This is a genomic window from Nafulsella turpanensis ZLM-10, from assembly GCF_000346615.1.
Lineage (GTDB): Bacteria > Bacteroidota > Bacteroidia > Cytophagales > Cyclobacteriaceae > Nafulsella > Nafulsella turpanensis.
Window position 1 is genome coordinate 1 of sequence record NZ_ANNU01000002.1, and the last position, 57,671, is coordinate 57,671.

The 57,671-nt window shown below is 45.0% G+C and carries 52 protein-coding genes and 2 pseudogenes; 19 read left to right on the plus strand and 35 right to left on the minus strand.

Features of this window, described 5'->3' with window-relative positions; all coding sequences use genetic code 11:
- Positions 1 to 212 precede the first annotated feature (212 nt).
- From F752_RS0100015 to F752_RS0100030, 3 genes are all read right to left on the minus strand, one after another.
- Entirely contained in the window at positions 213 to 548 is a 336-nt protein-coding gene (locus F752_RS0100015) for a HipA N-terminal domain-containing protein (protein ID WP_017729669.1), read from the minus strand.
- On the minus strand, positions 545 to 754 hold the full coding sequence (locus F752_RS0100020; RefSeq protein WP_017729670.1) for a type II toxin-antitoxin system Y4mF family antitoxin: 210 nt from the start codon (positions 752 to 754) through the stop codon (positions 545 to 547). The genes F752_RS0100015 and F752_RS0100020 overlap by 4 nt, the downstream gene beginning before the upstream one ends.
- A 910-nt stretch (positions 755 to 1,664) precedes the next feature.
- A complete protein-coding gene (locus F752_RS0100030) occupies positions 1,665 to 2,072 on the minus strand; it encodes a hypothetical protein (protein WP_017729672.1) in 408 nt (135 codons plus the stop codon).
- A gap of 586 nt (positions 2,073 to 2,658) precedes the next feature.
- Here F752_RS0100030 and F752_RS0100035 point away from each other — a divergent pair.
- From F752_RS0100035 to F752_RS0100045, 4 genes are all read left to right on the plus strand, one after another.
- Positions 2,659 to 3,273 carry a DUF6577 family protein gene (locus F752_RS0100035; protein ID WP_316928858.1) on the plus strand — a complete coding sequence of 205 codons (615 nt, stop codon included), beginning with the start codon at positions 2,659 to 2,661 and terminating at the stop codon, positions 3,271 to 3,273.
- Between the two features lie 23 nt (positions 3,274 to 3,296).
- Entirely contained in the window at positions 3,297 to 3,998 is a 702-nt protein-coding gene (locus F752_RS23170; protein WP_201766043.1) for a nucleotidyl transferase AbiEii/AbiGii toxin family protein, read from the plus strand.
- Positions 3,995 to 4,354, plus strand: a complete 360-nt coding sequence (locus F752_RS26490; protein WP_201766044.1) for a hypothetical protein — start codon at positions 3,995 to 3,997, stop codon at positions 4,352 to 4,354. The genes F752_RS23170 and F752_RS26490 overlap by 4 nt, the downstream gene beginning before the upstream one ends.
- Before the next feature lie 238 nt (positions 4,355 to 4,592).
- Complete coding sequence (locus F752_RS0100045; RefSeq protein WP_026135409.1) at positions 4,593 to 5,054, plus strand: hypothetical protein; 462 nt, start codon at positions 4,593 to 4,595, stop codon at positions 5,052 to 5,054.
- A 440-nt stretch (positions 5,055 to 5,494) separates the two neighbouring features.
- On the opposite strand, the gene F752_RS0100055 is transcribed toward F752_RS0100045, so the two are convergent.
- Together F752_RS0100055 and F752_RS0100080 are read right to left on the minus strand one after the other, a co-directional pair.
- Complete coding sequence (locus tag F752_RS0100055; RefSeq protein ID WP_081604474.1) at positions 5,495 to 6,889, minus strand: M23 family metallopeptidase; 1,395 nt, start codon at positions 6,887 to 6,889, stop codon at positions 5,495 to 5,497.
- Positions 6,890 to 8,228: 1,339 nt separating this feature from the next.
- Positions 8,229 to 8,591, minus strand: a complete 363-nt coding sequence (locus F752_RS0100080) for a nuclear transport factor 2 family protein (RefSeq protein WP_017729680.1) — start codon at positions 8,589 to 8,591, stop codon at positions 8,229 to 8,231.
- A 406-nt stretch (positions 8,592 to 8,997) separates the two neighbouring features.
- Between F752_RS0100080 and F752_RS0100085 the strand changes: the two genes are divergently transcribed.
- Positions 8,998 to 11,697, plus strand: coding sequence for a TonB-dependent receptor domain-containing protein (locus tag F752_RS0100085; RefSeq protein WP_017729681.1), 2,700 nt, complete (start codon positions 8,998 to 9,000; stop codon positions 11,695 to 11,697).
- 644 nt (positions 11,698 to 12,341) lie between these two features.
- Here the strand turns inward: F752_RS0100085 and F752_RS0100095 are convergent.
- The 3 genes from F752_RS0100095 to F752_RS25065 form a co-directional block, all read right to left on the minus strand.
- On the minus strand, positions 12,342 to 13,007 hold the full coding sequence (locus F752_RS0100095; RefSeq protein WP_152424972.1) for a hypothetical protein: 666 nt from the start codon (positions 13,005 to 13,007) through the stop codon (positions 12,342 to 12,344).
- Between the two features lie 266 nt (positions 13,008 to 13,273).
- Positions 13,274 to 15,496 carry an SBBP repeat-containing protein gene (locus F752_RS0100110; RefSeq protein ID WP_017729685.1) on the minus strand — a complete coding sequence of 741 codons (2,223 nt, stop codon included), beginning with the start codon at positions 15,494 to 15,496 and terminating at the stop codon, positions 13,274 to 13,276.
- An 87-nt stretch (positions 15,497 to 15,583) separates the two neighbouring features.
- Complete coding sequence (locus F752_RS25065; RefSeq protein ID WP_017729686.1) at positions 15,584 to 16,987, minus strand: T9SS type B sorting domain-containing protein; 1,404 nt, start codon at positions 16,985 to 16,987, stop codon at positions 15,584 to 15,586.
- Positions 16,988 to 17,615: 628 nt separating this feature from the next.
- Here F752_RS25065 and F752_RS23190 point away from each other — a divergent pair.
- On the plus strand, positions 17,616 to 17,852 hold the full coding sequence (locus tag F752_RS23190; RefSeq protein ID WP_160164060.1) for an energy transducer TonB: 237 nt from the start codon (positions 17,616 to 17,618) through the stop codon (positions 17,850 to 17,852).
- A gap of 329 nt (positions 17,853 to 18,181) precedes the next feature.
- Here the strand turns inward: F752_RS23190 and F752_RS23195 are convergent, their stop codons facing one another.
- On the minus strand, positions 18,182 to 19,426 hold the full coding sequence (locus F752_RS23195; protein ID WP_017729689.1) for a kelch repeat-containing protein: 1,245 nt from the start codon (positions 19,424 to 19,426) through the stop codon (positions 18,182 to 18,184).
- Between the two features lie 495 nt (positions 19,427 to 19,921).
- Between F752_RS23195 and F752_RS0100145 the strand changes: the two genes are divergently transcribed.
- Entirely contained in the window at positions 19,922 to 20,473 is a 552-nt protein-coding gene (locus F752_RS0100145; protein WP_017729692.1) for a hypothetical protein, read from the plus strand.
- Between the two features lie 33 nt (positions 20,474 to 20,506).
- Here the strand turns inward: F752_RS0100145 and F752_RS0100150 are convergent, their stop codons facing one another.
- The 3 genes from F752_RS0100150 to F752_RS26550 are packed head-to-tail and all read right to left on the minus strand — an operon-like array spanning position 20,507 to position 21,404.
- The gene (locus F752_RS0100150; RefSeq protein ID WP_017729693.1) at positions 20,507 to 20,995 is read right to left on the minus strand and encodes an RES family NAD+ phosphorylase; all 489 of its coding nucleotides are present in this window, start codon (positions 20,993 to 20,995) and stop codon (positions 20,507 to 20,509) included.
- Between the two features lie 2 nt (positions 20,996 to 20,997).
- A complete protein-coding gene (locus F752_RS26545; RefSeq protein ID WP_017729694.1) occupies positions 20,998 to 21,126 on the minus strand; it encodes an MbcA/ParS/Xre antitoxin family protein in 129 nt (42 codons plus the stop codon).
- Between the two features lie 56 nt (positions 21,127 to 21,182).
- Positions 21,183 to 21,404: an antitoxin Xre-like helix-turn-helix domain-containing protein gene (locus F752_RS26550; RefSeq protein ID WP_017729695.1), complete on the minus strand. Its 222-nt coding sequence runs from the start codon at positions 21,402 to 21,404 to the stop codon at positions 21,183 to 21,185.
- Between the two features lie 789 nt (positions 21,405 to 22,193).
- Between F752_RS26550 and F752_RS0100170 the strand changes: the two genes are divergently transcribed.
- The 4 genes from F752_RS0100170 to F752_RS0100190 all read left to right on the plus strand — a co-directional run bounded on the left by F752_RS0100170 (position 22,194) and on the right by F752_RS0100190 (position 26,787).
- The gene (locus F752_RS0100170; protein WP_017729697.1) at positions 22,194 to 22,595 is read left to right on the plus strand and encodes a response regulator; all 402 of its coding nucleotides are present in this window, start codon (positions 22,194 to 22,196) and stop codon (positions 22,593 to 22,595) included.
- A gap of 662 nt (positions 22,596 to 23,257) precedes the next feature.
- The gene (locus F752_RS0100180; protein WP_017729699.1) at positions 23,258 to 25,804 is read left to right on the plus strand and encodes a PAS domain-containing sensor histidine kinase; all 2,547 of its coding nucleotides are present in this window, start codon (positions 23,258 to 23,260) and stop codon (positions 25,802 to 25,804) included.
- A gap of 4 nt (positions 25,805 to 25,808) precedes the next feature.
- Positions 25,809 to 26,195 carry a response regulator gene (locus tag F752_RS0100185; protein WP_017729700.1) on the plus strand — a complete coding sequence of 129 codons (387 nt, stop codon included), beginning with the start codon at positions 25,809 to 25,811 and terminating at the stop codon, positions 26,193 to 26,195.
- Positions 26,196 to 26,259: 64 nt separating this feature from the next.
- Positions 26,260 to 26,787 (plus strand): GAF domain-containing protein, encoded by a 528-nt coding sequence (locus F752_RS0100190; RefSeq protein WP_017729701.1) that lies wholly within the window; start codon positions 26,260 to 26,262, stop codon positions 26,785 to 26,787.
- Positions 26,788 to 26,856: 69 nt separating this feature from the next.
- On the opposite strand, the gene F752_RS0100195 is transcribed toward F752_RS0100190, so the two are convergent.
- Positions 26,857 to 27,525: a hypothetical protein gene (locus F752_RS0100195; protein ID WP_152424973.1), complete on the minus strand. Its 669-nt coding sequence runs from the start codon at positions 27,523 to 27,525 to the stop codon at positions 26,857 to 26,859.
- Between the two features lie 767 nt (positions 27,526 to 28,292).
- On the opposite strand from F752_RS0100195, the gene F752_RS0100200 reads away from it, so the two are divergent.
- Positions 28,293 to 28,853: a hypothetical protein gene (locus F752_RS0100200; protein WP_017729703.1), complete on the plus strand. Its 561-nt coding sequence runs from the start codon at positions 28,293 to 28,295 to the stop codon at positions 28,851 to 28,853.
- A gap of 373 nt (positions 28,854 to 29,226) precedes the next feature.
- Here the strand turns inward: F752_RS0100200 and F752_RS0100205 are convergent, their stop codons facing one another.
- Positions 29,227 to 31,650 carry an outer membrane beta-barrel family protein gene (locus F752_RS0100205; RefSeq protein WP_017729704.1) on the minus strand — a complete coding sequence of 808 codons (2,424 nt, stop codon included), beginning with the start codon at positions 31,648 to 31,650 and terminating at the stop codon, positions 29,227 to 29,229.
- A gap of 57 nt (positions 31,651 to 31,707) precedes the next feature.
- Positions 31,708 to 32,832 carry a nuclear transport factor 2 family protein gene (locus F752_RS25075; RefSeq protein ID WP_160164061.1) on the minus strand — a complete coding sequence of 375 codons (1,125 nt, stop codon included), beginning with the start codon at positions 32,830 to 32,832 and terminating at the stop codon, positions 31,708 to 31,710.
- Between the two features lie 152 nt (positions 32,833 to 32,984).
- Here F752_RS25075 and F752_RS25080 point away from each other — a divergent pair, with 152 nt between their 5' ends.
- The gene (locus F752_RS25080; protein ID WP_017729706.1) at positions 32,985 to 33,995 is read left to right on the plus strand and encodes a sensor histidine kinase; all 1,011 of its coding nucleotides are present in this window, start codon (positions 32,985 to 32,987) and stop codon (positions 33,993 to 33,995) included.
- Positions 33,992 to 34,213 (plus strand): LytR/AlgR family response regulator transcription factor, encoded by a 222-nt coding sequence (locus tag F752_RS0100220; protein WP_017729707.1) that lies wholly within the window; start codon positions 33,992 to 33,994, stop codon positions 34,211 to 34,213. The genes F752_RS25080 and F752_RS0100220 overlap by 4 nt, the downstream gene beginning before the upstream one ends.
- 50 nt (positions 34,214 to 34,263) lie before the next feature.
- On the opposite strand, the gene F752_RS0100225 is transcribed toward F752_RS0100220, so the two are convergent.
- The 3 genes and pseudogenes from F752_RS0100225 to F752_RS25085 all read right to left on the minus strand — a co-directional run bounded on the left by F752_RS0100225 (position 34,264) and on the right by F752_RS25085 (position 35,899).
- Positions 34,264 to 35,040: an IS5 family transposase gene (locus tag F752_RS0100225; protein WP_017729708.1), complete on the minus strand. Its 777-nt coding sequence runs from the start codon at positions 35,038 to 35,040 to the stop codon at positions 34,264 to 34,266.
- 56 nt (positions 35,041 to 35,096) lie between these two features.
- Positions 35,097 to 35,534 (minus strand): annotated as a pseudogene (locus F752_RS0100230) (IS5 family transposase); the annotation flags it as partial.
- A gap of 11 nt (positions 35,535 to 35,545) precedes the next feature.
- Positions 35,546 to 35,899 carry a hypothetical protein gene (locus F752_RS25085; protein WP_017729710.1) on the minus strand — a complete coding sequence of 118 codons (354 nt, stop codon included), beginning with the start codon at positions 35,897 to 35,899 and terminating at the stop codon, positions 35,546 to 35,548.
- A gap of 88 nt (positions 35,900 to 35,987) precedes the next feature.
- On the opposite strand from F752_RS25085, the gene F752_RS0100240 reads away from it, so the two are divergent.
- Positions 35,988 to 36,992 (plus strand): IS110 family RNA-guided transposase, encoded by a 1,005-nt coding sequence (locus tag F752_RS0100240; protein ID WP_017729711.1) that lies wholly within the window; start codon positions 35,988 to 35,990, stop codon positions 36,990 to 36,992.
- Positions 36,993 to 37,019: 27 nt separating this feature from the next.
- Here F752_RS0100240 and F752_RS26935 read toward each other — a convergent pair.
- Positions 37,020 to 37,187 (minus strand): annotated as a pseudogene (locus F752_RS26935) (transposase); the annotation flags it as partial.
- A 733-nt stretch (positions 37,188 to 37,920) separates the two neighbouring features.
- Between F752_RS26935 and F752_RS0100245 the strand changes: the two are divergent.
- The 3 genes from F752_RS0100245 to F752_RS0100265 all read left to right on the plus strand — a co-directional run bounded on the left by F752_RS0100245 (position 37,921) and on the right by F752_RS0100265 (position 41,022).
- Positions 37,921 to 39,195, plus strand: coding sequence for a GAF domain-containing protein (locus F752_RS0100245; RefSeq protein ID WP_017729712.1), 1,275 nt, complete (start codon positions 37,921 to 37,923; stop codon positions 39,193 to 39,195).
- Positions 39,196 to 39,267: 72 nt separating this feature from the next.
- Entirely contained in the window at positions 39,268 to 40,188 is a 921-nt protein-coding gene (locus F752_RS0100250; protein ID WP_017729713.1) for a class I SAM-dependent methyltransferase, read from the plus strand.
- A gap of 393 nt (positions 40,189 to 40,581) precedes the next feature.
- The gene (locus F752_RS0100265) at positions 40,582 to 41,022 is read left to right on the plus strand and encodes a response regulator (RefSeq protein ID WP_017729716.1); all 441 of its coding nucleotides are present in this window, start codon (positions 40,582 to 40,584) and stop codon (positions 41,020 to 41,022) included.
- Between the two features lie 18 nt (positions 41,023 to 41,040).
- Here F752_RS0100265 and F752_RS0100270 read toward each other — a convergent pair whose 3' ends face one another.
- Both F752_RS0100270 and F752_RS0100280 read right to left on the minus strand, forming a co-directional pair.
- Positions 41,041 to 41,454 (minus strand): response regulator, encoded by a 414-nt coding sequence (locus tag F752_RS0100270; RefSeq protein WP_017729717.1) that lies wholly within the window; start codon positions 41,452 to 41,454, stop codon positions 41,041 to 41,043.
- Positions 41,455 to 41,714: 260 nt separating this feature from the next.
- Entirely contained in the window at positions 41,715 to 41,891 is a 177-nt protein-coding gene (locus F752_RS0100280) for a hypothetical protein (RefSeq protein ID WP_026135413.1), read from the minus strand.
- Between the two features lie 414 nt (positions 41,892 to 42,305).
- Between F752_RS0100280 and F752_RS0100285 the strand changes: the two genes are divergently transcribed.
- Positions 42,306 to 43,490 (plus strand): PAS domain-containing protein, encoded by a 1,185-nt coding sequence (locus F752_RS0100285; protein WP_017729720.1) that lies wholly within the window; start codon positions 42,306 to 42,308, stop codon positions 43,488 to 43,490.
- Between the two features lie 285 nt (positions 43,491 to 43,775).
- Here the strand turns inward: F752_RS0100285 and F752_RS0100295 are convergent, their stop codons facing one another.
- The 14 genes from F752_RS0100295 to F752_RS25090 all read right to left on the minus strand — a co-directional run bounded on the left by F752_RS0100295 (position 43,776) and on the right by F752_RS25090 (position 56,976).
- Entirely contained in the window at positions 43,776 to 44,111 is a 336-nt protein-coding gene (locus F752_RS0100295; protein ID WP_017729722.1) for a hypothetical protein, read from the minus strand.
- 83 nt (positions 44,112 to 44,194) lie between these two features.
- A complete protein-coding gene (locus F752_RS0100300) occupies positions 44,195 to 44,563 on the minus strand; it encodes a helix-turn-helix domain-containing protein (RefSeq protein ID WP_051049854.1) in 369 nt (122 codons plus the stop codon).
- A gap of 121 nt (positions 44,564 to 44,684) precedes the next feature.
- Entirely contained in the window at positions 44,685 to 45,647 is a 963-nt protein-coding gene (locus F752_RS0100305) for a hypothetical protein (RefSeq protein ID WP_017729724.1), read from the minus strand.
- Positions 45,648 to 45,676: 29 nt separating this feature from the next.
- Positions 45,677 to 46,816, minus strand: a complete 1,140-nt coding sequence (locus F752_RS0100310; RefSeq protein WP_017729725.1) for an outer membrane beta-barrel protein — start codon at positions 46,814 to 46,816, stop codon at positions 45,677 to 45,679.
- The gene (locus F752_RS0100315; protein ID WP_017729726.1) at positions 46,813 to 47,835 is read right to left on the minus strand and encodes a FecR family protein; all 1,023 of its coding nucleotides are present in this window, start codon (positions 47,833 to 47,835) and stop codon (positions 46,813 to 46,815) included. Before F752_RS0100315 ends, F752_RS0100310 begins: the two co-directional genes overlap by 4 nt.
- A gap of 120 nt (positions 47,836 to 47,955) precedes the next feature.
- Positions 47,956 to 48,537 carry an RNA polymerase sigma-70 factor gene (locus F752_RS0100320; protein WP_017729727.1) on the minus strand — a complete coding sequence of 194 codons (582 nt, stop codon included), beginning with the start codon at positions 48,535 to 48,537 and terminating at the stop codon, positions 47,956 to 47,958.
- Positions 48,538 to 48,839: 302 nt separating this feature from the next.
- Positions 48,840 to 49,172, minus strand: a complete 333-nt coding sequence (locus F752_RS0100325) for a tyrosine-type recombinase/integrase (protein WP_017729728.1) — start codon at positions 49,170 to 49,172, stop codon at positions 48,840 to 48,842.
- 238 nt (positions 49,173 to 49,410) lie between these two features.
- Positions 49,411 to 50,067, minus strand: a complete 657-nt coding sequence (locus F752_RS23215; protein WP_051049855.1) for a M23 family metallopeptidase — start codon at positions 50,065 to 50,067, stop codon at positions 49,411 to 49,413.
- Between the two features lie 191 nt (positions 50,068 to 50,258).
- On the minus strand, positions 50,259 to 51,026 hold the full coding sequence (locus tag F752_RS0100335; protein WP_017729730.1) for an ABC transporter permease: 768 nt from the start codon (positions 51,024 to 51,026) through the stop codon (positions 50,259 to 50,261).
- The gene (locus F752_RS0100340) at positions 51,023 to 51,940 is read right to left on the minus strand and encodes an ABC transporter ATP-binding protein (protein ID WP_236613950.1); all 918 of its coding nucleotides are present in this window, start codon (positions 51,938 to 51,940) and stop codon (positions 51,023 to 51,025) included. The genes F752_RS0100335 and F752_RS0100340 overlap by 4 nt, the downstream gene beginning before the upstream one ends.
- Positions 51,937 to 53,418: a serine hydrolase domain-containing protein gene (locus F752_RS0100345; RefSeq protein ID WP_026135414.1), complete on the minus strand. Its 1,482-nt coding sequence runs from the start codon at positions 53,416 to 53,418 to the stop codon at positions 51,937 to 51,939. Before F752_RS0100345 ends, F752_RS0100340 begins: the two co-directional genes overlap by 4 nt.
- A gap of 69 nt (positions 53,419 to 53,487) precedes the next feature.
- Complete coding sequence (locus F752_RS0100350) at positions 53,488 to 54,885, minus strand: serine hydrolase domain-containing protein (RefSeq protein WP_236613951.1); 1,398 nt, start codon at positions 54,883 to 54,885, stop codon at positions 53,488 to 53,490.
- Positions 54,886 to 55,163: 278 nt separating this feature from the next.
- Entirely contained in the window at positions 55,164 to 55,925 is a 762-nt protein-coding gene (locus F752_RS0100355) for a LytR/AlgR family response regulator transcription factor (protein ID WP_017729734.1), read from the minus strand.
- Complete coding sequence (locus F752_RS25090; protein ID WP_017729735.1) at positions 55,906 to 56,976, minus strand: sensor histidine kinase; 1,071 nt, start codon at positions 56,974 to 56,976, stop codon at positions 55,906 to 55,908. Before F752_RS25090 ends, F752_RS0100355 begins: the two co-directional genes overlap by 20 nt.
- Between the last annotated feature and the right edge of the window lie 695 nt (positions 56,977 to 57,671).

A 57,671-nucleotide genomic window follows, 5' to 3' on the forward strand; every position in this document is an offset into this window, starting at 1 on the left:
TCCTGCCCTGCATCGCTTAAAAAAGTTGCTCCTTATCTGCTAAACAATTACTTTCAAGAAGTAGTGCAACAAGCACCACATTCTTCGCCAGTTCATCCATTTGATCCAGTGAATATTCTATCACCGGAGGAGTGGGAGTTCCAAAGAATTCCATAGAACACTTCTCATGAAAATCCTGAGCCCCGTCAACAGCTTCATAGCAGTATAAACACTTACGCTTCATCTTCTTTCGTTATGGGCTCTACACTAACAGCCCCTATACAATTCCGGCAACAGGCCAGCAACAACCCCATCCGATCGTTCGGGTTAATCTTCCAGTTTTCGGAAGCAATATTCAGCAGCCACCCTTCCGGAATCAGGCCATCAAAAAACGGGAATAAACGTTTATCGGTATAGGGCTTATCTGTTACCGGCATGGTGAAGGTGATAAAATCATCAGGATGCTTCTGCACATATTGCGGATCATACTGAAATACATAGTCCCCCTCGTTTGTCTCTGTAATCGTTCCGGCTAAATGCTCCTTATAATATACTCTTCCACGTCTCATTCACTCAATTCTTTGCTGTTTACCGGAGCCAGTTCGTGGCCAAACATACGGAGGACAAGGTTTACTTTATCCAGGTTCAGGTTTGTTTTGCCCTGCTCAATTTTTCGTATTACCGTGAGTGCTACCCCGGCACGGTCAGCAAACTCCTCCTGGGTAAGCTTAACCTCCTTTCTTCGCTCTTTAACAAAATCCGCCAGTCGCTTCATTATATGCTTTTAAATATAAAAATAAACCAAATGTGCTAGACTACATGCTTTTAGATATAATTTAACCCAAACATACGATATTATATGTAATAAGATATAACTTATAGACTAATCCCCTTTTTATATGCTTGTACATATAAACAGTAAAACGGCAAGGTCCCATTTGAACTACTGAATGGCACACAATATTAAACTAAAGTGTGTCCCACAAAATTTAGCTGTTGGCTGCTTTTAATAGAATATTCGTTTCTTCTATGACTGAACTACCTGCGTCAAAAACGGCAGTCCCTTCTAGAACTGGTACTGCAAGCCCAAATTCGAGCGTAAAGGTGAAAAGTCTGTATCCTTAGAAATCTGAAGGGAGTAGTGAGACACGAATCCTTTACCAAGACGGTAAGAGATTATTGCCCCAAGCTGATGCCCGGTATTTTCCTGGTATTTATAGAAAGAGGAGGGAAAGGTGCTGTATTCAGGGTTAATTGAGAAGCCCTTTTTTGTATAAATAAAGCCCCCACCTATATAATAACAGTTAGCAAAGGAATACATCCGGATTTTTCCTTTCCATAGATCGGAGTTCCATGCAATGCCATATTTAATATTATATACGGTATGCCGGGTCCAGTGAAGAAATGTCTTGAAAAAGTAGTTTTTAGAAGGATCAAGTAAGTAGTCCGGTGTATCCTCCCAAACAGAAGGATCCCAATAAATAAAATCCTGCTCTATCACATTGTGCTGATAACTGGCCCAACCTTCTAAATTTTTATATTTTAGATTTAAGGTTGCCACCCAGCCAAAATAATCTTCAGGATCTCTTAAATATTCCCTATTATAAAAGTATATGCCATTGGGATTGCGGTCAATACTGTTTCCGTAAATGAGGTTAAGCCTTGGGGCTGCTGCTAAATTTATCTCAAGGTCCCGTACGTATTGTCTGATTGAAGAACAGGATTACCTCATGGCCTGCTGTTGCCTGATCCAGAATTGCACCATAGCCATGATAGAGATGTACCCAATAATACTTCTGGTGGAAATACCCGTTAACTAAAAGACCTGCCTCCAAGTTTGACAGAAAGCTGCTCTTCCCAAAAAAGGGTTTAGTCCTTAAACCTAACTGCACCACATTTCCATCAAACCCTTTGTAATCATTCAGCCGGTGGTTAATACCTATAACACCCTTTGAACTATCGCTTAACACCGGTAGTACATCACTAAACAGGGGAAGTGAGTACGGAAAATTCGGAACCTGGCCCTTTGCCAGATTATGCGTACAAAGCAGTAGTAAAAGCAGGAACGCTTGCCGAAGGAGGTTGAGGATCATCTGAAGAAAGTTTATAAACCTACATAAAGAAATGAAACATATCCCAGGCATGCTACCTAAATGTAATGTAGCTATGACTATTGCATCGTTTCGAAAAGTATGTAATTGTAAATCTGGCTTGCCGGTTAGACCTGCCAGGCCTCAGGACAGTCAGCACCGCTTTAATATTAAGCACTTTCTGCAAAAGAGCTGTTTTTTTCCATCTGACTCAAATATTTGTGATTCATTCCCAGCAAAAACAGCCTCTTTCTAATTTAGACCTCCCCACTTTTGCCTGTGCTCCCTCCCCTGCCTGACCACTCCTTCAGCCTTTCCGTCTTAGTAGCCTCTTCAGGCCTGAAGCAGCTTCTGATAGCCAGAACAGTGAGGATCTAAAAAAGAAAAATACTTTATTTAACATCAAATTATCGGCAATTATTTTATATTAGTGCCAGTAATTTGATTACATCAAAGTAACCTTTCTGTTATCGAAAATAAGCTTCATATACCCGAGCTAAAGAAAACTTTCAAAGGAGAGAATTCTTTTACTACCTCTGAAATTTCCCACTTTTACGAAAGCTTCGACCCTGAAATCCCAAAAAGCACTATCAATTGGAGAGTCCACCACTTAGTTAATAAAGGGGTAATCCAACGAATTGGCAGAGGCCTGTTTAAAATAGGCAAAGAAGTGGAATTTGTTCCAGCGGCAGGCAGGAGAGAAATCAGAATATATAATCAGCTCAAGCGGGAATTGCCTTTCCTGGATTCCTGTGTTTGGAATTTTGATGCAATTAAAGAATTCACCCAACACATACCCAGCGTTAAGTTAACCATTGTTGAGGTTGAAAGACATTCAACAGAATCGGTGTTTTACCTGCTCAGAGAAACGCATAAGCAGGTATTTTATAAATCTCAAAGAGATTTGCGAAATGGCTATTTCCACAACCTGGAAAATGCCATTTTAATCCGCCCCCTGGTAACAGAAGCTCCGCTACAGGAAACAGATAAGCTGACAACAATCACTATTGAAAAAATGCTGGTAGATATATTCAGCGATGAGGACTTTGATTTTCTCCGGGGCTTCGAAATGACTCACATTTTTAAAAATGCCTTTCAGGCTTATACAATAAACCAAAGTAAAATGCTCCGGTATGCTTTCAGGAAGAATAAAAAGGAAGAACTGCTCACTTTTCTTAAAACCTATAATTTGGCAGTGATTTAGCATTACTGCCGGTAATTTGATTTATGATTTCAAAGAATTCTCTGGATCCAGCATGGCTAAGCCAGGTATCCTTAAAGAACAGAAAAGCCGACAAAATATTAGTAGAAAAAGTAATCCGGGCGCTGCTCCTGTTGGAAGGCCTTGCAGAAGCAAGAGTGTCTTTTATATTTAAGGGAGGAACAGCGCTTATGTTAATGCTGGAAAGCACAAAAAGGCTCTCTATTGATATTGACATCATTATGCCGGAAAAGCAAGACCTGGAACCTGTCTTTGAAGAAATAGTCCGTGCAAAAAGATTCAATCGTTTTGAGCTACAGGAGAGAATACAAAACTCAGACATAGAAAAAGCGCATTATAAGTTTTTTTATTATCCCAGCCACAGAACTGCACAGGCCGAAGAATATATACTGTTAGATATACTGCTGGAAAAGCCTGCTTACCAGAAAACTATCACAATTCCCATAGACTCTCCCTTTTTACAACAAGAGGGAGAAGCTGAAATGGTTACAGTCCCTTCTTTTGAAGATATTTTAGCAGATAAGTTAACCGCCTTTGCTCCAAACACAACAGGCATCCCTTACCAGAAGAAAGGCCAAAGCATGGCGATGGAAATCATTAAGCAGTTGTATGATGTTGGCTGCCTGTTTAATCATGCAAAGGATGGAACTGTTATTTGTAAAACATTCGGGCTTTCGCAACAACCGAGCTCAGTTACAGGGAAATGAAAGGTACACCTGCCGATGTTTTAAAAGACATTTATGATACCGCCCTGGCTATCTGTACCCGTGGGAAAAGTGGAAAGGGTGACTATCCCGCTCTAACCAGGGGAATTGTCCAAATCAAAAGCTTCATATTTTCAGAAAACTACCATCCGGACAGAGCCATTGTCTGTGCTTCTAAAGTAGCCTATTTAGCAAAGCTAATTGAAGCAGAATCAGTAACCGTAGAAATTTACAGCAATCCCGCAGACATGAAGGACTGGGTCATTGAGCAGCCTTTTGACTCAAAATTCAATAAACTAAAAAAATCCAACCCGGAGGCGTTCTTTTACTGGTATAAGATTTACAAAATGACCTTGTAGTTTTTTTGTGTGAAGTAGTCAGGACATCATCTGTTATTAATTTGAAGGGTCTTCTTCCTTGCCCGTATTTTGGATTTGTATGAAACATAAAGCAGATCCACTACCTGCATTTGCACTTAATAATTGTTTGAAAGGCTATAGGAGGCTTCTTTTTTTCGCAGGACTGTTCCAACTTATTGGTTTAAGCATGTGTATATAAGGACAGACCGCTCCGGCAATTGAAGAAAACCCAACGAATATGAAGTCCCTGATAATTACGATGACCCTGGCGGTAACCCTGTGCGCCTGCTCAAATGAATCAAATGATAAAGACATGGAGGCAATACAACCGGAAAAGACATCTGATGCCGGCCAATATCCTCAGAAATGGGAGCTGATAAAAATGACAGGGAACATGGCCAATTCTGAAACCAGCGGGGAACAGATGGCCTGGCAGGAAAGGTATATATTGAACGGAGATAAAACCTTCCGGAAGGTACGGGAACAAAACGGTGAAGGGAAGGAAGCCTCCGGCACCTATGCTTTTATAAGCTTATCCGATGGCAAATACCTGGAGCTTACCTATACTACAGAAAACGAACTCATTGGTAATTGTACAGGGGAACCAAAAGAACTACTAAGGCTACAGGATGAAGATAAGTTAACAAGCACCTGGCAGGCCTGCGACGGACCAGGGCTGGTGTATGAAAGAGTAAAGTAGGAGCCGGCCAACCTATTGGCCATTAAAAGATAATGGGCGTTACCCCTTCTCCTGCTTTTATAGGCTGTTCTCAGCCCGAAAGGCCACCTGCCAATACTTTAAAATTCATCCTGTTTTCCTATCCTGGCTTCAGGCTTTCCCCGCTTGTAATTCCCTCCTGCCCCCTTTCTCAGCCTTTCCGTCTTAGTAGCCTCTTCAGGTCTGAAGCTGCTCCTGTCCAGGGCGGCCTGAGGCCGTTTACAAACCCTTGACAGGCGCTGCTGAAGGCTCCTCTTTGCGAAGAAGCGGAAAGATGGCTCTTAACAACCTTCACAGGAATTCGGAAATTCACCTGAAGGGCACAGGCTGTTCCTTTGCTTTCGGAAAACTGTGCGAGAAACAATATAAAAAAAGCCCTCCATGTGTTGGGGGCTTTTTTTATGTCACCAAACAAACCTGCTTTAGTACTTCATCCATCTGCCATGCCAGAACTCATTATAATAGCCTCCTGAGCCTGAGGAAGCTGCTACATCATAATTATTACAGCTAAAACAACGGAGTCTTCTGGGTTTCACGGATTGACCTCCATAGGGTTGTCCATTATAGGTTAAGGATGCTCCCCAGTTTACACCGGCATGCAGGTGGGGTGCCCAGTCTGCGTTGGCATAATACTCCCCCGTATCTCCACCCCAGCCAATGACATCCCAGTAAGCATCTATCCACTGCCCGGAACTAACGTTTATACCGGATAAGTGCGCCGTCAGACTCCTGTACTTACCATTCCGCACCACCACATAGCGCCCGAGACTGGCGAAGCCATCTGTTCCCCAGGCGGCCCACTCCACATATCCGGAAAAAGCAGCATACGCATTTTCCCAGTAATAAATAGGCCAGTCATTGGTGTAATACTGATTCAGGCGGTCGGTATAGCAGAGACCTACGTGGTAGTTTTCGCCCCACCAGCTACCGTAGTTTCCGCTCATGGCACTCCAGCCCGGCTTATTTCTCATGCTGTACCAGGAGCCGCTGTAAAAGGTGTTGGTTCCATCCCACTGCAATTGCCAGTAAAGAGTAGAAGGTGCGGTAAAACCACAGGAGTTTTGCCTTGCTAATTCAGGCTTCTCCCTCACCTCATAAGGGCCTACCCGAAGCTCTCCCGCTTCTACAGCTCTCATTGCTAAGGCCTTGCGCTCTGCCACTGCAATTTCATTGCGAACTTTAACCTCTGCCGGTGGCGTTTTAAAAAGAGCTTCAGCAGCCGGTCTTAATTCCAGGGAAGCTACAGAACGGGCGGGTGTTTCCAGCCTGATATTCTCCAGTATAATATCCGCTCTTTCGTCCAAACCTGCGGTCTCCGACCAAAAGCCTAACTCATATATATTTTTACCACTTGCTGTGAATACTACTGAATATGGCTTAGTGCCAGGCAGTCCGGCAATAACAACCCCTTTATGGCCATTTCCTAAAAGGATTTCCTTTTTTGTCGGATTGAAATCCCTGTACTGCTGCATTTTTTCATTTACCAGCGCTTCCAGTTGATTGAGTTCTGCCTTATAATGCATCGAAACATGAGCTATTGGGTCTTCTGGATGTCCGCTCTCAGCCACCTCCTGTTCCGTGTTGATAGCATACAGGAAAAACCCGTATTTTTTCTCAAAAAGCACCGGATCAGGTTTCACATGCCAATCAGATGGAATAGAAAGAGAAACGCCTGTTACATCATCACTGACTAGTTGGCTAAACTGCTCATCTTCTACCGCAGGCTGGACCGGGTTGAGTTCATCTGGCTTGTCACAGGACGTCAGTACAGACGCTCCTATTAGTAGCATGATTAAAAGATTACTAACTCTTTTCATAATTGATTTGGGTTAAAGTTGGAAAAAAATAAAGTGGAAATATTTATAAAAACCTGCTCCCTGCTTAAGCTGAAGAGCTTCTTTTTTATGCGTTTAATCATTCCTACTAACCAAAGGAAGCAGATACCTCAGCTAATGCCTGCCACTTCTGTTGAACATATTGTGGTCTTGTCTCCTTCATCCGAACCCTTTCCTTTTCAGCACTATCTATGAGGTAATTCTTCCCTCTGTTTCCTCCTGTCGCTTAAAAATAAATAACCTTCCTGCTAGGGTATGATAAACTTTAAGGTTCGCACCTCTTTCCAACCCTTCCCTGTCTGTTGGTGCATCAGAAACTACTTCAGCTGCATTGGCAGGAAAACCGACTAATTAATAAAAATACCCTCATTTGATAGGGGTATGCTGGGTCGGTATTAAAGCTCCCGCTCTTTTGCATTAATTCTTTACCTATGACAGGTCCTTTGTGTCGCAGCAATAAAACGATAATGAAGAAACCACTTTGACACCCCAAGCCTTCATGAAAAACAGGAAAATGCCAACTACATTTTGCCTTCCTTTATAAGGTAGAGAAAAAACAGCAGCATCAAAAGATTTTTCTAGCCAACAGCCTGAAAAATGGGGTGAATAGAAAAATGAGGTCCTCCAGATGTTTCCCCAGAAATGCAGTCGGCCGCTCCCTTTATCACTCCCCTCTCTCTAAGGTTTAGCCCTACTCAGATAAGAATTCTTAAATTCAAATCCCTTCTCTCTGAAATTCACCCAAGCCACCAGGGGGATGGAACAGTCAGCACCTTTGTCAAAATAGGCAGTGGACAGAAGAATACAAAGACTGAGACCGGTCTTTTTCCTGTTTCTTAACAAACAGCCCCGCATCTCCCTCTAGTATGCTGATATGCTGAATGGAAAAAGAAACTGAAGCTTGGAATTTAAAAACCAGAGTAGCTACAGGCTTGCTTCCAATGTAAATTCGGATCCCTCCCATGGCCGGAAAGCCGGCAATCCTGGTACTGCTTTATACTTTTATTTCCCTTGAAAATCAGCCGGTCTGGTCCGGGTGGAAATAGCAGGATCAAAAGAATAGAAGCCCTTTTATGGTTGCATTTCATCATCGGCCCCTTAGCCTACCTAAAGGAAAAAAAACTGCTCTCCCCACTTCACCTCTGGCCGCTGGCTTGGGACTTGCCGGCCTACTATTCATTCCTTATGGAGCGCTAAGCCTCCTCCATAAGTAAATGTTCTGCCGGAAATGTTCTCCTGCAATTGGCTGTACAGCCATTTCAAACCGGCAGGTTGTAAAGGGCCGTAGTAGGATATCGCTAATTCAACCGTGTTCCCCTTCTTAGAAAAGCCCGTTTTCATTGGGGGAATCTTTTACAATAGGCTGACCCAAGTCCCATAATTCCACAATTTTATCCGCCCTGAAACGAAAAATATGAACCACCGCTATTTCCATCTCTTCCTTGGTGACAAGCGAATGGGTGATCACCGTATCCCCATCTGCATAAGTATACTTGATGTCAATGGATTTATTAGGACTGGTTTGATGGTCTTCCTCCATGGCTTCGGCCAGGGCCTGTCGGCTCCCCTTGAAGTACTGGTTGTGGTGCAGGAAATCCTGTGCAATAAAATTAGCAAATGCTTCCTGCACCTTGCCTCCACCTGCTAATTGCAGAAAAGAGGTGGCGATTTCTTTTTTAGTCATTAGTTAATCAATTAGTTCCTGAAATGATTAAACCAGTGTTATAGTGCCCTCCAATACCAGCTGCTACTGTCATGAACCTATTAACTTGACACCCTCCCAAAAGGCCATGGCGGTTCTTCATCCTGCCGGCATGGAAGTAATGGCATCTCTTCCTCCTGCAGGAGCAGCCCTTTCGCTTTCGCAGGTCAGCCATCCCCTTACATTTTGGAGATTCCATTAGGAAAATTTCAAAACCGGATGACAAACACCTGCTATCCATGCCATTTGAATTTTCCGGATAGATATTAAAAGTTAGTGCCCTTTATGGCAAGTTGAAGGTAAATCCAATTCCTTTAAAGATGATAACTCCTCCTATTTTTTATTTTTTTTTGTAACGAAAGCCAGGTTCGGAAGTCTTCCTTTTTAAATGGTACTAGTACAGAATGAAAGAGAAAGCTTCAGCCTTCCCAGCAAAAGGGCTCCGGTGGCGGGCCAGGACTCCACCCCATTCATCAGAAAATGTGGTGGAAAAATGCTTTTTATAGGGGATTACCCACTGAAAGCAGCTGTTGCACAGGCTACCGGACTGAACAAAGTATCTGGCACCTGCCCCTTCCTGCACTACCATACAGAACTATCAGGATTTCCTGATTTAAAGACCCAAAATCCTTTTGCACAATCCAAATTCATTTCCATGAAAAAGATTTACTTAATTTTATTCCTTTCTGTTCTCCTTTCTGTCAGCCAAACTGCCCTTGCTCAGGATACAGGGCTTCTTAGCGGGAAGATAAAGGATGAAACAGGAGCTCCCATTGGCTTTAGTACCATAGCAGTCGTACAGGCGAGGGATACTGCCATTGTTACAGGAACGGTATCGGATGAACAAGGCCGGTTTACTATCAAAGCACCGGCACCAGGGACTTACTTTCTACGTGTTCACGCCCTTGGCTTTGCCGCTCTTGAAACACCCGTCTTTGAAATCAGCAGTACCCCCTTCCATCAAAACTTTGGCGACATCATTTTGACAGAAGGGGTGGTACAATTAGAGGAAGTGAGCGTGGAGGCCCTGAGACCTACCATTCGGCAGGAAGCCGATCGCATGGTCGTGGATATAGAAGGTACCGCCATGGCGGCAGGCAACACTGCCTTTGCGGTCCTTTCCAAGGTCCCGGGAATTTTCATCGATCAGGATGGTAATATCCAGCTCAATGGCAGGAGTGGTGTGGCCGTAATGATTAACGAAAAACTTACCTACCTTTCAGCACGGGACCTGCGCAATTTGCTGGAGGGCATGTCCGCTGAAAACATTAAAAATATCGAAGTCATTAGCAATCCTTCCGCCAAATATGATGCGGAGGGCACTTCCGGTATTTTGAACATCAACCTGAAAAGGGATATATCGCAGGGGATGAGCGGTAGCGTCTATACCGGCTATAACTATAACTTTAAGCAGCATGGCTATTCCACAGGCGGGAATATTCACTTCAAAAAGGGCCGGTGGAATTCTTTCCTGAGCCTGGATGCTGCGCGCAGAGTGGGAGGACGGGAGGCTACTTTTACCAGAATATTTTATGGCACTGACCAAACGACTTATTTTGATCAGGTGGCCACAGGAAACTATATCAGCACCGGACCTCCCTCTGTGCGGCTTGGAACAGACTTTGATCTGAATGCCCGCCACAGCATTGGTTTTATGGCCAATTATACCACGAATAATTTTGAGTCGGAATTCCTTACGGACACCTACATCGGCAATGCCCCTGACAGTCCTTCGCTACAGATTGATGCAGACAATTTCAGGAGGCAAACCTATACCAATTACACCACCAATCTTCATTATGTAGCAAAATTAGACACTGTTGGTACCGTAATTTCAACCGACCTGGACTATGTAAAAATCATAAACAGTGGAGAGGCCGACTTCTATAACTATTTTACTGACCTTTCCAGTGGTGTGGAAACACAGGATTTCCTGTACACGAATTTCCCCAGCGGATTTGATATTTATTCGGCAAAAATAGATTTTTCCCTCCCCTTCTCAGGGGAAAGAAAACTGGAGCTGGGCACGAAAGCCAGCCGGGTGATTTCAGATAATGATTCCCGCTTCTATTTCAACAATGGAGAGCGGCCGTTATTGGATCTTAGCCGTACCAATCACTTTATTTACACGGAAAGCATTTACGCTGGCTATGTCAACTGGAATAGCAAGCTTGGAGAACATCTTAGCCTGCAGGCAGGGCTTCGGGCTGAGCAAACAAATTCAGAAGGAAACTCTCTGACGACCGGGGAGGTCACCCCCCGCCGCTATTTCAACCTTTTCCCCAGCGTATTTGTACAGCATAAGGTAAATGAAAGCTATGGGATAAACTACAGCTATAGCCGCAGGCTCATTCGTCCCAACTATGGGGCTCTGAACCCATTCAGAGCTTACAGGGACCCTTATACCTGGTACCAGGGAAATCCCTATCTGCGCCCGCAGTATACCAATTCATTCAGGATAACCCAAACCTATAAGGAGGTATATAGTCTCTCTTTAAGCTACGAGCATAATACTGATGTAATGGGAGAAATACCGATACTGGATGTAGCGAATGCCACGACCATTTATACAACCGGCAACCTGGATACTGAGAAGGCTGTTGGTCTTACCGGGAGAGCTCCGCTGCTGATTGCAAAATGGTGGGATAGCCAAAACACCCTGGTGCTTTCCTACAGCAGATTCAGTACGACTTCCAATAACGGCCCTCTGGTGAATGAGCAGCTATTCTCTATGTTGCAATCGAACCACACCCTTCAGCTGCCCCTGGAGGTGCGCATGGAGTTGAATTTGTTGCTCAGAGGTCCGGCAGCTGCCGCCTTGTACCATATTGCGCCCATGCACCGGGTGGACATTGGTTTCAGAAGAAGCTTTTTTGACAAAAAGATAGAGCTGAGTCTGAATGGCAATGATTTGTTCAAAGGTTTCCGTTATTACTGGACGACAGACATCAATGGTAACGTCAATGAATTCGACCAGTATTTCCGGATTCGCAGTATCAATGTCTTGCTCCGCTATAATTTCAGCAAAGGAGAGGAAGTGGAAAAGCGCCGGAACAGGCAGCTGGAAGAGCTTCAGCGGGCCAACTAGGAAAAGTTCTCTTCTGATACAGGACTTCTTTAGCAAAAGTGGCGGGAGCGGAATCCCTGACTTTTCCTGAAAGAGCCGTGACCGCCACTTACCTGCCGCTAGCTGTCAAAAGTAGTTTTTCTATCATCCGTGTGGAAGGAATTTTGATGGTCTGTAGCTGCAGGAATAACCCTCAATGGGAAGGGCTATCCTTCCTCCAGGAAGAGCCTGTTTTCTCACCCAATGCTCATGAAGAATTGTTTTAGTTTTAACTATGGCCACGAAGGGACTTTTTATTGCTGAATATTTCATTACCGGAAAGTTTCAACACTATAGGGCTCAGTAGGAGCTCGGGTACAAGGGCCGGAAGGAACAGAAATAAAAAAAACGCATTTCCCGGAAAAGCACAGGCCCACCAGATGACAAATGAGCTGCTGATGGTCAAAGTTCTCGTTAGTATCACCACCGCCAGACTTTTGGCCATGTTTTTTTTATTCCTGTACAGGATCCATCCCTGCCATCCTGCTCCCGTGAGAAAGGTGAGGGAGCCTAGGAATAAAAGAAAGGCTAGCAGCTCCATCAGTGGTACCGGCTCCTGTTCCATAACTTTATCTGATTGTGGATGCCTGCAAAAGACAAACCCCTCCCCTTCAAAATGAAATGAGCTACTTGGAAAGGAAAGAAACGTATCTTAAGGAAAGATTATCAAAAGCTGATTTTGATCCGCTGTTATCATCATAGATATTTCTTAGCCTTCCGGAGTACATGACTTCAACATACCCATGCATTGCTCCTTCTTTATTTTTAAAAGACAGACCGATCGCGGCATTCAGCGGAATGCTTAGCCTTTTTCCCACCTTTCCCTGGCTCACATTATTTCTGAATCCCTCGGGATTGTTTAATGGTTTATCTGAATTAATCACTGATTCTCCCAAAATAAAATCCAGAGAAGGCCCGCCTTTAATCAAAAAATTAAGCTTTTCTCCACCGTCGAAAAAAGCAGAATAAAATACCGGAACTTTTACTGTGTTGACATAAATCTTTACATCCGTTGTTTCATAGTTTATTCCGGTATAATAATTATAATTGTCTCCCACCCGAAAATAGTGCAGTCCGGTCGAAAAACCATGGATACCCTCCACTGGTCTGTAGAAACTAAATCCTAAGCTAGGGAAAAATAAACTCCTGGCATCATTATAGTCAGGACCAAAGCTCTTATCCTTACTTTCACTTACTCCAAAAGCGATAGAAGCCCTCCACTGATGACTATTCTGGGCATATAAATGGCTTGAGGTAAAAAAGAAGAGGAGTATTAGGAGGTATTTCATCATTCAATGATATTAATTGAGTATGGAGCGGCAAAATACAGCGGGATTACCTGTAAAAAAAAGTAACTCAGGTACAAAAGGCACATGAAAAGGCCCAGCGGTGACAAAGTATCCCCTGCCCCTTTCCCGGCAGAATTGGACGAGGAGAAGAGGGCAAAACCAAAGCGTCCGGAAAATGTAATTCCCGGACCTTCAGTTACGCGATTCCTTACTTACTTCTCAAAAGCCTTTGTGAATAGCTCCTATTTTGATTTTTGATTTAAAGCTTCCTATTTTGAAACCATTAGTTTATGCATTATTACTTCTCCTTTGTAATATGCTTGAACAGAGTAAATGCCGTCTTTAAGCAGGCGAGTATTAACGGTGATTCTTTTACTTTTTATATTCTTCTTTTCGAATATTAACCTTTGATTTTTATCATAAATTTTAATTTCCCAAGGTTCTAAATCACCGTTTGTGGTATTTTCTTCATCCACAATTGAAATGGTGGTTTCCGCAGAAGATGGATTGGGGCTGACGGATAATGACCCTAAGCCGCCTCCGGAACCACATTTTTTATATTCAACCACAAGTTTGGTCCAGCTATTGGCTGGTCCACATTCATTAACAGCACGTATCCAAAGCACATATTGCCCTGCTGAAGGAAATTCGTTAATAGTACCCTCAGTGCTCATGATGGAAAACTCACTTAAAAGATGTGTTTCATCAAGGTTTGTAAGCTTAACATCAAAAGAATTATAGCTGTATGCATAATAAAATGAGAAACTGTTTCCAAAGACGTTCGTGCACCAGTACCCTTGCTCTTCAATGCCATTCGATATTTTAATAGTATTAGCTTCAATAAGAGGTACACCTACCAGGACCTCCTTAGTAATGGGAGGAGTACTTCCACAATCACCGGAAATAATGGCAGTAATAGTTCCCTGCCCATAGGAAGAAGAGTTGCTCGCATAAGTAGTAAAACTGTTACCTGTTTCTGAATCATGACCAAAAAGGCTTGTGGGAGAAGCACTCCATGTTACAGTGTATCCTTTAGGTAAATTATCTATGGTAAATGATGTATTATTACTGATGCAGACATTATTAGGTCCGGATATAGGCCCTATCCCTTTACTCCAGTACTCACCTGAATACCTGACCATAAAGCCATCGGTGCTGTTTGCAGTTAGTGATGTGCTATTTGCGCATGTATTAAAGTCTGTACTTCCATTAAAGTAGCCTGCCAGGATAAACTCGTTATTGTCTACAGCTTTTATAGATGTACTAGTGGGTGGAACAGCGAAACGAGCATTGCTTATGGGTATAGTAGCTCCCCAATTCGCCAGGCCGGTAAGATTAGTCTTGGCCAGTAAGATATCTCCGCCTGGGTTAACAGGATTTAAGGTTACACCATTACCTAAATCAATGGAAGTATTAGAAGAAGAGGAAGCCGAAAAGTAAAGACTGCTACCATCTGTAGTAATCGCTGTGACTGCGCCGCTACCTCCATAGCGTTTTTCATACACCAAACTAAAACTGGAGTTTAGTCGGGCGAGATAGAGTCCGCCATTGACACGGCCACCATAAAATATCTGGTCATTTGCAGGGGCAATAATGGATAATCCCTCATCATTGGTGCCTCCGCCAGTTATCTGAGAGGCGCTGATATAGTCTATGTTTGCACTATACTTTGCTACCAACATCCGTCCGTCAGCAGGATCAAAAGACGTACCTGGGCCGTTTGGATTCAGGTTAATGGAGGAGCCGGCCAGATAACCCGTTACATAAACATTGCCAGCAGGGTCTATTGCCAGGTCCTTTATATCTGAAGAAGCTCCAAAGCTTTCAGCACCAGCCACAACACCATCAAGTGTATAGCTGGCTATGAATGGTTGGCCATTTACGTCATTCAAATATAAAAAACCCAATGGGTCTGGATCAAAGTCTACATTATTTCCAGAATTGAAAAACCTTCCGCCGATATAAATACGATTTTGTGCAGGAGAAAAGGCAATGGCATTAAAAAAGCTACCACCTGTTTGTATCGTTTTTACCCATTGAAAGCCACCGGACGAGGTGTACTTAGCAATAAAATGCATATTAGGATTGTTAGGTGTTGTACCGCCTGTGCCTCCTGGATTAAAGTTCTTTTGATAGTTGTAGTCGCCACAAATGTATACGTTATTATTAGCATCTAATGCTATCGACCTTCCGACATCTTTTGCAGTAGATGTACCAGTATCGGTAATGACTTTTCCCCAGATAAAGCCGCCACTACTGTTGTATTTGGCTAACAAAATATCACTATCAGCGGCTGTATAAGTTATCCCCCCGAGCGTAATTGTTCCGGCAAATGCGCCTACTGCATATATGTTTCCACTGGCATCAGTAGTCATGTCGTAGATGTAGTCTGACTCGCTTCCTGTAACCTGTCGTGCCCATTGAAAGGACTGTGAGAATGCATGCACAGCCAATAAAATGGCCAGGGCAGTAATAAAGGCTACTTTTTTCATTCGTAAATGGTTGAGGGTTAAATTAAATATTGAGTTTTCATTTATCTGAATTAAAATAACCTGCAATTCAACCCCTCAACCATTTTTCTATCTAAGCACCTGCACCCATCCTTTCAGGGAGCCCTCCTTCCCGCTCACCCCCTCATAGCGCAAGTGCCAATAGTAAACTCCTGAAGGATGGCCTTCACCACCCCACCACCTATCTGCTGTGTTATCTGTATAAAAAATTTGCTTACCTAAGCGATTATAAACGTGCAGGCTGAACATCTCTATGTTCCTGAAAACCTTAGGCTCAAAACGTTCGTTTAAGTCATCCCCATTAGGTGTGATAACATTAGGCATCACCACTTCCGCATCAGGCACATAAAAGTAAGACTGGATGAAACTGGGAAGGCCATATGTGCTGATGCCTGGAGCAATGGATAATCTGGTGGTGGTGAACTCCGGATGGTCAGCTGGTAGGTTAGGGCGCTCGAGGACCAACAGCTCATTTCTACCTGCCTCTACAGCATACACTTTGTTATCTACAGCCAACTGAAGGCTTCCACCCAGATAAACAGTGTCTATGGCAGTAATTCTTCCACTGGAAATTTCATATTGATGGATGTTTTGTCCGCTAAATGCAGGTGTCCCAGCCTCTCCTATGTAGAGATACTTTTCGTTTGGAGAAAACTCTACTCCATAAGGATTTACATTGAAGCTGGTGTCAATTTTTACCTGAAAAGCATGATTATAGGAAACATCTCCGGTTTGGTTAGAGAAATTAAACAGTTCGACTCTACGAATTTCATGGATAGTAAGGGCAATGGATTTACCACTTGGAGCAGCTTTCATCTGCCCCAACGTATTAGCATTGCTTCCTCCCCATTCATGTACTGTACCTGCCCTGCTTATAATTGGAGTTTCATGTAAACCCTCTTCTGTTATCAGATATACGTAAAACTCATCAGATTTCCACTTATGGGTAATTACCCACACATCTTTACCATTGGCATGGTGCACAGCCGTAAGCTTTTCAGTTGTAGGGGTATAAAGCTGGATGTTCTTGGTAGTTACGTCTCCAAATCCACCCGCTGCATTCATATCTACGATGCTGTAATTTAGCCCTTTCGACTGAGCTTGCGCGTCTGTGGTAAAGATGTAGAAGTAGCGCTCTGAGCCAGGCTGTGGCACGATAAGAGCTGCCTGTGTAGAGGAGTGGTCGCCATAAAGGCCTGCGCCGTTTGGCATGAGCTGGTGTTGGCGGTTCCAGACGGTATCCCCATCTGTATAAAAGAGCAGCTTCCCGGCCTCATCGCTTATCACCGAGCATCCTTCCATAGTATACAGAGCACCATCGGAAAGTACAGTAGGTTTACCAGTTATATCAACTGAACTAAAGTCCAGACCGGCATTCCATCCAAAGTACCAGATGTTCGCCTGGTTTTGGGCTGTTACGCTTAGGCTACAGAAACAGAGTAGCACTCCCAGAAAAACAGCAGTTTTTTTCATATAGTAGTACTAAGGATAATGAGATACCTGCAAATTTGCATCCCTTCTTTAAGCTACCCCTGCTTCAATTTACCCTTCTTACTGCAAATGTCAATAGATACTTTTGCAGTAAAATATTACGATTAAGGTAGTCGTTGAAACTAAATGCTTACATAGGCAAAACTAAAAGAATCCTGTAGAAGGAAAGCCTTAAGCTTATCATCCAAGGTGATAAAATATCAAGTAAGGGTAAAATTTGAAAAGCGGTAATGTTTGGCCACGAGGGAACAGCTTGTGAAGTAATGCTCTCAATGCCTTGCCTTATGCTATGATTTTAAGGTATGCAAAAATTGTAATTAAATCAATGGCAACCAAAAATCTTCTGCTTATCAATACAAGAAAATGGTAAGCCCCATAAGAACCTGGGTCAAATATATTCTGATGAAGTTGTTAGCACTTTATTCTTACTGGGATAAGAAATGATGTCTGCTAATCTGTTCCGTTTAAGCCAACAATGATAATAGCAGAACCACTGCCAGGCTACTAAAAAGAATAAGCGATTCCCTTGGACAGGAATATCATTAAGAGGAAATGAGGCAGCTCCTGGTCTTATCTCGACATTCAGACCTATTACACCTATATGGCTGGTATGCTTAAGTTCCCTGAAGAAGCCATTGCCAATGACATGGAAGGAAAAGTTTATCTGGAGTTCATCGTCGACAAAGAGAGCGCTGTAACAGATAGCCAGGTCCTCCGCGGCTTCTATGGGTGTAATGAAGAAGCCTTGCGGGGATTAACGGATAGGCCGGGCTGGCTGCCGGGTAAATTCTGGGGCAGAAAAGTAAAAATAAAGGTAGCCCTTCCGGTGAAGCTCAATATTCCATGACTTGAGCCTGAACACAGCCTGCCCGAGCCCCTCTACTTAAAGCAAAACCCTGCTTTTTCGCTTTCTCCCAAGCCTGGCAAAGCTGTTAGCCTTTCCGCCTTAGTAGCCTTTTCAGGCCGGAAGGAGATGCTGCCAGGGGTAGCCAAAGGCTGTTTATAAACCCTTGACAGCCTCGGATGGAGGCTTACCTTTGCTAAGAAGCGGGGAGGATTAAGCGATGAACTATCTATCATTTAAGGTTCCAAAGAAATGTTGCTGAGACAACATCTACCGTTCCCAAAACAAAAAAGCTGGCAAAGTTCTGCCAGCTTTTTAATACAGTGTCTTTTTTATTCCTGAAGAGAAAGTTCCCAGAAGTCTCCGAAACGCAAAGAACCATCTCCGCAGCCCAGATACCCTTTATCCCCAATGACAAACCCATGAGCATCTGAACGGGAATTGCCACCAAAATCCTCCAGCCGCGTCCAGGTATCCGTTACCGGGTCATATTCCCATAAATCCTTCATGGTATACCCACTGGCATTTCCCGTACATACATAGCCCTTTTGTCCTATGGAAAAGGAAACGGCTGATGACCTGTTCTCCAGAGTGGTGCTGTAAGAAATTACAGCAGCTGGCAAATCGGCCTTTTGGGTCCAGGTATCTGTGGCCGGATCATATTCATAAAGATCTTTATGTCTTGTGCCACTGCCATTGCCCATGCCTATATAGCCTTTATTGCCGATACTGAAAGCAACAGCGTCTGCTCTTTCACCGCCGGGGAAGTCTGCCAGTCTCTTCCAGCTGTCCGTGGCAGGATTATATTCCCAGAAATCATTATACCTACTATGCCAGGATGCCCCGGTGCCTACATAAGCTTTTTCTCCTATGGTAAAACTCACAGCATGGCTTCTCGAATCTCCCGCGAAATCAGCCTTTCTGGTCCAGTTATCTGAAGCCGGGTCATACGCATAAAAGGCAGAAGTACTTGAGCCACCTACTGTTCCCAGGCCTACATACCCTAAGTTCCCCACCGAAAATCCAACGCCAGACTGAATGCCATAGCCGGCAAAGGCAGATAGCTTTTTCCACTGGTCGGTAGCTGGATCATACTCCCAGAAATCTGTTTGGTGGGCACTTTCCGTTCCTACTCCTGTTCCAAGATATCCTTTGCTGCCAATGGAAAAAGCAATACCTTCTACCCGAATTTCTCCTCCAAAGTCAGCGACTCTCCTCCAGGGACTTAACACCACTGTAAAATCATCTAAAGAAAGGGCTTTTTGCTCCTGAACCTTCACCGCTACCTTTCCGCTTGTAGCACCATCCGGAACGATAGCTGTAATTTCAAAAGAATCGGCCTCCACGATTTCCGCCTGTGTGCCATTGAATTCCACAATATTTTCAGAGATATTGTTACTGAAGCGGGCTCCTTTGATAACAACCTCTGTTCCGGCACTCCCTTCCTGAGGAGAAAACTCCAAGATAACTGGCATGGAATCCAATGGAATTGGCTCCTCCCCCTCTCCACAGGATACCAGGTGAAGCAGGAAAAGGAAACTTGCCAAATAATAAGTAAGGGTTTTCATCATATTCATTTCAAACTTGGTTGATAGTACTATCCATTACACCTCATACAGCACCTGTTCCTTTCTTCCCCAGATGAGCAGTTTACTTCCAGTCTTCTCACGAAAAATGAGAAAAGAAACAGCAAGTGCAGGTACATAAATTTCAGATCCCTGATTTCCGGTAAATACCTCACAGGAATCAAAGGGGATGAAATATAAAATGAATTAATTTATGAAGAACAAATATGTAATAATTGCCTCGATTTTAATTTTAATGAACCCGGAGAGCCAGCAAGTTCAGGAGGAGAACCCTAGGAAGCCACCGGCTTTGGACTGAATGGGAAAAGATACATGGGTACCGGATTCCTGTTCTCTAATGAAAAATATTCCGACTGGTGGGAATATGACCCTTCAACAGACAAATGGACCGAAAGCTTTCTACTGTAAATTTTCTTATATTATTTTTTGTTTACAGCCAGTAAACATTATTTTTGTTTAAGGATCATCTAACTTTTTAAGCTCAAAATGGCACAGTTTATTGCATTTGAAGAAAGTGTGGAAGTAAGTAGCCAGTCAATTAGTTCAGTGATAAAAGCCCTGCCGGTTAATCAGGAATTAAAAGGGGCCATCATGAAGACCCTGAGAATAGAAAAGCCTGAGGCAGGACAATGGTTTTCTCAGCAAGCCTGGTTGAATATCTATAAAGAACTGTCCGAAAGCATGGGAGACGAAGTGCTCTTTAGCATTGGCCGGTCCATTCCTGAACATATTGGCTTCCCTCCTCCGGGAACAGGCACCCTACAGAAGGCTTTAGAGTCCATTGACCAGGCTCACCGCCTGAACCATCGCGGTGGGGAAATTGGCTCCTACCGGCTGGTGGAGTTTAATGAACAGGACAAAAGAGCGGTCATGGTTTGCCAGACCCCCTACCCCAGTGAAGTGGACAGAGGCATTATTCATACAATTCTCAAAAAGTTCAGACCCGCTTCCTCTTCCAGCTATTCCGTCCAATTAAATACCGCAAGAGCCAGCAGAACAAACGGCAGTCACAGCTGCACTTTTAACATCTCCTGGTAATATCCGAAATGAGGGTATATGAGGTAAAGACAATCAACTCCTACCACTCTCCTTTATCAGCTCCTTTTCCAGGGCTACGAAGCGATGGTCGTAGCGGAAAGGTTCCCGCTCCCGGATACGGACCCTGGAAAAATCCGGGTGCCGGGCATTCAGCACGACATTATACTCTTCAGGTACTACGGCTGAAGGCACCTTCAGCAGCAGCGTTTCCCCGGCTTCATACCATACAGGACTCATTGGCTGCGTCAGCTGATGGCTGCTCTCCAGCTTCCAGTCCTGCGGCAGCTCTGCCCGGGTAATGGTCGTCACCGGCAGCTTACCCGGCAGTTCCAGCACCATCATGACAAAAGAAGCGCTCAGCACCCCCTGCCCCATCTTGTGGACCATATTTTCCAGGGAGGCCAGGGAGCGGTTAGAGGCGGTATATACTACAAACTGCCCCTCCTCATTCCAGCGGCCGGAAAAACCGGGTGCAAACAGTCGGTCGGCAAACTTCTCGTATACAATGCGGTAGAGCTCCATGCTTAAACGGCATAGCCCTGTGCAATACGCATCAGCTGCTTCTCCACCTCGGCAATACCGGAAACCGAATGCAGCAGCTCCACAGGCCGCTTATGCTCCAGGCCCGGGGAAGGAATCTCCAGCCAGTCCATAAACTCAGCCGTGCTGCCAAACAGCTCATCTCCCAGGGCAAAGAGCCGGTGCAGCTTCAGGAGCTTTTCCGCCGCATCGTTTTTAATTTCTTTCCGGAATTCCTGTAGTTGTCCACCGTTTTGGAGTCGACACCGAGAAAGCCGGCGAGTTCATCTTTACGGAAGCCGGAATGCTGGAGCAAAGCAGTAAAATACTTAGCCTCCAAACCCTCTGCGGCCTTACTGACCAGGGCAAGGTTTTCTTCTATCACCAGTAATTTTTTTTTGGCTATGCTCATACAAAATGTCCTGCCTGCTTGTTAAGCATACGTATTTTTCCTTAAACAAAACGTAAATTTCCTCTAAAACTATTTTCCCCTGTGCAGCACTCTTCTAATGCTCCAAAGGACCTCCTTTTCTCCCCTGAGGAAAGGGACCCGATTGGAAATGCGCCCCCTGCAGAAACGAAGGCCTGTAAGTAGAGAAAGGGCAAAAAAATGGAAGTGGTCTCTTCTGAATGGCTGTTGCTTTCATCTTCAGGAAAGTGGTTTTAGCAGATATAATCCACCTCCCGGCAAAGTGGTGGGAAAAACCCGGACAGACAGCCGGTAACCCGGTGCTGTTTAGAAGCTGTCCTTTCCAACAGGGGCATTCCTATGACCTGAGAAAAATATCCGTTTATCTAAACCTCCACAAGGATATAACGACCCGGCTAAAAAGAGAAACAAGTACCGCTGTAAAATCCGTCCTCCCTCCTCTTATGTTATCTGTCTTTTTTGAATAAAAGATTACACAATTAGCATTTAATGAAACTAATCCTATGGAATACTGATTTTTAGGATTTCCCCTCTCCATCGACGGTTAGCTTGGCAAAATTGCAGGGGAAGGGCTCCGTTTTCTCCTGCTGCTGGTACTAAAAGAGCATGAAACTTTTTGTTACTTAATCTCCAACTTTTAACCATCAGCAAAACATTACTCCTGCTTTTCCCGGGACATCCTTTCCCAGCGTTTCCCCGGCTTCCTTTATTAAATTGTTTAGAGATATAATTAGTAACATTGCATAGAAGTTAAACAAAAAAAATAAATCTATGCCTTTCTGTAAATTGGCTTGGCTCATTGACGATGACCAAACCGCCAACTTTTATAGTGAATTTATCCTCAAAACAAATGACTTTGCCGCTGAAGCCAGGTCTTTTACAAATCCTCAGGAGGCTTTAGCAGAACTTGAGGCTTCTGTTGCTTCAGGCACCTTCCCAGAGTTTATTTTTTTAGATTTAAATATGCCCATTCTGGATGGGTGGAAGTTTCTGGAAGTATTCCGCCAGCTACCCCAGTCAGTAAAAGACAAGTGCACATTATACATTCTTTCCTCTTCAGTAGATGAGGATGATATTAACTTGTCCAAGCTATATGAAGAGGTACGGGACTTCTTATCGAAACCCCTCAAAAAGCGGGATCTGGAAAATATCAAATTTCAATCCCGACGATAAGGATTAAAACCAAAGGACCTTTTAAGGTAGTCCATTCATGAGAGACGGGGCGGCGAACACATCTTCATTCCTTCTCCTGTACTGTAGAGATATTATCGTTTAAAAAGGAAATTTTAATTAAACTAAAGGCCGCTATCCGGCCATAAATAAGCCTAAGGTTAAGAGTCGTAATGGTCATCTACAATAAAAAGGAACTGGATACAGGAGTACAGTGAAAAGGCTTTTGAAGCCGGCTCAGATAAGGTGGTTGTGCCCGTGCGGGTTAATAATTCCGCAGGCGAAAAACCGGGAACCGGAATGGAGAAAATGGTAAAGTTACATGGATAAGGACACCCCTGGCCGGGAGAACTACAAAAGTGAAAAAGGGACTATGAGCCGGAAGAAAGAAAGGCAGGTTTTATGGTATCTCCTCCCGGCTTTTGTTCCTCATGCTAAAAAATTCAGCGCTGAAACCGGGAAGAATTAAGCTTCTAAGCTGGCGGTTTACTTCTTTTGCTTTAGCCCTTTGAGGAAAAGTACAGCAGCCTTCCATGGATAAAACACTGAAAGCGTGATTTTTACACGTTTTCTCTTACTTTTACTCCGGGTTCTATCCCACATTAGTGATATAATATTAGCTTTACATACTCAAAAGGAAGAAGTAACCGACAATTATAGATGAGATGGAGTTGAGTAAAAATATTAGGGCCTGGGAAAAGATAGTCAATAGTTCTCCTGATATCATTAATACTATTGATAAAGAAGGCATTACAAAAAATACCAATGGAGCCTGTAAAAACATCTTAGGATATGAAGATGAAGAAATCATCGGGTACTCTGTCAGTAGTTTTATCCACCCTGAGGACTTAATTCCATCCCTTGAGATCTTGCATCATGTCATCAATGGTGAAAGGGTAAGAAACTTTAAAAACCGTTGCTTCCATAAAAATGGACAGGAAGTAACTATCGAATGGTCGGTGGTCTGGTCTGAAGAAGATCAGGTTTTTCTGTGTGTAGGCCGTGACATTACCCAGCAGGAACTTGCTCAGCAAAAGTTACAGGAAAAGGATGAATTTTACCAAACGCTGGCAGAGCATGGCTCGGATTTGCTTATTGTGTTTGACGATAAGCTGAATTATAAATATTGCGGTAGTTCCATTTCAAAAGAATTAGGATATGAGCCAGAGCAGCTGATTGGTAAAAATGCTTTTCATTATATCCATCCGGAGGATAGCCTGCTCATAAAGGAGTCCTTATCTGAAATTTTAGATTCAGGCGACTCTTTAAAGGTTTCTGAGTTCCGCTTCAAGGATGCGAATGGAGACTGGCGGTGGCTGGAGTTAACTGCCAGCAACCAGTTGCATAACCCTGCGATAAATGGGCTCGTAGTGAACTCTCGTGACATAACAGAAAGAATTCACCATAAATTAAAACTACAGGAAAGCACAGAAAGATTTAAATCCCTTTTTGACAACAATCTGGATATGGTCTTTCTGCAGAACAAAGAAGGGGTAGTGCTCGATGTAAATATTGCTGCTCTTTCATTTTTAGGTGTTCAAAGGGAGGATTTAGTGGGAAGGCCGCTGTATGAACTGCTATCTGAAGAGGTAATTATGGATTTTGGAAAAGGTCTTCAGACTGCTTTGAACGGCGAGTCTGTACACTTTGAAAGTGCTGTACCCTTTGAAGAAAAGAAAAATTACATCTTTGATATTGCCACCATTCCAGTAGTGGTGAATGGCGACATCATTGGTGTCTATTGCGTATTTCGGGATATTACTGAGCTGGTTAGCTCCCATCGGATAAACCAGCAGCAGACTGAAAAACTCCATATTATCCTGGAAAGTATAACGGATGCTTTCTTTGCCCTGGACCGGAACTGGAACTTTACCTACGTCAATAGCGAGTTTGAAAAACTGATTGGTGAGGATAGGGAAAAGCTGTTAGGGGAGAATGTCTGTGACTTTTCTCAGGAAATCTTAAACGGAGAGTTTTTCAGGAAGTACAGTTTTGCAGTTAAAGAGGAAGAGGTTACTTACTATGAAACATATTATGAACCGCTTGATAAATGGCTGGCATTAAAATCTTACCCTTCAGAAGAAGGTTTATCTGTTTTCATCACTGATGTTACGGAAAAAGTGAAAGCCAAGAAGGAGTTGGAAAAGCTTTCGCTTGTGGCCAGCAAAACCACCAATGGGGTTATCATTATGGATGCTGAGGGGAAGACGGAATGGGTAAATGACGGTTTTTCCAAACTCACTGGTCATACCCTTTCTGATATGGTGGGAAAACGACCAGATACGGTTCTTCGTGGCGCAGAAACAGACAGGGCTTTATCCGATAGAATAGGTAAAAGTTTAGAGCGTAAAAAAAGCCATACAGAGGAAGCATTAGTATACAAAAAGTCCGGAGGGAAGGTGTGGCTTAACTTAAATATAACCCCTGTTTTAGATGAAAAGGGTAGTATCACAAGGTTCGTTACTATACAGACGGACATTACCGAAAGGAAAGCAGCAGAGGAAAATCAGAATAAGTTAACAAAGGATTTATATCGTCAGAACAGCGACCTGCAACAGTTTACCTATATCGTTTCTCATAACCTGCGGGCTCCGGTCGCCAACGCAATGGGACTGGTAGATTTGATTACGGAAGTTGATCCGGATTCTGAAAATTTCCCTGTTTTTATTGACTACCTTAAATCCAGCGTCTATAAAATGGACACTGTGTTGAAAGACCTCAATACCATTCTTTCGATAAGGGATAAAAAAGGCACCGTACATAAGGAAAAGGTTCAACTCCTCGGCATATGCCAGCAGGCCATAGAAGAGCTACAGGAGCCTTTAAAATCCTGTGGCGGAGAGGTTTTGATGAATATTGAAGAAAGCATTTGCGTGAATGGAAATAAAGCCTACCTTTACAGTGTATTCTACAACCTCTTATCTAACGCCATCAAATATCGTTCTCCTGAACGTCCCCTGAAAGTGGACATCAAATGCTTTGGCAGCAAGGAAAGAGGCACCATTCTATCATTTACAGATAACGGCTCTGGGTTCGACAGGAAGACTGCTGGAAAAGATGTATTCAAGCTGTATAAGAGATTTCACACCCACTCTGAAGGAAGAGGTATCGGTCTGTTCCTGGTCAGGACCCACCTTGAAGCAATGGGTGGCCATATAGAAGTTAGTAGCCAGCTTAATGTAGGCACAAGGTTCTTGATTTATTTGAGATAAATATATGAAAGTAGTCATCATTGATGATGAACAAGTAAGTCTCTTTCTTATTCAGCAAAGGTTAATACATGATGGAGTAGCAACAGAAAAGAATGTCCTTAGCTTTCAGTCTGCTAAAGAAGCTTTAACTTCTTTAGTGCAACATGATAAAGACTTCCCAGATATTATTCTCTTAGATTTAAACATGCCTGAAATGGATGGGTGGAAGTTCTTAAAGGAACTTGCAGCCTACGAACCAAAGATTACGGGGCAATGTAGAATCTTCATTTTAACTACCTCTCTTGATGTGTTAGACGAAGATAGAGCGAAGGGTCATTCTATGGTCGCTGGTTTCTTTCACAAACCTCTCAGTAGTGAGGATATAAAGAAAATAGTATCTACGAAACCCTAAACCCGGTTTAAGGGAAGATGGGGGCAAGATTCTTTGGTTTAACCATAAATACTAAGGCTGGAGCATGGAAAATAAGTTTGGCATCCGGATAATCCCTAATAATGAGAAGGAAAGGCTGGCAAAGCTGGAAAGCTATAACAACCTGGATAGGGTTCAGGAAGGAGGACCATTTACCCATATAGCAGCTATGGCTTCTCAGGTATTTAAGGTGCCCATCGCACTGGTATCGTTTGTAGGGAAGGAACGCGTGCTATTTAAGGGAAATGTAGGCATGGAAGGTACTGATGGAGCAGGTAGAGGCGAAAGCTTATGCTCGGTGGCTATTTTACAAGATGAAGTTACGGTTTTTAAAAATGCCAGTGAAGAGGCATGCTTACTCGCTCATCCATTAGTTACAGGAAGCTTCGGGTTTAAGTTCTATGCTGGCGCTCCATTAATAACATCGGATGGTTTTAATATAGGGACGGTGTGCATCATTGATAGGAAGCCAAGAGAATTTTCCGAAGATGACCGGTACCTCCTGGAGAGCTTAGCCACTATTGTAATGGATGAACTGGAAGAAAGCAGATACCCGAAAAGCCTCGCATTGTAAAGGGGTTGGTTCGATGACTCTAAAAAACTAAACAGTCAACGTCGAATTTTCATTTACCAAGTTTGCCGGTCACTGTCCGGGTAAGTGCGCCGTCAGACTCCTGTACTTACCATTCCGCACCACCACATAGCGCCCGAGACTGGCGAAGCCATCTGTTCCCCAGGCGGCCCATTCCACATATCCGGAAAAAGCAGCAACTGAATATTCGCGCGTACCCGGTAAACCAGACAGCACAATTCCTTTACATCCGTTCCCGAGAGTAATTACTGTTTTTACGGGTTTAAGTTCACTATACTGCTTCATCTTCTCTTCCACCAGCGCATCCATCTCTTGCGGTTCCGCCTTATAAACCAGGCCAATATGTGCCACAGGCTCCTCTGTATGCCCGCTTGCTTCCTGCTCTTGCGTTTCCTGGTTTCGGTAAAGCAGAAAGCCATATTTCTGCTCGAACAGTACCGGATCCTTTTTTACCTGCCAGTCATCCCGTAGGGGCAGCGATACACCTGTTACGGCATCGCTGAGTGAAGAAAAAGCCTGCTCCTGTTCTGCTTTAGGCAAGCCCGGATCAGGCTCATCCGCCTTTTCGCAGGAGATGAGTACAGAGGCTGCGGCCAGAAGTGCGGTAAAGAAATAGTTAATTTTTTCACTGTAGAATGGGTTAAAGTTGAAAAATATAAAAAGCCCTGAGGTCAGGATTTCAGCATGACGACCTCCTTTTAGAAAAAGAAAAGAATACATCAGAAATAAAATAAAGCGAAAAAGGAAGCCCACTGTAAAAAGGCTCCTGTAGCAGCTGGTGCTAAAAAATAACCGGAAGTTTTTTTGTAGTACTTATCTTCTATAGGAGAGACTCTGTTGCAGATAGCAGATACTTAATTCTTCATTCTGCTTTCAAATAATCATCCTCCTTTTTCATCAGTAATCCCATAATCCGGAGCTGGCCTCCCAAAGAGCCCAACTGAATCTTAAAGGGAGTTCTTCAAAAGCCTCTCTTCCTTAGAAGCTCCTTTCTGGTGACAAACAGCAAAACAGGAACAAAAAAAGTATTTTAAAAGGAAGAAATACCCGAACATAAGCAGAAGAGGAAGCCTTTGTAAACAAGAGCAAATCCTGAGCAATACATAAACTATTTATTCCCTCTGATTATGCTCGCCGCGCTCTTCCAGCCAAAAGTGACCAGCAGGCCAACTTTGTAAGATTAGTAATCAGATTATAGTAGCAGACCCTCTGCCAAAGGATTAGTTTTAGATTTTCCCTCTAAATCAATAGAATAAAGTGTTTAAAAAGTTTGATATTCCGCATTTAGCAGATTATAAAAATGGAAAGCAGACTTATTGCAAAACAAACTATGCATTCAAAAAAAAATATGTTTTGCTACGGCCGCTCCGTAATAACTATTTTTGAGGATGTACCATCGCTTTTGCTATCCCCTTAATTGTTTCTATCCCTTCTGTTATGTTTGCAGAAAGTTTTAAAAATTCTGTTTTAGCCGAAGGCCCAAACCTATGAAAAAGATATTCCTGCTTGTAATGCTGCTTTTCCCTGTCATAATAAAAGCCCAGCAGCTCAGTTCCCAATGGGAAATGAACCTACGGGACGAGCTGGTTCAGTTTAAGGCCTGTCAGAAGGAGGTCAACAACGGAATCAATCCCTGCAATGAGTATATAGGTCAGGCGGTAAAGGCGGTTTACCAGCTCAATGACTTTTATGCTGCCGGAAAGGGAAGATATATGCTGGTCAGTGAAATCTCTCACTTCCTGGAAGAAAGTGATCAATGGGTCTTTCTGGGCCACGCCTATGAGGAGGAGGCTTTAAACAAGGCACAGCTTTATGCCAATGAAAACAAAGCGGCAGTAGCGGTATACCTGAACGAGGAAGGAATCGGGCTGGTCTCCATCATTTTACCCGGAGAAATGAAAAATTCAGGCACCTGGGGACTTCCTGTGCCGAATTCCGCCGCTTTCTTTGTCTATGACCCTGCCAGGTCCTATATTGGAAAAAGCCTTTCTTATGCGTTTGAGCGGAGATTACTAAAAGAAGTCAGGCTCTACGGCAGACAATATTAAACTTTAAAAGGAAGTTACGCTCCCATCCCCTGATAAGGATTTCCCCTTCCTCTGCGCCAGAGGAATCCAAATACATAAAATCCGCTGATATACTGGCTACCAGGTCCCGATTTTAGCCTAGCCGCTGAAAGAAACTACGGCGGCTTCTTATTTTAAGTGGGTATTCTATTATGGGACAACCATCTTTTAAAGAAGGCGGCATCATGTTTAAACGGTTACCAAAGTTTCAAATCCGGTAAAAGGGACAAAGGCAGCAGCTTAAAACACCCCCCTTCTGCACTGGCTGTTACATAATGTACATCCTAAATCTGTAACATTGTTTATTATTTAAGCCCTTCTGCTTCAGACACAGAAGGGCTTCAAAATCCCTGCTTCAGTTTCCTGCTCTGTCCAGTTCCTCGAGCTCATGCTGGAGTTCAGGAGCCTTAAAGTCTATTCCCTTCCGGAAATTATAGCGCAGACTGATACTAAATTTTCTGCTAAAGAAATACTGGTCGAACAAGTTCAGGCTTTCCCCTATGCTAGCCCCTCCTTTAATTAAACGACTGCGAAACAAATCCCCTGCACCCAAGTTGATTTCCAGCTTGTCCTCCAGAAGGCTTTTCTTCAGGCCAGCATTTATCCAGCCGTAAGGCTCCACCCGCTCAACGCCCCAGATGGAGGGCCCACGGTAAGCCGCACTAATCTCCATTCTGAGTGCAAAAGGCAGGAGAATGGTGTGGGTGGACTGAAAATAGTAAAAAGTTTCCTGATTGATCATTTCCTCCTTCGGCAAAGGGGTACGATACTCCTGATAAGCCGCCACGGCTGTATTCTGGCTGTCCCAGAAGCTAAATAGTTTTACCGGAACCACTGCCGTTGCACTTAAATAATGGGCTTCTTCTACATTATAATCCATAAAGGTGGTTGTTTGTGCTGCAGCATCCATAAAAGGGAGCTCTGTCAGAAAATCATGGGAGAGCTGATAACCCACAACCAGCCTATATACCTCCTTGAAAGTTTGAGTGACCCCGAAGGAATGAGTGTACTGAGGCCGCAGGTAAGGATTTCCCTGGGACCAGGTGAAAGGATCCAGATAAAAAATAAAAGGGTTCAACTGCTCATAATCCGGCCGCTGAATTCGGCGACTGTAGTGATAGTTCAGCTGATATTGCTTATTTACCTTATGTTCAATAAAAAGGCTGGGAAAGAGCTGCAGGAAATCCTTTTTTGTCCGCTGGCCAGTTGTTTTGGAAACACCAAATGAATGAGTGTCCTCTGCCCGCACCCCTGCCTGCACAGAAAGCCTTGACCCAAGTGGACCGCTCAGGTTCAGGTAAGCAGCATAAATATTCTCCTTATAAATAAAATGGTTTGAACGCCGCGGATCGGGAACCGCCAGCCCTTCTTCATGGATATAAAAGCGAAGGTCATTGTCGGAAATGACGCGGCTGGCTTTCAGGCCAGTTTCTACTTTTAACCCTCTGGAAAATGGTCGTATAAAGTCAAGTTTTGCTGCATAAATGTCATACCCATTAGGATTATCACTCAGTAGGAGTTCACTCCCCTCTTCAGCTGGAGGCAGCAGCTCTCTGTAGAAGCTGTGAAAATATCCACTCTCCCTGTTTAGAATATTAACATAGCTCATTCCCAGGTGAATAGCAGTGCCCAGGCTGTCGAACTCCCCGCTGTAGTAGAGGTGGGTATTGTAGTTGGAAAACCGGCCTGCTGTCAGGTTATCAGCTTCAATAAAAACAACAGGTGTCCCGGAGACTGGCCCAATATAGGTTTCGGTGAGGAAAGCGGCTGTATCCTGCTGTCTGACAATGTTTGCTACCAGCCCCAGCTGATGCCCTTCCCTGATTCGGTAGTCACCGCCTACGCGCAGTGAGGGAGTGCGGCTGATTTTATCTTCTCTTATCTGCTGCTCCAGAAAGGTCTTCTCCTGCTCTTCTACGAAGAGCCGCGAAAAGACGCCTTTTCGTAGCGAGGGCCGTTGTGCCATGTCAAGGTGGACAAACAGATTCAAGGGACCGGTCCTGTAAAAAACATTACCACCTCCGGCAAACGTATGCAGCTGGTTATAGGCATAAGTGGTATAGAGGCTTCCATTTACTCCTTGCCCTTTATGCTCTTTCAGCTGAATGTTCAGAATACCTGAGGCTCCTTCAGCATCAAAGCGGGCCGAAGGGTGCGTGATAATTTCGATGCTCTTGATATTTTCCGCAGGCATTCCTTCCAGCATGCTCTTCAGGTCAGCAGCCGACAGATAAGTCAGCCGCCCATCAAGCATAATAGTTACCCCTGCTTTTCCGTTCAGCTGAATACGTCCATCCTGGTCAATAAAAACCCCGGGAGCATCCGCCAATACATCAAAAGCCGTACTACCTGCAGCCAAAGCAGTTCCTTCTACACTTACCACCATCCGGTCTGCTTGCTGTATTATGGTAGGCCTCAGTGCCTCTACAGTTACCTCTTTTAGTTTAGCGGTTTTTTCCTCCATCCTGATGGAACCAAAGTCCTGTTGAAATGAGGGGCCGCTTACAATAAAGGAATCCGAAAACAGCTCCTGATAGCCAATAGCACTGAAACGTAGCACATAGCTTCCTTCCTCTGGTGCAGGTAGCAAAAAAGTACCCGACTCAGTGGTAACGGTTCCGCCAGCCAGGGAAGAATCAGGAAGGGCTAGCAGCGCCACATTGATGTAGGGCAAGTCCTGTCCGGCAGCATCTACCACTCGCCCCTGTAGAGCTTGCTGAGCAGAAACTGTTATGGTTCCAAGCAGACAGGTGCAAATAATAAGCAGTAACGCCTTCATATGGATTTTCTTTAGAAATTAAACAGTATTGAAAGTGGTAGGAAATAGTCCCACCATTCAGCGTTTGGAAGCACTCCCATCAGGCTGTTGCAGGGCTGCCACCAGTTCTTTTGCCAGGGCCTCCACTGACTGTGCATTCTGCCCCGTAAGCAACCGCTGGTCCAGTTCTATATGGGAGGACCAGTTAGGAGCGACAGTAAACTCTCCTCCTTTTTCTTCCAGTGCTGTTTGCAGCAGAAAAGGCATCTCTTCTGCCAGTCCTATTTCTGTTTCCTCGGCATTGGTAAAGCCGGTAAGCTTTTTACCCTTTACCAAAGGGGTACCATTGGAAAGCCGGATGTTTACAAGGCCAACAGAACCATGGCAGATGGCTGCTACGATTCCCTCTTTTTCATAAATGCTAGCCGCCAGATTTGCCAGTGCACTGTTCTCAGGAAAGTCCCACATGGTGCCGTGGCCTCCGGCAAAGTAAATGGCCTGGTAGTCGTCCGGATTTACCTGCACTGGCAGGAGCGTTTGCTGCAGGCGTGACCATGCTTCTTCGTTTTCCACGAACCATGCAATAACAGGGTCATTAAGGTCCTGGCCATACAGGTGGGTGAACTTACCCTTAGGGCTGACAAAATCAACCGCATAACCAGCCTCATCCAGGGCTTTATACACATAGGCCACTTCTTTTAAATTCAAGCCCGCTTTACGGCCTGTATCGCCTAAATCGGCATGGCTGGTAATGGCAATCAATACTCTGCCGGCGGAAGGACTGCGCGCAAAGGTTTTATCGACGATGAGCCACTGCCCATTAATCTTTAACAAGCTCATATAATCATGGAAGCGGAGGTTTGGGTAGGTCAAAAGAACAGTGGCCTGGGCAGCATCCTCAAAGCGGCGGATGTCGATAATTTCTCCCCGGCAGTTTAGTTTTTCACCAGGTGTTAAACGTTGCAGGTATTCCTCCAGGCTCCATTCTCCCAGGGCCTTAGAACCAGGGTCGACGAACTTTAAGGCAGCGCCGGGGTGAAAGGCTTTCCGCAGCCTTTCCAGGTCTCCTCCGTTTCTTCCTTCGATATAGTTCGTAACAGTTTCCCGAATCTGCGCTTCATCGCTGAGCTGCTGGGCAAGGCCTCTGCCCTGACTGAAGAGCAGAAGTACCAGGGCAATGAGTAAAGAATAAGGTGTTTTCATGGCTTTCATTTTTTTAAGAAAGCTAATAAGCGATACCTGGTCTAAAAATAAAATTCAACCGATAGCACTATCTTTTCAACCAATGGCTGTTTCCTCCCTCCCCGGAAGTGAGAAATACCTTAAATTGTAGCAGAAACCAGGAAGAAAACTCCATGAAAAAACAGCTCCTTTTGCTGCAGTTTATTGGCTGGGCCGTGGCCTTTGCACTTTTTTACGTTTATCTGGCTGCCCGTCTGCAGGGTGGGCCTTATGTGCTGGCCATCAGCCTGAGCTCTTTTGCTTCCTTTATGCTCATCATTTACGGCTATGCTACTTTCCTTTACCCCCGCTATTACCCTCGTTTATCAGCAATGACCTTTGTCGCCACCGTATCCCTGTTTTTTATACTGGTGGTACTGGCTAGATTGGGGGTGGAGTGGTTGATTATCGGCCCCATGGGTAGTAGCTCTACCATTTTCAACCTTGGCAGAACCCATCTGCTCTACGACATTCTAAGCTGTTTCTTTGCCCTGGTAATAGGGATACTACTGGTTTCGGTAAGAGAAAATGTAGCACGCCAAAAGCGGGAGGCGGAGCTCAGGCGCCGGCAGGCCGAAGCGGAGCTTAACCTGCTCAAAGCGCAGCTGCAGCCCCATTTCCTGTTCAACTCCCTGAACAATCTTTACTATGATGTGTATAAAAGTCTGCCCGATGTGGCCCGGCGAATAGCCATGCTCTCCGACATTATGCGGTATTTTATGGAGCAGAGCCCCAGGGAAAAAGTCGCACTCAGTACAGAGCTTGAGTTTATCCGGAACTACATAGCTCTTGAGCGCGTGCGCCTGCCGCATCCGGTTTCTATTCAGTGGGAACAGGAGGTGGATGAGGGTATAATGGTGCCGCCCATGCTGCTGATGCCGCTGGTGGAAAACCTCTTTAAACATGGCATCGATAAGGGCAAGGAAGAGCAGCAGGCAAGTCTTTCGCTGCAGCAGCAGGAAAAGCAGTTGATCTTTACCCTAATTAATGCTTTGCCAGGCCAGTCACAAGGGCAGGAACGGAAAGGTCTTGGTCTGGTAAACCTGAGGGAGCGGCTACAGCTTCTTTACGGTAACCGATTCAGCCTCAGGACGAGTACCACCAAAGAAAACTTCTTCACTCAGCTCATTATTCCCCTGATATGAAAATCCGCTGCATCATTGTAGAAGACGAGCCAAAGGCTCTGAGCCTGCTCCGGGAATATGTAGCACAGCTTCCCTGGCTGGAGCTGGTGCAGGCTACTGCCAACCCTATAGAGGCGCTCAATATGGCAGCTAAGGAGAGGGTGGATTTGATGCTCCTGGATATCAACCTGCCTGGCTTCAGCGGGCCAACTAGGCTGTGTCTGATGAATACTTTTTAAAGAAGAATTTCATAATTGCCAGCTGTATAAGAGCATGTTTAAAAATTTTCTTAGGCAGCAGGGTCTAATCTGTTAAGAATAAGCTGGCAATTCTGCCACAGGACCCAAGCTTCCGAACTTTCTGTGGTTTTTTCGTGGTCTTTGTCCAATCTTCGGAAGAAGCTCAGGCTCCCGAAGGTTCTTTCGCTGACCCATCTCCACTTTACAGGCACAAAACCATCAGTACCTGGAGGCTTAGAAGATAGCTCTAGTTCTACTCCTAAAAGGTTCTCACTGACCCAGTTGATAAACCTCTTTTTGTAAGCCTCATCAGCTAGAATCTTTTCCATCCTATGCATATACCCTTGCAGTGGTGCTACTACTTTTTCAGCCATTACTCCATCATGTTGATTGGCTGCATGTACGATCACAGCCCATACTAAACCAAGGGTGTCTGTAATGATATGACGCTTCCTGCCATTGATCTTTTTATTGCCATCTATCCCTTTTGCTTCCTTCACAAATGGAGCGGCTTTGATAGACTGAGAATCAATGCAGAACATAGATGGAGTTGCTTTTTTGCCTATTCTTTCACGTTCCAGACGATTCAGTGCAAAGTTGAGGTTCTCTAAAGTGTCATCTTTTTTCCACTTCCTGAAATAGTAGTAAAAACTTTCCCATTTAGGAAAACATTCTGGCAAGTTTCTCCATTGACTACCTATACGAAGATACCATAAAATCCCATCTACGATAGAGCGTAGGGAATATTGACGTTTGCGTTTTATAGGAAGATAGCTTTTTATAGTTTCCCATTGCGGGTCAGTAAGTCTCTTGTATTGAGATTGCATAAGTAAATGAGTTTGGTTTCTTTTTTTCTTACGCAACTGGCCCGCTTTCCTTTACCCTACCTAAAATTTAAACATGCTCTAATAGCCATAAAGCTGGAAGCGGTTTTATCATATCTTGTAGCTAAACGGCGATATTCTTTCAGCCACCCGATAGCCTGTTCAATTTTACCTCTTTCTTTGTAGACCTGCTTATCAAAGCGAGGGTGGGGTCCTTTTTTCCTGCGCTTTGTTCCAGGTCTTAATGCCTTTTCCGGTATCATTGCCCGAATGCCACGACGGCGCAATTCTTTTCGAATCTTTCCGGCGTCATAGCCCTTATCAGCAGTGATTTCATCAGGCTTATTGCGTGGCCTTCCTTTGGCTTGCCTGAAAGATACCTTCTTTACAACCTCTTCAAAGAAAGCAGAATCATGCGCTGCTCCTGAGCTTAAAGCCACTGCCAATGGGTTATGGTTCCTGTCGGTGACCAGGTGTATTTTTGTTAAAGATCCACCTCTACTGCGCCCTAAGGCATGGTCTGCAGGTTCTTCCTGCTCTTGCTCTGCTCCCCTTTTTTACCTGCCCCGGCAGCAGATTTATGAGCCCGGATAACAGTTGAATCCACTGCCCGGAGTTGCCAATCAATATAGCCATCCTTATCCAACTCAAGATGAAGTCGTTCTACTATCCTATCAAACATCCCATTTTTCTTGTAGCGCCTAAAGCGGTCGTACACCGTTCGGCCGCCGCCTTTAGCTTTGAGGTGTAGGACAAAATTAAGAAAGGCATTATCTTTAAAATACCGGCTTAGGTGAACTATGGCCGCCGCTGGATAAGATCCAACCCGCGATTTAGTACCTAAGCCGGTTGATAAGGACAAGCTTCAAATAGAAATTCAGGTTTAAGGCCTATTAGTAAGGTTTTGAAAGTGTCCCTGTCGCTTTTGTTTTATCCTTAAAAGTAAAGCTATGAAATTTTCTTTTTTTATTGGAGTAGACATTAGTAAAAAAACATTAGACTTTGCTGCCAGAGATTTGAATCAACTGCTTTTTCATTTAAAGGTCGAGAATTCTGCTAGTGGTCTTAAAGAGTTTAAAGCTGAATGTAGAACAAGAGAAATTGATCTTCAGCAAAGCTTGATTTGCTGTGAACATACTGGCATCTATAGTCAGTGTTTACTCTCCCTTATTAGTAAAGAAGCTGGTGCTATATGGTTAGAATCCTCCTTAAGGATCAAACGCTCCATTGGCCTGCAGAGAGGCAAAAATGATAAAGTAGATGCTATTAGAATCAGCGAGTATGCACTTCGCTTTGTAGATAAAGCCCTGCTTTGGCAGCCAGAGCGGGAGGTGCTTCTGGAGCTAAGGCAGCTGGTATCGTTGAGAAAAAGGCTGCTAAAGGCTAAAAATGCTCTAAAAGTACCCTTAGGAGAAATAGAGGGTTTTCAAAATAAAAAGCTGGTTAAGGAACTTGAGAGACTTAACAAAAAGCCCGTTGAAGAGCTTAAAAAGCAGATTAGTGAGATAGAAAAGAAGATCAGAGGTTTGATAAAACAAGATGAGACGCTGAGCCAACTCTTTACCCTGGTCACTTCTGTAGACGGTGTAGGTGAGGTTATTTTTTGGGAAATAATAACCACTACTAATGAATTCAAGCTATTTAGCTGCCCCAGAAAGTTTGCCTGTTACGCAGGAGTCTCGCCCTTTGAACATTCTTCAGGAACAAGCATCAGGGGTAAAACCAGGGTCAGCCAATTTGCCAATAAGAAAATGAAAAAACTATTCCATATGGGGGCTATGGCTGCCATATGCAAAGAGGGTGAACTGGCAGATTATTACTACCGAAAAGTAGCAGAGGGGAAAAGTAAAATGGCTGTGCTCAATGCGGTACGGAATAAAATTATCCACCGAATATTTGCCTGTGTCAGAGAAAATAGAAAATATGAAAAAAACTATATCAATGCCCTTGCTTGAACCATAGAAATCGCGGTTCCAGTTCCCATACCGCTCTGGAAGGTCTCTCCATGGTGCCCCGGAATTCAGTATCCAAAACATCCCATTCATAACTGTTCGATGGTCCTTCCACTGACCTCCTCTACTACCTTCCTCCTTGGGAAATAAATCAGATATCTTCTCCCACTGTTCATCTGTTATTTCATAGCGTCGCATATTATAAAGTATACCCTGAAACTGCTATTTTTGATTCACCAGACACGGCCTAAGCGAAAAATGAAAATCCTGAAGGTTTTTAACATCCTTCAGGACTTAGAGGGCTTTACTTGAGTGGCTGCAAGCTAGGTTAAAAAGTTCTTTGATGTCCCTTAAAAAATTGTTAAACGAGTGAGATTGGTCATACGGACGCATCAAGCTAAAGTTTTATTTTAGATGTTTTTTTTCTGTGTTCCATATCTCTACACCAGGCTGTCTTACAGATTATTAAAGTTGTTTACTGGCATCCGCCTAATTTTTCCTAGGAACGTATTTCTATCATCATAGTAGCCTTTACTTCCTAATATCCTTACCGTTAGTAAGTTTCATCTACCTGTATTCTGCCCCTTCTTCTTAAAACCTACAGGAGTCATTTCTGATGTGGTTGTGAAAATATTTCCACAATTAGCTTCCATTTGATTATTTATTTGTTCTTTTTATTACAGGCATTATACCGACCAAAGGAGTCCTCTGGTTCTTGGTGCCTCCAATATAACATTAGGTATTAGATTTAAATAGGGTTGTATTTCAGTTTTTTACAAAAACAATAGATTGAATTCAGGTCGGTTTTACTTTTTAATATTAGGCTATTATTTATTACATAAGCTACCAATAAGTAATAAAAACCCTCCTTTAATCTCTTCGTACATGCACCGGTAAACAATAACTTTTCATAACCTACCAGATCTATTTCATGAAGTTCATTTCAAATTTAGGAAGGCAGTCGGTGCTGGACGAAGAGGTAAAAAGCGCCATTACTTTTTCTAACTGGATTGCTCTGCTGATTGTAGGGGCCTCTTTAGGTTGCACCCTTCTTAGCTACAACTTATCTTCTGAGCTGGTGCTGCTCAGCTGGATCTTTACCTTTATCAATGCTTCCTGCCTGCTGTTGAATGGCGGAGGTTACTTTTTCAGCTCCCGCTATATTCTCAGCATTGCACCCAGTCTGTACCTGGCCCTGCTGCATATCTCCATCAAATTACCAGACCAGAAAATGATGGTGGCGGTGCTGCTTATACAAACTGGTATGCTCACCGTTCCATGGATGATGTTCCGCTTCCACGAAAAAGGAGGACTAATTGCGGTTAACCTGATGAATGTGGCGCTCATTCTAGCCAGCATTTACCTGCCGGGCCTGAATACCTCAGGTATGGACAATAGCATTTACCATTTGGGCATCGGTATGGACTTCGGACTGCTCATCTCTGTCTTCGGCACCATTAGCATTACGGCCCTTGCCAGAGGAATGCAGCAGCGTACCCAGCAAAAGAACCGCCAGCTCCTCCTGCAAATGGAAGAGAAAAACCAGAAGATGGAAGAAGATCGCCAGAAGATGAAGGAGTACATCCGGCAGGTCGAAGAAGCACAGGAACAGGAAAGAAAGCGTCGCTGGATTAGTCAGAGCCTCCAGGAGCTGGGCGACGTGGTTCGCTACCAGAAAGACGAGCAGGAAATATTCGACCAGCTCATCAGCAAGATCGTCAAAAGCCTTGGAGCCAATCAGGGTTCCTTTTACCAGGTGGAGGAGCGGGAAGAACAAAAGTACATTGAGCTGAAGGCCTGCTATGCTTACAACCGCAAAAAATTTGTGTCGCAGAGCCTTGAGCCGGGGGAAGGGCTCATTGGCCAGTGCTATTTCGAAAGAGAAGCCATTTACCTGACCGATATTCCGCAGGGGTATACCTACATCACTTCCGGTTTGGGAGAAGCTACGCCTAACTCCCTGATTATCGTTCCGCTGCTATTTAATGATAAGGTAGAGGGGATTATTGAGGTGGCATCTTTCAAACTGCTGGAAGAGCACCAGCAGGAATACCTGGAGGGCGTAGCGAGCCTGTTGGGCAACTTCATTTATAATGAACGTCTTCTGAAAAGGCAGCTGAACCAGTTCGAAAAGGTTGCTTCACGCTCTTTCCCTGAGCCCCGGCAGCTCTCCGCCAGGAAAAATCGAGTAGCTGTGCCGGCATAAACGGAGCTGACTGCGGCTGCCTCTATTTTCCATCAATGTTTAAAATTAAGCTTTCACGATACTGATTAAATTATGCGTGCATCTTTACCAGAAATCACCACCCTATCAAAAGAAGAAGTTTTCATCCTGCTCGATCAGTTGCTCCTGAAGGGAGGGCCTGAACCGGAAGAATATAAAGAGTTAAACCATGTGCTGGATCATCTGCCTGCTCTCCTGAAGGCGAAAGAAATTGAAGAATCTGAGCTGCGGGAGATGATTGAAAAATGTTCCTTTCTGAAGTCCACAGACTCCATCATGGGCCACATCAGGCAGAAGCCATTTGGTTATGCCGGTGACTATGCGATTATCGACCGTATTTACCTCAAAGAGGTTTCAGAAGAGTTCAGGAAGTGGGATGATTTCTCGGTCAACCACCTTGCTGCCGAAGCAGTTCGTAACCGAAAAGGCTTTTTCCTGAAGCTGATGCAGGCGAAGCTGAGCCGTACTGAAGCCCCGCTTCGCCTGCTGAATGTGGCCAGTGGCCCTGCCCGTGACCTCTGCCAGCTGTACAGCCACATAAAGGCAGAAAGTTTGCAGGCGACCTGCGTTGAGTATGACAAAAGAGCCATTACCCATGCACAGCAGGTGTGTGACCATTACCTGAAGCATATCTCCTTTATCAATGAAAACATTTTCCGCTTCGATACCGAAGAGCAGTATGAGGTGGTGTGGTCTGCAGGCTTGTTTGATTATTTCGACAATAAAACCTTTGTGAGGGTCCTTCGAAAGCTTATTAAATGGACTGCTCCGGGCGGTGAGGTCATTGTTGGTAATTTTTCTGATGATAACCCCAGTCGTGCTTATATGGAAATATTTGGTGACTGGCACCTGCAGCACAGAAGTCCCGGAGAGCTAAAACTCCTGGCTTTGGAAGCCGGTGCCCTTCCTGCTCAGATCACGGTCGATACAGAGCCTTTAGGTATTAACCTGTTCCTCCGGATAAGAAAGCCCTAAGTTATAGTATGCAAAAAGAAAGCCTGGTGGAGAACTATGCTCCGCCAGGTTTTTTATGCCTTCAATCCCGGCCTCTCAGGGACAAATTGCGGGAGCCAAGGTCCCACATTCTTTTCACGCTGCTGATGAAATTCCTCCCAAAGAAAAGGCCTTTTTAGGAAAGAAAATTTCCTGAGTAGACGAGCATATTTTCGTAGATTCTTTTTTATTTAGCTTTTCGTTAAATAAATTGTCATTCAGTTTTAAGCCTTCCTCTGACCAACCATTTTACCCGGAAATCCGTATTGGAAAAACAACAGAAAAAGGGAAGCAATTGGAAGGCCTTATTCTGCCGCCGGGATGTAGGAAAGCCGGTCCGGAAGAAAACCATTTTTAATCATTTTTGATTTTTATATGCCGGGAAAATTTAACAGCATCCTCCTTGTAGACGATGATCGGACTACCAACCATTTTAATAAGCTTCTGCTGGAGGATATGGCACTTGCAGAACAGATTCAGCTGGCCAGCCACGGGCAGGAGGCATTATCATTGATAAAGGAAACAGTCTCCCGTTCACCTAAAGAGCAACCTTCTCCGATGACTTCCCTGATTTTCCTGGACCTTTACATGCCCGTCATGAATGGCATTGAATTCCTGAAAGCACTGGAGCAGCAGTATAAAGAGGCATTGCAGCAGGGTTTATGTATAGTTCTCCTTACCTCTTCCAGTCAACCGGGTGACCTTGAGCTGGCAAAGAATTTCAGGATAGCTAATGTTTTGAAAAAGCCCCTTACTTCTGAGAAAGTAAAACTGGTAGTGCGGGAAGTATTTAAAGCAAGGGAGCCGGGAAAATAAACCTGGCTTAAACACAGCCTACTTTAGCTTCTTAGATAAGGCAGAAATGAGTTTTTCAGCAGTTAATGGCTTCTCTAAATAGTCCAGGATACGATAGTTCTTTGCCCTCTCTGTGTCTGTTAGATGAGAAGAGGAGGAGAGAATAATAATATCTATTTTATTTAAGGAGAAGGTCATTTTAGACTGGAGCTCATCTAAGAACTCAAAGCCATCCCAGAAAGGCATATTTAAATCGAGCATTATTAACATGTACTTTGGGTCATCCTTTGCTTTGTAACAGCTGGAAATAAAGTTCAACGCCTCCTGTGGACTTTCTGTGGTTTGAATATGGTGGGTTAGACCAAGCTCCACAAGTGTTCTTTCATTCAGGAAATTCGTAACTGGATCATCATCGACCAGCAGGACACAATCAAAATAAAAACCAGGTTTCATTTGCCCACTACTTAAAAGGCCAAAAAATCAAATACCGTGATGAACTATAATAGCTTCCTTATCCTAAAGCCTGAAGCTAAGGTACCTCTTTTATAAATCCCGGGGCAAATATAGTGGGTATTTGTTTTCCTTTAAAGACTTCAACAGGAAGCGAATAAATCCTTCTCTTTCGAAACAATTATTCCTGGTAAAAAAGGAAAAGGCAGAAAAAAAGCTGCTGCCATATTCCGGAAGCAGCCTAAAGTAAAACTCTGTGCTATTTACCCCTCATTTTTCTTTTCCGTTACCTCTTTCCGGATGTCATGTGCCTTATTCTTAGCCTCCTGCATCGACTTCCGAAGGCGGGTACCTGCCGCCTTATTGCCCTTGCTGTAAAAGGCTTCTGCATCCTTTCTGGCATTGGCTACCAACTGTTCTAACTCATTAAATAATTCCATATTTTTAGCATTTTGGTTGAATAAAAGCTCAACATAAGGACTTTTAATGAAATTAAAAATACAAAAAGCTTCCATTAAGTAAATTTATGAAGAGGCCCCTTCTTCCAAAAACCCTTAGCAATTGGAATTGCTGCCAAAGAGAAATCATGTCTGTCTCCTGGTTCAATACCCAGCCCACAACCGCTTATCCGGTAATTGTATGCATTCAAAAAGCCTAATTTCGCTTTGAATGGTAAGCAGGTGAGTCATATCCAGCCCTTGGACCTGAAAGGCGCCCAATTTTCCTTTAATCTTCCCCTTTTTCCTACATTGTATAACAATAGGGGCAGGCAGTCCTTTTATTGTTGCTATTTTAGGGCCTGATCAATGTGCTTTATTGCTCCAACGGTAAAGCATCCACTTTAACCAAACAACATGACCCGCTTTCCAATGAAGGCCACCGCCCTCTGTATGGCGACTGGCGCGATATGGCTCGGGGGCAGTATGCTATTGCTCCTGTCCTTAAAGGATTTTTTTAACGCCACGGATTTCATTCTCTTCCACACCTTCAACGGCCTGACTTTGGTGTTCCTGAACGCTCTGCTGCTAAATACGACTCTCCGGAAGAGGTTTCGTCAGCTGCAACAATCCAGCCAGTGGTATCAACAGCTCTTTAAGGAAGGTCCGCTTCCGCGGCTGGTGTATGATCCGATATCCCTGCAAATATTAGAGGTTAATAAAGCCGCCTGTCAGCAGTATGGCTATGCAGAGGAAGAGCTGGTCCGACTACACCTTCAAGACTTATGGGCGGAGCCCTTCCCTTTGGAGGAATGGAAGAAAAAAGAAGGTCCCGCTGCTTCGGTTATGACGCTGCACCGGAAGAAATGCGGTACCCGCTTTTATGCGCAGTCTCTTTCCTCAGGTCCTGTTCATCAGGGAAGGGGGGTCCGCCTGCTTGTCCTCCTGGATGTAAATAACAGGATGCTTGCAGAAGAAAAAACAAAAAATGCGGAAGAGGAAATCAGAAAACTATCACTGGTAGCAGAAGCCACTCAGAATGCGGTTATCATCACAAATGATAAAGGTCAGGTGGAATGGGTGAATGAAGGTTTTACCCGCCAGACAGGTTATACGTTGGAGGAAGTAAAGGGAAAGAAACCCGGAAGCTTTTTACAGGGTCCCGGAACAGATCCAAAAGCCGTAGACTTCCTCCGGGAGCACCTCAGGCTGCAGAAAAAGTTCAAGGTCGAGCTGCTGAACTACCGGAAGGATAACTCCCCGTACTGGGTGCGCCTGTTTATTACCCCTGTTTTTAATGAGGCGGGAGCGCTGATCCAATACATTGCCATCGAAACAGATATTACAGAGCGGATGCAGTTTATTGCCAAACTGGAACGACAAAACCAACAGCTGAAGAATATCGCCAGGATTAGTTCCCATGAAATCCGAAGGCCCGTGGCCTCCATACTGGGGCTGGTCAACCTTTTTGACAGCCGGGAAGCAGACCCGCAATTCCATCAGGAAGTCATTCAATACCTGAAGCTGGCCGGAAAAGAACTGGATGAAGTCATTCATCTGATTGTGAACAAAACCTATGAGCTGGAAGAGCTGGAGAAATAATTAAAACGCTCCTCTTGGAAAAGACTGCTTTTTTCAAGAAAGGATCCTTCTGCAGGGTAAAAAAGAAAGCAGTGGAAGCCAATGTTTAAAAAAGGCCCTAAAGGGATATTTACTCCTCACATTAATCCTCTCTTAATAGGAGCATTCTTCCTGCTGCTTTATTTTCCTGTTCTTCCATTCCAGCTCTACAACCTTTTGGCATTATCAGGCCCTCCCTGGGAAGAAAAAGGACTAAAGAATGTAAAAGCCAGCTGAACCGCTCCTCTTCCCTGGGAAAACGTTCAGCTAAAAGGCTACCGTGCGAAAATACCGACGGGCCAGTCGCTCATACGGCTGAAAGCGCTGGTAAGTAACCGGCTCTAGTGCCGCAAAAAGGGAGTCCCTGCTTATCCGCTTTTCCTGCCGGATTTGAGCCGCTTCATAGCGGTTACTACTATACGCATATTCCAGTTGAAGCAGGCATCCTTCTATGGACAGCAGCCGGGTAAAGAGGATGTTGCTGCTGGAAGAAATCCTTACCAGCACAAAAGCGGTTCTGCTTCTTTTCTTTGACAGAAAGTATTCCTCCCTTCCGCCTGGGGCATCCGTAGGCGCTTCCTGTCCTGTTTTAGGCTGTTTCATGTTTACTGTAATTGAAGGGTAAGGGGGCAGTTTTCAGCGAATGCCTTCCGGCTCAGAACCACCTGATAACTGCCCTGCCTACCTCAGCTGTTCCGTTCCGGCAGCCGGTCTTTCCCCAGCTGCCGGAGGGGAGAGTTCTGTTGCCGGTGCATTTCCAGCATCTTCCGGATGTCCTCTGCGTCATAAAAAAGAACACCACCGATTTTCGTAAAAGGTAAAGTGCCGTTAACCCGGAGGTTTTGCAGGGTGCCGGGAGAAATCCCCAGCAGCTTCCTCACCTCCGCGGATTTAAACCATTTCTTTACCGGCTCCTCGCTGCTTTGCCGGAAAAGCCTTCCGATTTCTGAAAGAAGCTCTGATTTAAAAGCCAGCAGATCTTCTGTGGTAATTAACTGGTCCCTGTACAGCCGGCTTCCTGCCATTGGTACAGGGCTTGGGTTTTCTGTTGCCATGACGAACTGATTTTAGGTAAAAGACTAAACTCGGCCCCTGCTGGGGCTAAGGCTGCTGGTTTTAAAGAGAAAGATCCGTTTATGTTTATCAGACTTTTGAAGGGGAAGCTCCGGGCCTGCATCAGTGCTGAACCTTTAAGCGCTTATTCAATTGTAATGCCCCGCACTGAACACTCAGGGAATAAGTTCCTTCCGGCACACCTGCCAGTGGAAGGCGGGCAGGAAAAGCGGTTATTCTTTCTGATAGAACCACTTCTCCTTGTGGGGCAAGCAGCCGCACAAGCACAGGGGCAGGCAAATCGGTGACAAGCTCCTTATCTGCCTCTGAGCCTGCTGAAGAGGCAAAGCGCAGGTTTACCTCTGAAGTGGACGGATTGGGATAAGCCTCCAGCACCAGCCCGGACTGCCGGAAGAAAGTAATGGTTCCCCGTATAAGCTCATTGACGGAGCAGTTGATAAGCCGTAAATCATAAAAGTAGTTTCCTGCCGGCACATAACTCCCGCTTCCATAAAGGCGGCCATTCCAGCTGATTTCACCTCCCCTTAGTCCCATCACCCCGTTAGACACCAGTCCGGAAGCAGAAAAAACCTGATTGCCCCAGTCGTCTATGATGGTAAGCCTGTATTCAAAAGCATTCAGCGGATCGGTACTCTTTTCCTCATCCATTACTTTCCACTGGTTTCCCTCAAAAAAAGCATTGGGTATAAAAAGCTGCAAAGAACCCTGCAGCAAGGGACTCACCAGCAGGGACCTTTGCACATACTGCCCCGACACCAGATCTTCCACGGCTACCGTATAGGTGGTACCAACAGAAGGGCTTACGGTAATGGACGGCCCATTTCCCAGGTATACACTGGAGGCAGGGCTGGAGGACCAGAAATAAGCATAATTCCCCGACCCACCATTCACGGAGGCTGTCAGCTTTCTCGCATTACAGTTATTCAGGGAGTTATTCGTGGCGGACAAGGTGACGGAAAGGGTCTGTCCTTCAGCAGCTGTCAGCCAGCAACCTATCAGCAAAGCAGGCAATAATCTTCCTGCGGCCGTCAGAAACGGCCGGCATTTCCGGTAAAACTTTTTCATGGTTTATTTTTTAAAGTGAGACTATGAATTTACAAGAGGAATACCAGGCCGGTACGAAGACTGAGTTCCCGTATGCTTATCTGCTGGGTCCCTTCTTTCAGCTTGGGAACACAGTAACGGTAAGCCGTAGAAAAAGAAAAAGCCATCCTGCTGCCCAGTTTCCATCCCAGGCGAAAAGCCCCGCGCATTCCCCATAAAAAGGGCGAAAGGGTGTTTCCGTACATGGCGGTCGTGTTAAATACGCGGCCATCATCCAGCCAGGTTTTTTCTTCTTTTGTCAGGAGCCAGCTCCCGTATAAACCGGCTGAACAGAACACCCTTCCCTGCTGGCCGAAGCTGAACACCTCTCTGCTCAGCCCCAGCGGAAGCTCCAGATAAGAAAGGCGCAAAGTGGTTCTTTCCGGCAGCCCAAGCGGCACTTCCGTCACCTGAAGCTGGTAGAGCACCGAAAGCCTCTTCAGGCGGCTCAAAAGCGCCAGCTCAGCTGCCCAGCGTCGGGAAAGAGAATAGTATCCGACGCAACCAAAGCTATAGTTCCAATCCGCGCTTATCCGTTGCTCAGTGGCATAATCGGAACGGAGGGATAACTGCAGAAAATCAAGGGCCATAAAAGGAGACAGCTTCAGATGACCCTCCTTTCTTTTCGCAGGCAGAGCAGAAGACAGCCATATGCGAACAGGAGCCACCGCCACTAGGGAGGGCTTTTCGGAAAAAGACATCCAGCCTTTCCTGCTCCCGGCCGGAAGGCTTATGGAATCAGGAAGTAACCTTCTCTCCTGGAAGGAAAGTGAGCGCTCCTGCTGTACTGCCGGTGCCTTTCTCCTGCCTGACCGTAAAGCCTGTTCCTCCCCTTCCTCTTCTATGCTGTCCGGCTTTCGCAGCACAATATATTCACCCACCTTTTTATAAGCCAGACCGGCTTTGCCCAGCAACAACTCCAAAAGCTGCCTTAAGGTGATGTCCTCTGCCTCTATGCTCCACTTTTTTTCCAACACTTCTCCCGTATCTCCGTAAGAGAACTGCAGCCGGTACTGCCTGCTCAGCTCTTCCAGAATTGAAAGCAGGGGTACTTCTGTGAAGCGGATACTTACCCGCTCCTCCAGATCCTGAGCCGAAAGAGGTATCTCCAGGAGTAAAAATAACACAATGCCAGTCAGGAGCTTTTTCATGCCCCCCCTCCCTTACATCCTTTACCGGAAATTTTATAGCGCTTTTCTCCCAGTTCCTCTACCCGAAGGTCCAGACTATAGGAAATAATTTCCAGCAACTCTTCCAGCGGAATATCCTGAAAGCTTCCTGTAAAACGGCAGTTCAGCAGGGCAGAACTACTGACCCTGAACCGGATACCGTAGTAGCTTTCCAGTACAGGCAGAACCTGCGATAAAGGGGTCCGGGCAAACATCAGCTCCCGGGTCTTCCAGGCCAGCAGGTTCGGCTGCTGTTCTCTGCCCACCTCAGGAACTCCTCCCTGCACCCATTTCAGCTGCTCTCCCTCTTCCAGGGAATAAAACTGGTCCGCCAGCCCGACTTCCACCTGCCCCTCCAGGACGCTTACCTTCAGGGGTTCTCCGGGATACGCACGGATGACAAAAGCGGTTCCTACTACTTTTACCCTGCCGGCTTCCAGATGAATGTAAAAGGGACGTCTGGCATCAGACCTGATTTCAAAAAAGGCCTCACCGGAAAAGGATATGGCTCTTTTAGTGTCAAACTCCAGTAAAGACAGGGTGGAATGATGATTGGTGGTGATGACGGAGCTATCCGGCAGTACAGCTTCCATCTGTCCCTCCCGCAGCCGGAAAGAAGCAGCCGCCATAGCTGTTTTCTCCCTGTCCTCCCAAAGAAAAACTGCCCCTGCGGATAAGAGCACCATCAACAGAACAGCGGAAGCTTTGGTCCAGAAAGAGCCGGATAAAGCGGGTAATATAAAACGGCTGCCCCTACTTTCTTCTTTGAGGTGCTGATGAAAGCGCCTGAGCTCCTGCTCCATTTCCTCCTCCCGAACCCTGAGGGGATGGCTTAAGGACTCCTTCCCCGCCAGCTCCCAGGTAAAACGAATTTCCTCCCCAAGCTGCCGGTGCTCCTCCTTCTCCTCCAGCCATTGCTCCAGCTCCTGGGTTTCCTCTTCCGTCAGCTGCCCGCTAAGCTGCTTGTGGAGCAGGGCGATAAAGTAATCAGGTTTCTTCATGCAGTTTTAAATGGGAGGGTTCTCTAAACCTAATACACCTCAGCAAGCGCTTACCCTACCTTATCATTAAAAATTTGCAGAAGAAAAGAAAGGCGGCAGAAAAAAATCCAGCAAAAACGACTACCAGCAAAAGAGAAAAAGTCGCTTCAGGTAAGCCTCCAGCCCCTTCCTTAACTGCTTCAGTGCCCTGGCCATGTGTTTTTCTACCGCTTTCACGGATATATCCATATAAGCGGCAATCTCTTTATTACTCATCTGCTGATGTCTGCTCAGTTCGAAAGCTACCCTGCACTGAGGAGGAAGGCGGTGGATAAGCCGGAGGATGAATTGTTCCAGTTCTTTTTCTTCCAGTTTTTCACTGCTGAGGCCGGCTGAACTGGCATGGCGGCCGGCCTCCATTTTTTCCAGTGGAAGCATTTTTGTTTTCCCCTGGTCCCGCAGGTAGTTTAATGAACGGTTGATCACCGCACGAAAAAGGTAGGCTTTGATAGGTTTACTAAAATGAAGGCTGGCTCTTTTTTCCCAGATGGCGATAAAAATGTCCTGGATAATGTCTTTTCCTGCCTCCCGGTTCTTCAATACCGTATAAGAAAGGCGTAGCATTTCCGCATAGTATTTCTTAAATAAAAAATCTATGGCCTGCGCATCGCCGGAGCTCAGCCTTCGCAGTAAAAAATCCTCGTCATCCAGCCATTCAGACATGATGAGTTATTTAAAGCCTTGCCTACCATCCTTTTTTTAAAGTTTTTAAAGGACAATATGGACAAAGGATGATTATATAATAAACAATATATACATTTACATATTTAAAGTCAAGATTGCACGGCAAAAGCAGCCGGGAGCCGGACTGTTAAACGCAACACCCTATCTTAACCCAACTTTCTTAACCCGCCATTCCTGCTGATGATGAAGAAAATCAACAGAAGAGTGGAGGCGCGCTCAAATAAGTAAACGGCCACAGAAAAATAGGCCCCGCCCCCCCTTCAGCCGGAACCGGCACCTTCCTAGGAATTCCACTGAACCGCCTGCAGCGCTTTTTTGACTGCTTCCTTGCGGACCTTGCCGTAAATCTGGGTAGTACGGATATTGCTATGGCCCAAAATCTGCTGAACCACTTCGTAGCTGAGCCCCATGTCCAGCAGCAGAGTGGCGCAGCTGTGGCGGGCCATATGGAAGGTCAGGTTCCGCTTCAGACCGGCCAGAAAGGCAAGCTGCTTCAGACAGCGGTTCACATACTGATTGCTGAGGTTCCCGAACAGCTCCTGCCCCTCTTTCTTCAGGTACTTTTTTACAATTTCTTCAGGCTTCCGGTTTAAGAGCAGGTAGATGGGAATCAAGACATCTGTTTACCTGCTCCGGGAGTGGTGACTCACCTCAATGCGACCCTCACCTCAATACGGCCTTCATCCCGCCCTTTTGGCTCCGGATAAATAACGGTATTAAACAAACTGTACACCTTTAGAAGCTCCTCCGTTAGCTGTTCAACTGTAGGCTAAAACATGGCATTGCAGGTAAGCAGGGCGTTCCATTTCTTTTAGCAGGAACTGGTAACTTCCATTTATGCCCCGGGTCTCACTACCTTTTACGCAGTTTGCCTAAGGCCTTCAGGTCAAAAATAATTTGTAAAGGCTTATCCCCCTTCCAGGCGCCAACATGAATGTGCGGCATCCATGCATAGCCGTTATTACCTACATGAGCTACATGCTGACCTGCCTCCACCCAATCTCCTTCTTTCACTTTAATATCCTGCACATGCCCATACACCACCTTTACTCCATCACTTCTTTCAAACAGGATACTACTGGCCCGTCCATTTCCTTTCCTGCCCGGCTGATTCACCTGTTCATTTACAAATACCTTAATTACTTTGCCTGAAAAAGGAGCCAGTACCTTCTGATTCCAGCCATACCAGTCTTCATTTGAGGTTCCGTCATTCTTATAAAATAAGGGGAAGCGTTTATCCGGCCCTCCTTCATACTGTACCACCATCACATCCTTTCCTAACTCGTCTCCCAGGGCACCTTTAAACTGTCCGTAGTGATGATCATTTGACTTAAATGGAAGTTCATAAACAGGATGGATGACAACACTTTCGATGGGCAGGTGGTCTTCTACTGATTTATCCGTAGTGCTTTCCTGTGCAAAGGAAGGCAATGAAGAAAGTAGAGACAACAGAAGAAACATGCCTGTTGAAAAAAAAGCAAAGCGAAAGTTTAAGAAGTGAGCGTTCATGTGGCTTTAAAGTTTAAGTAATACTTAATAATAAATTCAGCAAATAGCGGCTACCACTTTTTTTATCATCCTTTTGATATCCAGCCAGTGTAAAAGAGGCTGATGAGCCAGTTACCTCTACTGCTACAGATTGCCTGCCTCTATGCCACGGCTTTTGGACTCCTTCTCTTGAGCAAGATATCAATTCCTGCTTAAGCAGCTTTTACCTTTCTTAACCTGAAGTCAAGGTAGGCAAGTCCGGAAAAAAAGACAGCGTAGGCGATTGACTTCCACAAAATTAAAGATATAACAGCACTGTATTTTGAATATATCATCAGAATAGGATAGGCAAACGGAAACTTGTCTACATGTTCCCATTTAACTTCAATCACCAGTACCGCAGCCAATATCCACAGCCCAAAACCGATAGCAATGGGCGTAACAGCGTTTTTAAACCGCATACCTGCCCAGAACTGGATGGAGATAATGGCCAGACAAGCTGAGTAGGTCCGAAAATTAGCCACAATCAACTGATGCCAGTCAATGGAGTGATCAAAGAATTCAATAGCCGTTATCCTGTAATTCACAACTAGAGCCGACAGGAGCATCAAAAGATTATAGGCAGTAAAGAATAGAAGAACCAGCAAATGGACCGTCAGAAATTTTGAGAAAAAAATATGGGCAAAGGGCTGGGGGGAGCTCATCAGCTGTTTCCAGGTATTGTTCCGGTACTCGATCTGAGGAAGTAAAGTGCAGATCAGAATGATGAACATTGGTAAAATAAGGGTGCCCATGAATTCGATCCCGGCCTTAAAATGCAGGTTCCATGGATCTGCACTCAAAGCTTCTATGGCCTGAGGCGTAGCGGTATCAAAAACTAACAGCAGCGGGATAATGGCCGCAGCGAAAAGACAAACATATAAAGAAGCGGTTCGCTTACTTTTTAACAGTTCTGATCGAAAGGAAGTAAGCATATTCATGAGTGGGTACTGGTCAGGTCCATAAATAATTGTTCAAGACTTCTTTCCTGAGGCTGCAGCAGGTATACCCCCAGCCTGTTTTTGGTAAGTAAGCTGTTGATAAGGGCTACTTCCTGATAATCCCTGAATGGTATTAAAAGACCTTCCATTGTTTTTTCAGGATGGTAATCCTTCAAAATATCCATGGCTGCTTCATTGTCTGAGCTGTGAATCTTTAACCTGGATTGCTTCTGCTGAAAAAGCCTGAGTTCTTCCAGTGAACCCTGAAACAGCATTCTCCCTTTAAAAATAATACCAAGATGGCTCACCATTCTTTCTACCTCTGAAAGGAGGTGACTGGATATCAGCATGGTGATGCCTTCGTCCTTATTCAGCCTTTTAATCAGCTCCCGCAATTCAACGATCCCTCCTGGATCCAGTCCGTTGGTAGGCTCATCCAGAATCAGTAATTCAGGGCGGTGCAGAAGGGCCAATGCAATCGCCAGACGCTGCTTCATGCCCAGAGAAAAGTTTCCAGCTTTTTTTGTGCCCGTATCCTCCAGTCCCACCAGCTTTAAAACCTCCCCAACCCTTTCTTTTTTCGCTCCATAGACAGAGCGGTAGACTTCCAGGTTTTCCCTTGCGGTGAGTTGTCGGTAGAGCGAGGGACTTTCAATCAGGGAACCTGTCCTCTTCAGAATGTTGAGCCTGTTTGCCTGAAACTCCTGACCGAAAATCTCTATGCTCCCCTTTTGCTTCTTCAGTAAGCCCAGGAGTAAACTCAGGGTGGTGGTTTTACCGGAACCATTGGGTCCCAGAAAGCCATACAGGTTTCCCTGTTCTACCTGCAGGTTGATATCAGATAAGATATTTTCCTCTCTGGAGTAGTGGTAATGAAGCCCTGATATTCTGATGACAGCTGAATTTGGCATCATTTTGAATTTTCGGGCAACTTCCGTTTCGCCGGACTAACTTCCCATCTGCCTTCGTGGTGCATAAAGCCTCCGGCGCGTCCGCTCTCAGGCGAAAATACCAGGCGATCATCCTCATCAACAATGGGAACAAAGGTATGGCTGCCCTGATAGAGAAGTCGGAAGGAATCCCCTCCTTCAATTCTTGCTTTTAGCTGCCCATTCTCCCCAAATACATGCAAATCATAACTTCTTTCCTCTGAAAGATAGGAGTAGATTCCCTGATAGCGGGATATTTCCTCGGAAGTGAGCGGCAGATCAAGCAGGCGGATATTGAATATTTCTCGGGCAAGGACTTTCTCCAGCTGCTCTGCTCTTTCTCTTCCCTTAGAGGAATTAGACAAAATGCCGATGCTCAGGCCTTCCTCCGGGTAATGTGACAGGAAGGCACCAAAGCCGAAGGTTCCGCCATGATAAATTTTCCGATGAGCTCCCAGCTCGCTAACATAAAGACCGTAGCCATAGCCCACCGTATCCCCATTGGTAAGCACTGTGGGGGAGGTCATCTGCTGTAGCGATTCAGGAGAAACCACTTTTCCCTGATAAAGGAGATGAGTCCAGCGAAGGAGATCGCCTGTTGTAGAGGATAAGCCGCCGCCTGCACTAAAGAGGTGGATACTCCGGAAGGGGAGATTGATGAGCTTATTTCCATCATGTAAGTATCCTTCCGCTCTGTTGGGTATTACCCGCCGGGCTTCATTGAAAAGCGTATGTTGCAGACCCAGCGGCTGAAGAAGGGCCGGTCCGGCATACTCTACCCATTTTATTCCCGTTACTCTTTCAATAATCTGCCCCAGCAGATAGTAGCCCATATTGGAGTAACCGAAACCTTCACCAGGTTTAAAGTCAAAGGGCTGATGCCCCCACAGTTCAACCATTTTCTCATAGGAAAGGTCAAGGCGGTACCAGTCCGGCAACGCTTCATTTCGGAACCTGTAATCCCCGATACCCGAGGTATGGCTCAGAAGATGATGGATGCTTACCTGATGACCCTGCACAGGATAATCGGGCAGGTATTTAGTAATAGGATCGCTAAGGGATAAGCGGCCTTCTTCCACCAGCCGCAGGATAGCTGCTGCAGTAAATTGCTTAGTGACGGATGCAATGCCAAAGACGGTTTCAAGGCTGGCATCCGCATCTATTTCCACGTCTGCCTTTCCATACGCACGAGAGAAGACAGGCTGGCCGTTCTTTGCTATTGCCACTACCATTCCCGGTACCTGTCCCGATTCTATGAACAATCCTACCAAAGAATCTGTCATAGTGGCTATTCTTTCAAACTCAGCGGGAGGGTTGGAGGAATGGTCGGCGGAAACCGGCTGACCCTCCTGAACTACCTGCACTTTCGGAGAGCAGCTTATAATTGTCAAGGCTCCAAGCCATAATAGAGCACGACCAAAACACTTCTTCAGAAAGGAATATGGTAAAGTGAACTTTTTCATAATGATGAGATTAGTTAGTGGGATTAAATAAGCTGTCTTTCAGGCTCAGAGTACCTGCCACTCTCCGCTCTAAAGTTTCCGTTTTCCCGAAGTTACCCGTTCTCCCTGGTGGAGCTCCATACTTTCGACACTGCCGTTATCGGTAATGAAAACAAGCCGAATATTTTCATCGAAGACAGGAATAAAGGAATGATTTCCCTGAAAGCGGAGTCGGAAAGCCTTCCCATCCCCCAGTTGCACCTTCAGCTTTCCATCTTCTAAAAGCACCCGCAGTTCGGCCGTTCTCTTCCCCATTTGCAGGGCATAGGTACCTTCATAACGGCTAGCCGCCTCTTTCGTCAGCGGCAGGTCAGGCACCCAGGGAACTTCCATTCCCAACGCTGCTCTGGCAAGGAACTCTTCCACCATTTCGTGCTGCGTATCATCTGAATTGGTTAAAACGACCACTGTCAGTTCTTCCTCAGGATAGTGAGCAAGCGAGGCGTTATAGCCGTCAATATCCCCTACATGAACAACTTTTTTGTAATTACCGAGCTTAGCTAGATCAAGCGCAAAACCATAGGTCCTTGGCGGCCCTGAAGGGAGTTCAGTCGGGGAGATCATCTGCTGCAGCGACTCTTTAGAAACCACCTCGCCGCTATGCAGGAGATGGGTCCAGCGAACCAGATCGGCGGCAGTGGAGAACAAACCGCCCGCGGCATCCCCCTTTATAATGACAGGCAGGGCATTGATGAGCTTTCCCTCCCGGCTCCTTTCGTATTGATATCCTTTTGCCCGCTCCGGAATGATCCGGCGGGGACCTCCAAATACTGTGTGACGGAGTCCTAATGGCTGCAGCAGCTTCTTTTCCATATACTCTTCGTAAGGCATTCCGGTCACCCTGCCAATAATCTGACCCAGCAGATAGTAGCCGCTGTTGTTATATCGAAACTGCTCACCAGGCTTAAAGTCGAATGGCTGGCTGGCAAACAAGCCGATCATCTCCTCATAGGAGAGACCGGGCCTGCGCTTCAGTTCAACCTCCTCATCCAGTTCTGTGTAGCTTTTAATGCCGGAGGTATGATTAAGTAGGTGCCGGATGGTAACATGATGACCTTGGACAGGATAATCGGGCAGGTATTTCGTAATAGGATCATCAAGTGCGATCTTATCCTGCTCTACCAGTCGCATGATGGCGGCAGCCGTAAACTGCTTGGTAAGGGAAGCAATCGCATAAACTGTTTTGGAACTGGCAGCAACACCCATTTCAACATCTGCCTCACCATAGCCCTTTGAAAAGATGATATTCCCGTTTCGGGCAACGGCTACCGTCATACCGGGCATAAAGTCCTCTGCCATATGCGCATCAGCCAGAGAATCGGCCACTGCTTCGATTTGTTTTATATCAGTCTTGGGACTACCGGTCAAGTCGTCGGCAGCTAAAGAAGCCCCAGTTGTTAAGTGCCCACCCTGGGAACAGGCTGTCAAAGTGAATATTCCTATAGCAAGGAGCGCAGGCGAACAAGCTTGCTTACAATAAGCAATTCTTCTAATGAGATATTTCATACGTTGGGGGTTTTAATAGTTATTGTTCTCTGTGCCGGAATCAGTATTGAGGGCACTCTTTTATAGCGGCAAAAAGGTTTCGCTCTCGTAAAGAGGAAAGTTTATCTCTCCTGCAATCTTCGGTTACAGGAAGTCCAGGCATGGGGCCCAGCCAGAAGGTTCACATTACCTATTCTTTTTAACCTTTACTTCAGCAGAGTTCAGGAGGCACTCTCCATCCATAATTTAAAAAGGCGGCTTTTTTCCTGGCTGATGACAATGGATTCGTGGTTAGAGGGACGAAGTTCTATGCGAAGGCGGGACTTATCATACCCTTCCACTTCTGCAACAGCCTCAATGTGCGCCATATATTTTCTGTTCAGCCTGAAGAAGACGGCAGGGTCCACTAATTCCTCCAACTCTTCAAGGCTTTGGCTGACTGGAAATTTTGCTCCCTGCCTGCTCACCAGAAACACATATTCATCACGGTAGAAGTAGGCAATCTGTTCCTCTTTTATGCTTAGCAGCTTTTTACCTTTTTTCACCAGAAACCGCCTCTTATAGAGGCTATCCGATGATTCAGTACTTTTCAGGGCATTGGCCAGTTTTTCAACCGTTAGCTGTTTAATATGCCGGTGGCGGAATTTCTGAACGGCCTGGGCAAACTTCTCCTCCTTTATGGGCTTCAACAGATAATCTATACTGTTAAAGTCAAAAGCCCTTAGCACATACTCATCATAAGCGGTGGTGAAGATAACATCTGCCTCCACCTCCACCTTCTGCAGTATATCAAGGCTTCTGCCATCTGTCAGTTCTATATCCATCAGTACCAGGTCGGGCGCAGGATTTGACCTGAACCAGGCGATGGACCCTGCCACACTTTGCAGGACACCTACTACTTCTGCCTCTGGCAGGTATCGCTGGAGTAGTCGCCGGAGATTATTTACCGCAGCGGCTTCATCCTCAATGATTAGAATCTTCATACGTCATGATGTTTAGCAGCGGAATTTTTACACGGAAGTAGCTGGCGGTATCTTCAACAATCACCTCTTCACTTCCTAAAGCATTATACCGCTCCCTGATATTATGCAAGCCTACTCCTAAGGAATTTGCCTCTTTGGCTGCTCCTCTGGTGTTCCCGATAACCAGATAATCTTCCTCTTTCCTGATTTCAATCATCAATGGTGCCTCCTCTGAGAGGACATTATGCTTAAAAACATTCTCTACAAGGGTAAGCAGGGAAAGACTGACCAGGTGAAAGCCCTCCAGGCTTTCTTCGCTTTCTTTTGTGTAATTGAATAATTCCCCAAATCTTGATTTGAAGAGCCGGAGGTAAGCTTCGGTAATGATAAGTTCCTCTCGGGCAGCTACTACCTCTTTATTCCGGTTATATAAAGTGTACCGCATTATTTCACTTAATTGCTCAAGAAAGGAGGTAGCCTTTTCTGCATCTTCATGTATGAGAGACTGTAGCGTATTTAGGCTATTAAATACAAAATGAGGATTAATCTGGCTTTTAAGTGCATTGTAGTTGGCCAAAGCTGTTTCCTTTTTGAGCTTTTGCGATTCTACGGCCGACTGCTTCCAGTGTAGCACCAGATAACTGCCCAACAGCATGCTAATGGTTAGAATAGACATCATTAACCAAACAAATAACAGCACAATCACCACCTCCCCTTCCAAAGCTTCTTTTACTTCTATAATGGAATTTTTAAACTGCTCTACAATGAGGTATGCGAGAAAAAAGAGCAGCATCCCGCCGGCAAGGCTTAGCACCACCTGAAGCAGAAGTAGCTTTACTCCTGGCTTTGCTTTAACAGCATGTAATTGATGGTGAATCCATTCAAAGAGCAACCATAGCAGAAGGAAGGAAAAGGAAATTAAAATGAAGCCCCATAGCGGTAGGTCAACTGGTTCTCCTAGCAGACTTATCAGTACCTGCAGGAGGTACAGGAAAATACTTATACTGATGGCAAAAGCCCATTTTAGCCACCTCCATACCCTTTGAATTTCCTGTTTTGTCGTATTTTTCATAGAAAGACCATCTGGTTAGATGCATTACTGATGCCTATGCAGTTTCCTTATCCTGCCTGCGCTGCAGATTCATTTTGAAAAGCAGTCTTTTTTTACTCTCTACCCCGTCTATACTTCATGCCTAAAATAAGTTTTAAAAGTAATTTTATCCATCGTATTTAAAGGTCTTTGACCTCCTGAACTTCCTTCTTTATACTGCTGCTTAAAGCCTACTGCCCACCACTGTTGCTAAAGGAAAATCTTCAGAAGTAGTACTTAATCAGCAGGCCCAGCTTTAAAGGATAACATCTTCTTTAGTGCCATGATTCTTTCATAAATATAGACCCCCATCAACTGATAAATTTGAATTTCCGGCTGAATCAGGAAGAAAAAGGGGTGGAGGCGGAAATGATGGACCTGAGCATTTGACCTTATCAGACAGTTTTCCTCTTGAAAAGGAAAAGAAGCTGGATAGGCTCAACCAGAATCCTATCAAACATTTTTTTTGAAACCAGACCTTTCACCTGAAAGCGGAAGGGTGGTAGAGAAAAAAATGAGCGATGCACAGTTGGCTCACGAGAAATTTCAACCTGATAATCCTGTCAGAAACCTCTCACCTGTCAGATAAAGCCTTGGCTACTACAGGTAATATGGCTTATAGTCTGAAGTCCTGTCCCTTCATTTCCACTCCATTCGACTCTAGACCCTAATAGTAT

Bases quoted from the DNA above. Each gene is read 5' to 3' on its own strand.
- F752_RS0100015 (WP_017729669.1), bottom strand. From the start codon at position 548: ATGAGACGTGGAAGAGTATATTATAAGGAGCATTTAGCCGGAACGATT.
- F752_RS0100020 (WP_017729670.1), bottom strand. From the start codon at position 754: ATGAAGCGACTGGCGGATTTTGTTAAAGAGCGAAGAAAGGAGGTTAAG.
- F752_RS0100030 (WP_017729672.1), bottom strand. From the start codon at position 2,072: ATGATCCTCAACCTCCTTCGGCAAGCGTTCCTGCTTTTACTACTGCTT.
- F752_RS23170 (WP_201766043.1), top strand. From the start codon at position 3,297: ATGATTTCAAAGAATTCTCTGGATCCAGCATGGCTAAGCCAGGTATCC.
- F752_RS26490 (WP_201766044.1), top strand. From the start codon at position 3,995: ATGAAAGGTACACCTGCCGATGTTTTAAAAGACATTTATGATACCGCC.
- F752_RS0100045 (WP_026135409.1), top strand. From the start codon at position 4,593: ATGAAGTCCCTGATAATTACGATGACCCTGGCGGTAACCCTGTGCGCC.
- F752_RS0100055 (WP_081604474.1), bottom strand. From the start codon at position 6,889: ATGAAAAGAGTTAGTAATCTTTTAATCATGCTACTAATAGGAGCGTCT.
- F752_RS0100080 (WP_017729680.1), bottom strand. From the start codon at position 8,591: ATGACTAAAAAAGAAATCGCCACCTCTTTTCTGCAATTAGCAGGTGGA.
- F752_RS0100085 (WP_017729681.1), top strand. From the start codon at position 8,998: ATGGTACTAGTACAGAATGAAAGAGAAAGCTTCAGCCTTCCCAGCAAA.
- F752_RS0100095 (WP_152424972.1), bottom strand. From the start codon at position 13,007: ATGATGAAATACCTCCTAATACTCCTCTTCTTTTTTACCTCAAGCCAT.
- F752_RS0100110 (WP_017729685.1), bottom strand. From the start codon at position 15,496: ATGAAAAAAGTAGCCTTTATTACTGCCCTGGCCATTTTATTGGCTGTG.
- F752_RS25065 (WP_017729686.1), bottom strand. From the start codon at position 16,987: ATGAAAAAAACTGCTGTTTTTCTGGGAGTGCTACTCTGTTTCTGTAGC.
- F752_RS23190 (WP_160164060.1), top strand. From the start codon at position 17,616: ATGCTTAAGTTCCCTGAAGAAGCCATTGCCAATGACATGGAAGGAAAA.
- F752_RS23195 (WP_017729689.1), bottom strand. From the start codon at position 19,426: ATGAATATGATGAAAACCCTTACTTATTATTTGGCAAGTTTCCTTTTC.
- F752_RS0100145 (WP_017729692.1), top strand. From the start codon at position 19,922: ATGGCACAGTTTATTGCATTTGAAGAAAGTGTGGAAGTAAGTAGCCAG.
- F752_RS0100150 (WP_017729693.1), bottom strand. From the start codon at position 20,995: ATGGAGCTCTACCGCATTGTATACGAGAAGTTTGCCGACCGACTGTTT.
- F752_RS26545 (WP_017729694.1), bottom strand. From the start codon at position 21,126: ATGGACTGGCTGGAGATTCCTTCCCCGGGCCTGGAGCATAAGCGGCCT.
- F752_RS26550 (WP_017729695.1), bottom strand. From the start codon at position 21,404: ATGAGCATAGCCAAAAAAAAATTACTGGTGATAGAAGAAAACCTTGCC.
- F752_RS0100170 (WP_017729697.1), top strand. From the start codon at position 22,194: ATGCCTTTCTGTAAATTGGCTTGGCTCATTGACGATGACCAAACCGCC.
- F752_RS0100180 (WP_017729699.1), top strand. From the start codon at position 23,258: ATGGAGTTGAGTAAAAATATTAGGGCCTGGGAAAAGATAGTCAATAGT.
- F752_RS0100185 (WP_017729700.1), top strand. From the start codon at position 25,809: ATGAAAGTAGTCATCATTGATGATGAACAAGTAAGTCTCTTTCTTATT.
- F752_RS0100190 (WP_017729701.1), top strand. From the start codon at position 26,260: ATGGAAAATAAGTTTGGCATCCGGATAATCCCTAATAATGAGAAGGAA.
- F752_RS0100195 (WP_152424973.1), bottom strand. From the start codon at position 27,525: ATGTATTCTTTTCTTTTTCTAAAAGGAGGTCGTCATGCTGAAATCCTG.
- F752_RS0100200 (WP_017729703.1), top strand. From the start codon at position 28,293: ATGAAAAAGATATTCCTGCTTGTAATGCTGCTTTTCCCTGTCATAATA.
- F752_RS0100205 (WP_017729704.1), bottom strand. From the start codon at position 31,650: ATGAAGGCGTTACTGCTTATTATTTGCACCTGTCTGCTTGGAACCATA.
- F752_RS25075 (WP_160164061.1), bottom strand. From the start codon at position 32,832: ATGAAAACACCTTATTCTTTACTCATTGCCCTGGTACTTCTGCTCTTC.
- F752_RS25080 (WP_017729706.1), top strand. From the start codon at position 32,985: ATGAAAAAACAGCTCCTTTTGCTGCAGTTTATTGGCTGGGCCGTGGCC.
- F752_RS0100220 (WP_017729707.1), top strand. From the start codon at position 33,992: ATGAAAATCCGCTGCATCATTGTAGAAGACGAGCCAAAGGCTCTGAGC.
- F752_RS0100225 (WP_017729708.1), bottom strand. From the start codon at position 35,040: ATGCAATCTCAATACAAGAGACTTACTGACCCGCAATGGGAAACTATA.
- F752_RS0100240 (WP_017729711.1), top strand. From the start codon at position 35,988: ATGAAATTTTCTTTTTTTATTGGAGTAGACATTAGTAAAAAAACATTA.
- F752_RS0100245 (WP_017729712.1), top strand. From the start codon at position 37,921: ATGAAGTTCATTTCAAATTTAGGAAGGCAGTCGGTGCTGGACGAAGAG.
- F752_RS0100250 (WP_017729713.1), top strand. From the start codon at position 39,268: ATGCGTGCATCTTTACCAGAAATCACCACCCTATCAAAAGAAGAAGTT.
- F752_RS0100265 (WP_017729716.1), top strand. From the start codon at position 40,582: ATGCCGGGAAAATTTAACAGCATCCTCCTTGTAGACGATGATCGGACT.
- F752_RS0100270 (WP_017729717.1), bottom strand. From the start codon at position 41,454: ATGAAACCTGGTTTTTATTTTGATTGTGTCCTGCTGGTCGATGATGAT.
- F752_RS0100280 (WP_026135413.1), bottom strand. From the start codon at position 41,891: ATGGAATTATTTAATGAGTTAGAACAGTTGGTAGCCAATGCCAGAAAG.
- F752_RS0100285 (WP_017729720.1), top strand. From the start codon at position 42,306: ATGACCCGCTTTCCAATGAAGGCCACCGCCCTCTGTATGGCGACTGGC.
- F752_RS0100295 (WP_017729722.1), bottom strand. From the start codon at position 44,111: ATGAAACAGCCTAAAACAGGACAGGAAGCGCCTACGGATGCCCCAGGC.
- F752_RS0100300 (WP_051049854.1), bottom strand. From the start codon at position 44,563: ATGGCAACAGAAAACCCAAGCCCTGTACCAATGGCAGGAAGCCGGCTG.
- F752_RS0100305 (WP_017729724.1), bottom strand. From the start codon at position 45,647: ATGAAAAAGTTTTACCGGAAATGCCGGCCGTTTCTGACGGCCGCAGGA.
- F752_RS0100310 (WP_017729725.1), bottom strand. From the start codon at position 46,816: ATGAAAAAGCTCCTGACTGGCATTGTGTTATTTTTACTCCTGGAGATA.
- F752_RS0100315 (WP_017729726.1), bottom strand. From the start codon at position 47,835: ATGAAGAAACCTGATTACTTTATCGCCCTGCTCCACAAGCAGCTTAGC.
- F752_RS0100320 (WP_017729727.1), bottom strand. From the start codon at position 48,537: ATGTCTGAATGGCTGGATGACGAGGATTTTTTACTGCGAAGGCTGAGC.
- F752_RS23215 (WP_051049855.1), bottom strand. From the start codon at position 50,067: ATGAACGCTCACTTCTTAAACTTTCGCTTTGCTTTTTTTTCAACAGGC.
- F752_RS0100335 (WP_017729730.1), bottom strand. From the start codon at position 51,026: ATGAATATGCTTACTTCCTTTCGATCAGAACTGTTAAAAAGTAAGCGA.
- F752_RS0100340 (WP_236613950.1), bottom strand. From the start codon at position 51,940: ATGATGCCAAATTCAGCTGTCATCAGAATATCAGGGCTTCATTACCAC.
- F752_RS0100345 (WP_026135414.1), bottom strand. From the start codon at position 53,418: ATGAAAAAGTTCACTTTACCATATTCCTTTCTGAAGAAGTGTTTTGGT.
- F752_RS0100355 (WP_017729734.1), bottom strand. From the start codon at position 55,925: ATGAAGATTCTAATCATTGAGGATGAAGCCGCTGCGGTAAATAATCTC.
- F752_RS25090 (WP_017729735.1), bottom strand. From the start codon at position 56,976: ATGAAAAATACGACAAAACAGGAAATTCAAAGGGTATGGAGGTGGCTA.